This window comes from Methylobacterium radiodurans (assembly GCF_003173735.1).
GTDB lineage: Bacteria > Pseudomonadota > Alphaproteobacteria > Rhizobiales > Beijerinckiaceae > Methylobacterium > Methylobacterium radiodurans.
This window is the reverse complement of sequence record NZ_CP029551.1, coordinates 5,170,438-5,223,909: the sequence shown is the minus strand read 5'-3', so window position 1 is coordinate 5,223,909 and position 53,472 is coordinate 5,170,438. Positions and strand designations below refer to the sequence as shown.

Annotated in this window: 60 protein-coding genes and 1 pseudogene (1 of these 61 only partly in view); 27 read left to right on the top strand and 34 right to left on the bottom strand. The window is 71.0% G+C overall.

Annotated features, from left to right (window positions below):
- From DK427_RS24530 to DK427_RS24520, 3 genes are all read right to left on the bottom strand, one after another.
- Positions 1 to 24 carry the beginning of a 5-(carboxyamino)imidazole ribonucleotide synthase gene (locus DK427_RS24530; RefSeq protein WP_109953662.1) on the bottom strand. Its footprint begins 1,083 nt before the window's first position, so the window shows 24 of its 1,107 coding nt (coding positions 1–24); the start codon lies at positions 22 to 24; the stop codon falls past the left edge of the window.
- Positions 21 to 488, bottom strand: a complete 468-nt coding sequence (gene purE / locus DK427_RS24525) for a 5-(carboxyamino)imidazole ribonucleotide mutase (protein WP_109954372.1) — start codon at positions 486 to 488, stop codon at positions 21 to 23. The genes DK427_RS24530 and purE overlap by 4 nt, the downstream gene beginning before the upstream one ends.
- 140 nt (positions 489 to 628) lie before the next feature.
- Entirely contained in the window at positions 629 to 859 is a 231-nt protein-coding gene (locus DK427_RS24520) for a YdcH family protein (protein WP_109953661.1), read from the bottom strand.
- Positions 860 to 1,031: 172 nt separating this feature from the next.
- Here DK427_RS24520 and DK427_RS24515 point away from each other — a divergent pair, with 172 nt between their 5' ends.
- Positions 1,032 to 1,214, top strand: coding sequence for a YdcH family protein (locus tag DK427_RS24515; RefSeq protein WP_109953660.1), 183 nt, complete (start codon positions 1,032 to 1,034; stop codon positions 1,212 to 1,214).
- A gap of 88 nt (positions 1,215 to 1,302) precedes the next feature.
- Here DK427_RS24515 and DK427_RS24510 read toward each other — a convergent pair whose 3' ends face one another.
- Complete coding sequence (locus tag DK427_RS24510) at positions 1,303 to 2,532, bottom strand: GGDEF domain-containing protein (protein ID WP_162559887.1); 1,230 nt, start codon at positions 2,530 to 2,532, stop codon at positions 1,303 to 1,305.
- 221 nt (positions 2,533 to 2,753) lie between these two features.
- On the opposite strand from DK427_RS24510, the gene DK427_RS24505 reads away from it, so the two are divergent.
- The gene (locus DK427_RS24505; RefSeq protein WP_109953658.1) at positions 2,754 to 4,679 is read left to right on the top strand and encodes a propionyl-CoA synthetase; all 1,926 of its coding nucleotides are present in this window, start codon (positions 2,754 to 2,756) and stop codon (positions 4,677 to 4,679) included.
- 98 nt (positions 4,680 to 4,777) lie between these two features.
- A complete protein-coding gene (locus DK427_RS24500; protein ID WP_109953657.1) occupies positions 4,778 to 5,896 on the top strand; it encodes an NADH:flavin oxidoreductase/NADH oxidase in 1,119 nt (372 codons plus the stop codon).
- 19 nt (positions 5,897 to 5,915) lie between these two features.
- Here DK427_RS24500 and DK427_RS24495 read toward each other — a convergent pair whose 3' ends face one another.
- Positions 5,916 to 6,692, bottom strand: a complete 777-nt coding sequence (locus DK427_RS24495) for a phosphodiester glycosidase family protein (RefSeq protein WP_109954371.1) — start codon at positions 6,690 to 6,692, stop codon at positions 5,916 to 5,918.
- A gap of 220 nt (positions 6,693 to 6,912) precedes the next feature.
- On the opposite strand from DK427_RS24495, the gene DK427_RS24490 reads away from it, so the two are divergent.
- The gene (locus DK427_RS24490) at positions 6,913 to 7,410 is read left to right on the top strand and encodes a hypothetical protein (RefSeq protein ID WP_109953656.1); all 498 of its coding nucleotides are present in this window, start codon (positions 6,913 to 6,915) and stop codon (positions 7,408 to 7,410) included.
- An 86-nt stretch (positions 7,411 to 7,496) separates the two neighbouring features.
- On the opposite strand, the gene DK427_RS24485 is transcribed toward DK427_RS24490, so the two are convergent.
- Positions 7,497 to 7,907 (bottom strand): DUF4174 domain-containing protein, encoded by a 411-nt coding sequence (locus DK427_RS24485; RefSeq protein WP_109953655.1) that lies wholly within the window; start codon positions 7,905 to 7,907, stop codon positions 7,497 to 7,499.
- Positions 7,908 to 8,065: 158 nt separating this feature from the next.
- On the opposite strand from DK427_RS24485, the gene DK427_RS24480 reads away from it, so the two are divergent.
- Together DK427_RS24480 and ssb are read left to right on the top strand one after the other, a co-directional pair.
- Positions 8,066 to 9,079 (top strand): NADP-dependent oxidoreductase, encoded by a 1,014-nt coding sequence (locus DK427_RS24480; RefSeq protein WP_109953654.1) that lies wholly within the window; start codon positions 8,066 to 8,068, stop codon positions 9,077 to 9,079.
- Positions 9,080 to 9,288: 209 nt separating this feature from the next.
- Complete coding sequence (ssb, locus tag DK427_RS24475) at positions 9,289 to 9,822, top strand: single-stranded DNA-binding protein (protein ID WP_109953653.1); 534 nt, start codon at positions 9,289 to 9,291, stop codon at positions 9,820 to 9,822.
- Positions 9,823 to 10,013: 191 nt separating this feature from the next.
- Here ssb and DK427_RS24470 read toward each other — a convergent pair whose 3' ends face one another.
- Positions 10,014 to 10,193, bottom strand: a complete 180-nt coding sequence (locus DK427_RS24470; RefSeq protein ID WP_109953652.1) for a hypothetical protein — start codon at positions 10,191 to 10,193, stop codon at positions 10,014 to 10,016.
- Positions 10,194 to 10,332: 139 nt separating this feature from the next.
- Here DK427_RS24470 and DK427_RS24465 point away from each other — a divergent pair, with 139 nt between their 5' ends.
- The 3 genes from DK427_RS24465 to DK427_RS27625 all read left to right on the top strand — a co-directional run bounded on the left by DK427_RS24465 (position 10,333) and on the right by DK427_RS27625 (position 11,617).
- The gene (locus tag DK427_RS24465; RefSeq protein ID WP_109953651.1) at positions 10,333 to 10,536 is read left to right on the top strand and encodes a ComEA family DNA-binding protein; all 204 of its coding nucleotides are present in this window, start codon (positions 10,333 to 10,335) and stop codon (positions 10,534 to 10,536) included.
- Positions 10,537 to 10,700: 164 nt separating this feature from the next.
- Entirely contained in the window at positions 10,701 to 11,330 is a 630-nt protein-coding gene (locus DK427_RS24460) for a PRC-barrel domain-containing protein (RefSeq protein ID WP_245930704.1), read from the top strand.
- 50 nt (positions 11,331 to 11,380) lie between these two features.
- Entirely contained in the window at positions 11,381 to 11,617 is a 237-nt protein-coding gene (locus DK427_RS27625; protein ID WP_109953649.1) for a hypothetical protein, read from the top strand.
- 6 nt (positions 11,618 to 11,623) lie between these two features.
- Here the strand turns inward: DK427_RS27625 and DK427_RS24450 are convergent.
- The 6 genes and pseudogenes from DK427_RS24450 to DK427_RS24425 all read right to left on the bottom strand — a co-directional run.
- Positions 11,624 to 12,143: pseudogene (locus tag DK427_RS24450) on the bottom strand (substrate-binding domain-containing protein); the annotation flags it as partial.
- Positions 12,144 to 12,161: 18 nt separating this feature from the next.
- Positions 12,162 to 12,854, bottom strand: a complete 693-nt coding sequence (locus DK427_RS24445; protein ID WP_109953648.1) for an ABC transporter permease — start codon at positions 12,852 to 12,854, stop codon at positions 12,162 to 12,164.
- A gap of 8 nt (positions 12,855 to 12,862) precedes the next feature.
- Complete coding sequence (locus DK427_RS24440; RefSeq protein WP_109953647.1) at positions 12,863 to 14,113, bottom strand: molybdopterin molybdotransferase MoeA; 1,251 nt, start codon at positions 14,111 to 14,113, stop codon at positions 12,863 to 12,865.
- 3 nt (positions 14,114 to 14,116) lie between these two features.
- Positions 14,117 to 14,653 carry a molybdopterin-guanine dinucleotide biosynthesis protein B gene (gene mobB, locus DK427_RS24435; protein ID WP_109953646.1) on the bottom strand — a complete coding sequence of 179 codons (537 nt, stop codon included), beginning with the start codon at positions 14,651 to 14,653 and terminating at the stop codon, positions 14,117 to 14,119.
- Positions 14,650 to 16,638, bottom strand: a complete 1,989-nt coding sequence (locus DK427_RS24430) for a molybdopterin biosynthesis protein (protein ID WP_109953645.1) — start codon at positions 16,636 to 16,638, stop codon at positions 14,650 to 14,652. Before DK427_RS24430 ends, mobB begins: the two co-directional genes overlap by 4 nt.
- Positions 16,635 to 17,729 (bottom strand): molybdopterin-binding protein, encoded by a 1,095-nt coding sequence (locus tag DK427_RS24425; RefSeq protein ID WP_109954370.1) that lies wholly within the window; start codon positions 17,727 to 17,729, stop codon positions 16,635 to 16,637. Before DK427_RS24425 ends, DK427_RS24430 begins: the two co-directional genes overlap by 4 nt.
- A gap of 270 nt (positions 17,730 to 17,999) precedes the next feature.
- Here DK427_RS24425 and DK427_RS24420 point away from each other — a divergent pair, with 270 nt between their 5' ends.
- Entirely contained in the window at positions 18,000 to 19,244 is a 1,245-nt protein-coding gene (locus tag DK427_RS24420) for a c-type cytochrome (RefSeq protein ID WP_425452611.1), read from the top strand.
- Here the strand turns inward: DK427_RS24420 and DK427_RS24415 are convergent.
- Complete coding sequence (locus DK427_RS24415; protein WP_109953643.1) at positions 19,241 to 21,226, bottom strand: 4Fe-4S binding protein; 1,986 nt, start codon at positions 21,224 to 21,226, stop codon at positions 19,241 to 19,243. The two genes, DK427_RS24420 and DK427_RS24415, sit on opposite strands and share 4 nt — an antisense overlap.
- Before the next feature lie 221 nt (positions 21,227 to 21,447).
- Here DK427_RS24415 and DK427_RS24410 point away from each other — a divergent pair, with 221 nt between their 5' ends.
- From DK427_RS24410 to DK427_RS24355, 12 genes are all read left to right on the top strand, one after another.
- Complete coding sequence (locus tag DK427_RS24410; protein ID WP_109953642.1) at positions 21,448 to 22,197, top strand: biotin/lipoate--protein ligase family protein; 750 nt, start codon at positions 21,448 to 21,450, stop codon at positions 22,195 to 22,197.
- Entirely contained in the window at positions 22,194 to 22,757 is a 564-nt protein-coding gene (locus tag DK427_RS24405) for a DUF6505 family protein (RefSeq protein WP_109953641.1), read from the top strand. Before DK427_RS24410 ends, DK427_RS24405 begins: the two co-directional genes overlap by 4 nt.
- A gap of 5 nt (positions 22,758 to 22,762) precedes the next feature.
- Positions 22,763 to 23,770, top strand: coding sequence for a DUF6352 family protein (locus tag DK427_RS24400; protein WP_109953640.1), 1,008 nt, complete (start codon positions 22,763 to 22,765; stop codon positions 23,768 to 23,770).
- Positions 23,771 to 23,780: 10 nt separating this feature from the next.
- Positions 23,781 to 24,284 carry a DUF3305 domain-containing protein gene (locus DK427_RS24395; RefSeq protein WP_109953639.1) on the top strand — a complete coding sequence of 168 codons (504 nt, stop codon included), beginning with the start codon at positions 23,781 to 23,783 and terminating at the stop codon, positions 24,282 to 24,284.
- Positions 24,281 to 25,033 carry a DUF3306 domain-containing protein gene (locus tag DK427_RS24390; RefSeq protein WP_109953638.1) on the top strand — a complete coding sequence of 251 codons (753 nt, stop codon included), beginning with the start codon at positions 24,281 to 24,283 and terminating at the stop codon, positions 25,031 to 25,033. The genes DK427_RS24395 and DK427_RS24390 overlap by 4 nt, the downstream gene beginning before the upstream one ends.
- A gap of 86 nt (positions 25,034 to 25,119) precedes the next feature.
- Positions 25,120 to 25,755, top strand: a complete 636-nt coding sequence (locus DK427_RS24385; RefSeq protein ID WP_109953637.1) for a TorD/DmsD family molecular chaperone — start codon at positions 25,120 to 25,122, stop codon at positions 25,753 to 25,755.
- A 91-nt stretch (positions 25,756 to 25,846) separates the two neighbouring features.
- Complete coding sequence (locus tag DK427_RS24380; protein ID WP_109953636.1) at positions 25,847 to 26,089, top strand: formate dehydrogenase; 243 nt, start codon at positions 25,847 to 25,849, stop codon at positions 26,087 to 26,089.
- Between the two features lie 7 nt (positions 26,090 to 26,096).
- Positions 26,097 to 29,039, top strand: coding sequence for a formate dehydrogenase subunit alpha (locus DK427_RS24375; protein WP_109953635.1), 2,943 nt, complete (start codon positions 26,097 to 26,099; stop codon positions 29,037 to 29,039).
- Positions 29,040 to 29,055: 16 nt separating this feature from the next.
- On the top strand, positions 29,056 to 29,652 hold the full coding sequence (gene fdh3B, locus DK427_RS24370) for a formate dehydrogenase FDH3 subunit beta (protein WP_109953634.1): 597 nt from the start codon (positions 29,056 to 29,058) through the stop codon (positions 29,650 to 29,652).
- Between the two features lie 59 nt (positions 29,653 to 29,711).
- Positions 29,712 to 30,749, top strand: a complete 1,038-nt coding sequence (locus DK427_RS24365) for a formate dehydrogenase subunit gamma (protein ID WP_109953633.1) — start codon at positions 29,712 to 29,714, stop codon at positions 30,747 to 30,749.
- A 52-nt stretch (positions 30,750 to 30,801) separates the two neighbouring features.
- The gene (locus tag DK427_RS24360; RefSeq protein ID WP_109953632.1) at positions 30,802 to 31,041 is read left to right on the top strand and encodes a hypothetical protein; all 240 of its coding nucleotides are present in this window, start codon (positions 30,802 to 30,804) and stop codon (positions 31,039 to 31,041) included.
- A gap of 71 nt (positions 31,042 to 31,112) precedes the next feature.
- On the top strand, positions 31,113 to 31,670 hold the full coding sequence (locus tag DK427_RS24355) for a hypothetical protein (RefSeq protein WP_109953631.1): 558 nt from the start codon (positions 31,113 to 31,115) through the stop codon (positions 31,668 to 31,670).
- A 42-nt stretch (positions 31,671 to 31,712) separates the two neighbouring features.
- Here the strand turns inward: DK427_RS24355 and DK427_RS24350 are convergent, their stop codons facing one another.
- A complete protein-coding gene (locus DK427_RS24350) occupies positions 31,713 to 33,140 on the bottom strand; it encodes a sensor histidine kinase (RefSeq protein WP_204165235.1) in 1,428 nt (475 codons plus the stop codon).
- Positions 33,137 to 33,856, bottom strand: coding sequence for a response regulator (locus tag DK427_RS24345; RefSeq protein WP_109953630.1), 720 nt, complete (start codon positions 33,854 to 33,856; stop codon positions 33,137 to 33,139). Before DK427_RS24345 ends, DK427_RS24350 begins: the two co-directional genes overlap by 4 nt.
- 305 nt (positions 33,857 to 34,161) lie before the next feature.
- On the opposite strand from DK427_RS24345, the gene DK427_RS24340 reads away from it, so the two are divergent.
- The 5 genes from DK427_RS24340 (at position 34,162) to DK427_RS24320 (ending at position 40,943) form a co-directional block, all read left to right on the top strand.
- A complete protein-coding gene (locus tag DK427_RS24340) occupies positions 34,162 to 35,253 on the top strand; it encodes an ABC transporter substrate-binding protein (RefSeq protein WP_109953629.1) in 1,092 nt (363 codons plus the stop codon).
- Positions 35,254 to 35,263: 10 nt separating this feature from the next.
- Complete coding sequence (locus DK427_RS24335) at positions 35,264 to 36,934, top strand: ABC transporter permease (RefSeq protein WP_109953628.1); 1,671 nt, start codon at positions 35,264 to 35,266, stop codon at positions 36,932 to 36,934.
- Positions 36,927 to 37,979, top strand: a complete 1,053-nt coding sequence (locus DK427_RS24330; RefSeq protein ID WP_109953627.1) for an ABC transporter ATP-binding protein — start codon at positions 36,927 to 36,929, stop codon at positions 37,977 to 37,979. Before DK427_RS24335 ends, DK427_RS24330 begins: the two co-directional genes overlap by 8 nt.
- A gap of 331 nt (positions 37,980 to 38,310) precedes the next feature.
- Positions 38,311 to 39,972, top strand: a complete 1,662-nt coding sequence (locus tag DK427_RS24325) for a porin (protein ID WP_109953626.1) — start codon at positions 38,311 to 38,313, stop codon at positions 39,970 to 39,972.
- Between the two features lie 161 nt (positions 39,973 to 40,133).
- Positions 40,134 to 40,943 (top strand): hypothetical protein, encoded by an 810-nt coding sequence (locus DK427_RS24320; RefSeq protein WP_109953625.1) that lies wholly within the window; start codon positions 40,134 to 40,136, stop codon positions 40,941 to 40,943.
- A gap of 55 nt (positions 40,944 to 40,998) precedes the next feature.
- On the opposite strand, the gene DK427_RS24315 is transcribed toward DK427_RS24320, so the two are convergent.
- The 18 genes from DK427_RS24315 to DK427_RS24230 form a co-directional block, all read right to left on the bottom strand.
- Positions 40,999 to 41,373 carry a hypothetical protein gene (locus DK427_RS24315; protein WP_109953624.1) on the bottom strand — a complete coding sequence of 125 codons (375 nt, stop codon included), beginning with the start codon at positions 41,371 to 41,373 and terminating at the stop codon, positions 40,999 to 41,001.
- Positions 41,374 to 41,744: 371 nt separating this feature from the next.
- The gene (locus DK427_RS24310; RefSeq protein WP_109953623.1) at positions 41,745 to 42,041 is read right to left on the bottom strand and encodes a hypothetical protein; all 297 of its coding nucleotides are present in this window, start codon (positions 42,039 to 42,041) and stop codon (positions 41,745 to 41,747) included.
- A gap of 497 nt (positions 42,042 to 42,538) precedes the next feature.
- Positions 42,539 to 42,754, bottom strand: a complete 216-nt coding sequence (locus DK427_RS24305; protein ID WP_109953622.1) for a hypothetical protein — start codon at positions 42,752 to 42,754, stop codon at positions 42,539 to 42,541.
- A gap of 149 nt (positions 42,755 to 42,903) precedes the next feature.
- Complete coding sequence (locus DK427_RS24300; RefSeq protein ID WP_109953621.1) at positions 42,904 to 43,644, bottom strand: Crp/Fnr family transcriptional regulator; 741 nt, start codon at positions 43,642 to 43,644, stop codon at positions 42,904 to 42,906.
- Between the two features lie 129 nt (positions 43,645 to 43,773).
- Positions 43,774 to 44,565, bottom strand: coding sequence for a sulfur oxidation c-type cytochrome SoxA (soxA, locus tag DK427_RS24295; protein WP_109954368.1), 792 nt, complete (start codon positions 44,563 to 44,565; stop codon positions 43,774 to 43,776).
- Between the two features lie 8 nt (positions 44,566 to 44,573).
- Positions 44,574 to 44,894: a thiosulfate oxidation carrier complex protein SoxZ gene (locus DK427_RS24290; RefSeq protein WP_109953620.1), complete on the bottom strand. Its 321-nt coding sequence runs from the start codon at positions 44,892 to 44,894 to the stop codon at positions 44,574 to 44,576.
- A gap of 5 nt (positions 44,895 to 44,899) precedes the next feature.
- Complete coding sequence (locus tag DK427_RS24285; protein ID WP_425452506.1) at positions 44,900 to 45,385, bottom strand: SoxY-related AACIE arm protein; 486 nt, start codon at positions 45,383 to 45,385, stop codon at positions 44,900 to 44,902.
- On the bottom strand, positions 45,382 to 45,864 hold the full coding sequence (soxX, locus tag DK427_RS24280) for a sulfur oxidation c-type cytochrome SoxX (RefSeq protein ID WP_425452505.1): 483 nt from the start codon (positions 45,862 to 45,864) through the stop codon (positions 45,382 to 45,384). The genes DK427_RS24285 and soxX overlap by 4 nt, the downstream gene beginning before the upstream one ends.
- Positions 45,861 to 47,126 (bottom strand): NAD(P)/FAD-dependent oxidoreductase, encoded by a 1,266-nt coding sequence (locus DK427_RS24275; RefSeq protein WP_204165234.1) that lies wholly within the window; start codon positions 47,124 to 47,126, stop codon positions 45,861 to 45,863. The genes soxX and DK427_RS24275 overlap by 4 nt, the downstream gene beginning before the upstream one ends.
- A complete protein-coding gene (locus DK427_RS24270; protein ID WP_109953618.1) occupies positions 47,126 to 47,419 on the bottom strand; it encodes a c-type cytochrome in 294 nt (97 codons plus the stop codon). Before DK427_RS24270 ends, DK427_RS24275 begins: the two co-directional genes overlap by 1 nt.
- Positions 47,416 to 49,611 (bottom strand): xanthine dehydrogenase family protein molybdopterin-binding subunit, encoded by a 2,196-nt coding sequence (locus DK427_RS24265; protein WP_109953617.1) that lies wholly within the window; start codon positions 49,609 to 49,611, stop codon positions 47,416 to 47,418. The genes DK427_RS24270 and DK427_RS24265 overlap by 4 nt, the downstream gene beginning before the upstream one ends.
- A gap of 11 nt (positions 49,612 to 49,622) precedes the next feature.
- A complete protein-coding gene (locus DK427_RS24260; protein ID WP_109953616.1) occupies positions 49,623 to 50,084 on the bottom strand; it encodes a (2Fe-2S)-binding protein in 462 nt (153 codons plus the stop codon).
- 182 nt (positions 50,085 to 50,266) lie between these two features.
- Positions 50,267 to 50,713, bottom strand: coding sequence for a BA14K family protein (locus DK427_RS24255; RefSeq protein WP_109953615.1), 447 nt, complete (start codon positions 50,711 to 50,713; stop codon positions 50,267 to 50,269).
- 140 nt (positions 50,714 to 50,853) lie between these two features.
- Entirely contained in the window at positions 50,854 to 51,237 is a 384-nt protein-coding gene (locus DK427_RS24250; protein ID WP_109953614.1) for a CsbD family protein, read from the bottom strand.
- 67 nt (positions 51,238 to 51,304) lie between these two features.
- A complete protein-coding gene (locus DK427_RS24245) occupies positions 51,305 to 51,508 on the bottom strand; it encodes a CsbD family protein (protein WP_109953613.1) in 204 nt (67 codons plus the stop codon).
- A 90-nt stretch (positions 51,509 to 51,598) separates the two neighbouring features.
- Complete coding sequence (locus DK427_RS24240; protein ID WP_109953612.1) at positions 51,599 to 52,522, bottom strand: PhnA-like protein; 924 nt, start codon at positions 52,520 to 52,522, stop codon at positions 51,599 to 51,601.
- Positions 52,523 to 52,573: 51 nt separating this feature from the next.
- Entirely contained in the window at positions 52,574 to 52,921 is a 348-nt protein-coding gene (locus DK427_RS24235; protein WP_109953611.1) for a CsbD family protein, read from the bottom strand.
- A 69-nt stretch (positions 52,922 to 52,990) separates the two neighbouring features.
- Complete coding sequence (locus DK427_RS24230) at positions 52,991 to 53,215, bottom strand: CsbD family protein (RefSeq protein ID WP_245930703.1); 225 nt, start codon at positions 53,213 to 53,215, stop codon at positions 52,991 to 52,993.
- Positions 53,216 to 53,472: the final 257 nt, after the last annotated feature.

Sequence of the window (53,472 nt, the reverse complement as noted above, 5' to 3'; positions counted from 1 at the left end):
GGGGGCGAGAGGTCTGGCGGTCACGGGTGCTCGGTCTCCGGCCGCTCGGCCACGGCGGCGGTCTGGGCGGCGCGCCACGCGTCGAGGCGGGCAGCGAGCGCGTCGTCGGTCAGCGCCAGCACAGCGGCGGCGAGAAGCGCCGCGTTGACGGCGCCCGCCCGCCCGATGGCGAGCGTGCCGACCGGGATGCCGGCCGGCATCTGCACGATCGACAGCAAGCTGTCCTGGCCCGAGAGCGCCTTCGACTCGACGGGCACCCCGAAGACCGGCAGGCTCGTCATCGCGGCGGCCATGCCGGGCAGATGCGCCGCTCCGCCCGCGCCCGCGATCACCACCTTGAAGCCGGCTGCCCGGGCGCCCTTGGCGAAGGCCACGAGCCGGTCGGGCGTGCGGTGGGCCGAGACGATGCGGGCATCGTAGGCGACGCCGAGCGCATCGAGGGTCTCGGCGGCGTTGCGCATGGTCGCCCAGTCGGACTGGGAGCCCATGATGATCGCGACGGGTGGCGCTGCCGGGTTGCTCACACGCGTGCTCTCGCGTTCGCGCCGGGTCGCGCGACCCGGCCAAAGCCCGCCGTTACAGGCGCGCGCGCCGGCCCGCAACCCGCGCGGAGCGCCGATCCACGGGCTCAGGCGATGATGTCGGGGGTGATCTGGTCCTCGACGTAGGAGATGCGGTCGCGCAGGGTCAGCTTGCGCTTCTTCAGCCGCTGGATCTGCAGCTGGTCGGCCACCACGTTGCGCTCCAGCGCGTCGATCGCGCTGTCGAGGTCGCGGTGCTCCTCCTTCAGCCGGGCGAGCTCCGACAGCAGATCCGCCTGGTTGTCGTTCTGGCTCTCTTCGACCGACTCGCCCGTCATTGCCGCCCGCTGAAACCCTGCACCGCGCCGCTGCCGAGGATGCGCCAGGCGCCCCCGCACGGCAACACAATCTCGCACCGCACCACGCCCGGAAGCCCGTGGATTGCCTTCGACAGCCGGCAAAACCTGTGGCAGGTTCGATGCGTCAGAACAAGGACAGGAGATTCGCCTCATGTCGCTGCAGACGCATCTGAACCAACTCACCCGAAAGCACGAAGCCCTCGAGCGTGAGATTCAGGAAGCGATCCACAGGCCCTCGGCAGACGACCTTCACATCGCCGAGCTGAAGCGACGGAAACTCCACCTCAAGGATGAGATCAACCGGCTCCAGGATACGGCCGGCACGCTGCACTGACCCCCCTGAGGCCTTCAGGGCACGATGCGGGCCGCCGCACCGGGACACGGTGCGGCGGCTCACTGCGTTGAGCGGCCGGGCTCGCCGCTCAGCTCGCGAGGCGCAGGCCGTCACTCGCCTTCGGCGGCTCCTCGACCGTGACGACCGCGCGGTTGCGACCGGCCCGCTTGGCTTGATAGAGCGCCTCGTCGGCGAGCGCGAAGAAGCGGCCGGTGTCGAGCACGCTTCCCGTCGTCCAGGAACCGGCAAGGCCCACGCTGATCGTCACGACCGGCCCCGCGCCGCCGCGGCCGTGCGGCAGGGCGCGTGCCTCCACCGCGCGGCGCAGACGCTCGCCCAGTGCAGGCAGCGCTGCGTGATCGGTGCCCACGGCCGCGACGGCGAATTCCTCGCCTCCCAGCCGCCCGAGCCGCTGGCCGGGTTCGCAGCGCACCGCCATCGCATCCGCGACCGCCCGAAGAACCGCGTCGCCGCGCGGATGGCCGTAGCTGTCGTTGAACGCCTTGAAGCAGTCGATGTCGATCATCGCCACGCAGACGGGCGTGCCCACCTCGGCGCGATTCAGGTCCGCATCGACCATCGCGTCGAAGCCGCGGCGGTTGGCCAGCCCCGTCAGTGGATCGATTGCGGCGAGCTGTTCGAGCAGGTCGCGCTGCTGCGAGATCTGGCGCAGGCGGATCTTGTCCCGCTGCAGGGTGAGGAAGGTACGGCGGCGCTCGTTCTGCAGGCACCAGTTGGCGAAGACGCAGACGACGGTCTGCAGGACGCCGACGAGGGTGTAGCACACGACCATCGCCGGATGACCGAGCGGCGAGAGCGCGGCGCCCGCGATCATGATTACCGTGATGCCGCAACACACCAGGACGGCGACCGGCGTGTGCAGCGCGACGAGATTGATCGTGAATCCGAGGATGATCAGGTTGCCGCTGAAGTAGATGGCCGCGCCCGGCGAGACCGACTGGATCATCACCGACGTGACGGTCAGGCAGCAGGTGAGACCGGCAATGCAGCCCGCCGCCTGCCGGACCGCATCACCGCAAGCGGGGCGGGCGACGAGCCAGATCATCGCCAGATTGATCGGCAGGCCGACGCAGAAGCGCGTCAGGACGTCCTGCACGAAGACGTCCGGCGCGACGACCCGGTCGAGCACCAGGACCGCTATGTAGAAGAAGGTGCCCAGCGCGAGCCCGAAGACCGACTCTCGCCGCCGATGGTCGCGCTCGTAGTCCCGAAATGCGCTTTCGAGGTGCAGCGGCAGCTTCACGGTCGTGAAGATGCGGCCGCTGGACAGGCACTTGTTGATCTCGTCGATCGTCACGTGAATTCCGGTCCGGCACGACGTCCATCCCATCGATAGACCTCTGGTCCTAACGCCCCGTATAGAGCGTTCCCCCCGGCGACCTACAGTCGTGCACAGGCCAAGACGTTGACGCGATCCCGGTGCTGCGGTGGCTCGACGAGGCTCATCCAAAACGCCGGAAAATGCTTTACCCTAGGGCTCTTGCCGCCGGAGAGCGGCCCCTTGAGGAAAACGCCCCCATGACGTCCGCAAGCCTGCCCGGCCGCTATTCCGAGGTCTACGCTGCCGCAGGCCGCGATCCGGAAGCGTTCTGGCTGGAGGCCGCGCGGGCGCTCGACTGGTCCCGGCCGCCGACGCGCGCCTTCGACCCCGGCTCGGGCCCCTACGGCCGCTGGTTCCCGGACGGCGAACTCAACGCCTGCCACAACGCGGTTGACCGGCACGCGGACGGGGCGCGCCGCGAGCAGGTGGCGATCCGCTACGACTCGCCGGTGACCGGAACGAAGCGCGCCATCACCTACGGGCAATTGCAGGACGAGGTGGCGACGCTGGCGGCCGTGCTGGCCGATCTGGGCGTCACCAAGGGCGACCGGGTCGTGATCTACATGCCGATGGTGCCGGAGGCGCTGTACGCGATGCTCGCCTGCGCCCGGCTCGGCGCCGTGCACTCGGTCGTCTTCGGGGGCTTCGCGGCGAACGAGTTGGCCGTGCGCCTCGATGATGCACGACCCAAGCTGGTGCTCGCCGCGTCCTGCGGCATCGAGCCCGCCCGCACCGTGGCCTACAAGCCGCTCCTCGACGCAGCGATCGGGCTCGCGTCGCACAAGCCCGATGCCTGCCTGATCCTCCAGCGCCCGCAATGCGCCGCCACCCTTGTCGATGGCCGCGACCGCGACTGGGCGGAGGCGGTCTCCGCCGCCGCGGCGGCGGGCCAGCGCGCGGCCTGCGTACCGGTCGCAGCGACCGATCCGCTCTACGTGCTCTACACCTCGGGCACCACCGGCAAACCGAAGGGCGTTGTGCGCGACGTCGGCGGACAGCTGGTGGCGCTCGCCTGGACGATGCCGAACCTCTACGGCGTCGCCCCCGGCGAGACCTATTTCTGCGCCTCCGACATCGGCTGGGTGGTCGGCCACTGCTACATCGTCTACGCGCCGCTGCTGCACGGCTGCACCACGGTGCTCTACGAGGGGAAGCCCGTCGGCACGCCGGATGCCGGCGCGTTCTGGCGGGTGGTGGCCGAGACCGGTACGGTCTGCCTCTTCACCGCGCCGACCGCGCTGCGAGCCATCAAGAAGGAAGATCCGCGGGGCGAGCGCGTCGCCGACCACGATCTGTCCCGCTTCCGCAGCCTGTTCCTGGCGGGCGAGCGGGCGGACCCCGATTCGGTCGCCTGGGCCGAGCGGGTGCTCGACCGGCCGGTGATCGACCATTGGTGGCAGACAGAGACGGGCTGGCCGATCGCCGGCAACCCGCTGGGGCTGGGACTCCTGCCGGTCAAGCACGGCAGCACCTGCGTGCCGATGCCGGGCTACCGGGTCGAGATCCTGGACGAGGGCGGCAAGCCGGTGCCGGCCGGCACGATGGGCACGATCGCGATCCGCCTGCCGCTGCCGCCCGGCTGCCTGCCGACCCTCTGGGGCTCGGACGAGCGCATGCGGGCGAGCTACCTCGCGACCTTTCCGGGCTACTACGACACCTCGGATGCCGGGGTGATCGACGCGGACGGCTACATCACCGTGCTCGGCCGCACCGACGACATCATCAACGTGGCCGGCCACCGGCTCTCGACCGGCGGCATGGAGGCGGTGCTGGCCTCCCATCCGGACGTGGCTGAATGCGCCGTCATCGGCGTCCGCGACACGCTCAAGGGGGAGGTGCCCTGCGGCTTCGTGGTGCTGAAGGCGAACGTCGCGCGCGAGGCCGCCGAGATCGAGCGGGAATTGGTCGCGAAGGTGCGCGACGAGATCGGCCCGGTGGCCGCCTTCAAGCTGGCGCTGACCGTGCCGCGCCTGCCCAAGACCCGCTCGGGCAAGATCCTGCGCGCCACGATGAAGCGCATCGCCGATCACGAGCCCTGGACGATGCCCGCCACGATCGACGACGCGACCGCGCTGGACGAGATCGGCGCGAGCCTGGAGCAGCGGGGCATCGGCGGCGCCTGAGGCGCCCCACCGAGCGGGCGCAGCCCCGTCATGCCGCGGGGCATCTGGCATACCGGGTACCGCCGCGACAGATAGGGGCGGTCCATCCGGAGCCCGCCATGACCGCACGCCTGTTCGAACCGCTCACGCTCGACGGTCTGACCCTCGACAATCGCATCCTGATCGCGCCGATGTGCCAGTACTCGGCCCGGGACGGTCAGGCGACGGACTGGCACATGATGCATCTCGGGCAGCTCGCCATGTCGGGCGCCGGGCTGCTGACGCTGGAGGCGACCGCGATCTCGCCGGAGGCGCGCATCACCGCCTGGGACCTCGGCCTCTACGACGACGGCTGCGAGCGGGCGCTCGGCCGCGTGCTCGACGCGGTGCGGGACTACGCGCCGATCCCGGTCTGCATCCAGATCGCGCATGCGGGCCGCAAGGCGTCGAGCGAGGCGCCCTGGGCCGGAGGCGCCCAGATCCCGCCGGAGCGCCCCTACGGCTGGCGCACAGAGGCGCCCTCCGCCGTGCCGCACGCGGAGGGCGAGGTGGCGCCCCACGCCCTCGACGCGGCCGACCTGAAGCGGGTGCGCGACGACTTCGTGGCGACGGCCAAGCGCGCGGTGCACCTCGGGATCGAGGCGGTCGAGCTGCACGGTGCACACGGCTACCTGCTGCACCAGTTCCTTTCGCCGATCGCCAACAAGCGCACCGACCAGTACGGCGGCAGCCTGCAGAACCGCATGCGCTTCCCGCTCGAGATCTACGACGCGGTGCGCGACGTCGTGCCCGCGGGCAGCCCCGTCTGGCTGCGCGTCTCGGCGACCGACTGGGTCGAGGACGGCTGGGACCTCGACGAGACGCTCGAACTCGCCCGCGCCCTGAAGGCGGCGGGCTCACCCGCGCTCCACGTCTCGACCGGCGGCGTCTCGCCCAAGCAGGCGATCACCCTCGGGCCGGGCTATCAGGTGCCCTTCGCCGAGCGGATCAAGGCGGAGACGGGGCTCACCACCATCGCGGTCGGCCTGATCACCGAGGCGGAGCAGGCAGAGGCCATTCTGCAGGAGGGCCGGGCGGACGCGATCTCGCTGGCCCGCGCCATGCTCTACGATCCGCGCTGGCCCTGGCACGCGGCGGCAGCGCTCGGCGCGCAGGTCCGCGCCCCGAAGCAGTACTGGCGCTCGCAGCCGCGTGAGTACAAGGACCTGTTCCGGGACGCGTCCTTCGGCCAGCGCTGAGGCGGCGAGCGGTGGGCGTTCAGCGCGCCACCGCCCCAACCAGCGGTCCGAGCGGGCGGCTGAGGTCGCTGCGGCCGAGGTTCGGTGCATAGAGGCTCGACACGCTGCCGTCGAGGAACAGGGCGTTGCGGCAGCCGAGGTCGTCCCGGAACAGCCGCGCGAAGGCGCCGAAGGTCACCGGCCGCTCCGAGATGGCGAAGACCGCCGTGCGGCCGTCGTCGCGCACGCCGACGCCGTTGCGGATCTTCTGGGATGGACCGTCCGTCGAGATCTTCGGGTGGATCTGCCCGTCGATCACCAGCATCGGGCCTGATTGCGTGGCGAAGTCGGGCCGTAGCTTCGCCTTCAGGTAGCGGGCGGTGTCGAGTACGCCCGCGCGCTCGCCCTTCACGTAGAACACGCCGTTCGGCTTGAGGTGGAAGTTGCCCGGCCCGTTCGCGGTCGAGACCGGCTTCATCTCGCGCCCGTCCTCGACGTAGAGCCCGACCGGGGCCTGGCCCTTGTCGTACATGCCGGCGTTCATGGCGAAGCTCAAGGCCGCGCCCTGCCGCGCCGCGAGGCTGCCGAGGGAGGCGTAGGGCAGGCCGTCCGAGCCGAGCCAGAACAGGCGCACGCGCTGGCGCCGAAGGTCGACGGTGCAGACCGTGAAGCTCTCGCCCTGGGCCTGCACGGCCGCGCAGGGACCACCCGCCTTCGCGGTGTCCGGCGCGGCCCGGGCCGGCGCGGCGAACGGCGCGGCGAGCAACGATCCGACGAGGCCGGCCGCCGCGAGGCGGACAGGGACGCGGTGGAGCATGATCAAAGGATCCCGGTAGCGGCAGGGGGGCCCGCAAGCTGGGCCGGTTCCTCACGCGAAAAGACGGCGGCTTTCGGGCTCGCCGCCGTAGCACGATCCTTCCGAACACGAATCTTTGAGTCCCGCGAACCGATCTCTTGCGGATGGGTCAAGAACCGTCACGGGCTCCCGCACGTTTCGGTAGCAGTGGGGCAGTCTCAAGTTGTTCTCGGAGAATCAGATGAAGCGGGTTGTTCTCGCATCCAGCCTCGCGCTCGGTGCGCTCGCGATGATTCCGGCCTCCGCCGATGCGCGCGGGTTCGGCGGAGGATTCCACGGGGGCGGGTTCCATGGCGGCGGCTTCCGCGGCGGTGGCTTCGGTGGCTTCCGGGGCGGCGGCTTCGGCGGGTTCCGGGGCGGCGGCTTCGGCTATCGCGGCGCCGGCTTCGGCGGCGGTTGGCGCGGCGGTTATGGCGGCTGGCGCGGCGGCCATTACGGTGGCGGCTGGCGCCGCGGCTACGGCTACGGCCTCGGCGGTCTCGGCCTCGGTGTGGGCCTGGGCCTCGCAGCGGGCAGCCTCTACGGAGGTTACGGCTACGGCTATCCAGCCTACGGGTACGGCTACGCCCCGGTCGGCTACGGCGCCTACGATTACGGCTATGGCGGCTGCTACACCGTCCCGCGCGTGCGCTGGACACCCTATGGCTACCGCCGGGTTCTGGTCGAGCGTTGCTACTGACACCGTCGCGGCGAGGTCTGTGCACGATCCGAAGGGCCGCCAGCGGGCGGCCCTTTCTCGTCGGGCAACTGAGCGGACAGGGCGGGTCAGCGGCTTCCCCGCATCTCGTCGCGCCGCATCGGCATCACGTCGATCGTCGCGAACAGACGCTCGGGCGCGACCGGCTCTGTCGCGGTCAGCTTCAGCCCGCCGTCCTTGCCGATCAGCACGGCGCGGAACGCCCGCTCCGGCAGGCCGAGGCGGCGCCGCAGCGCGGACGCCTCGGCACCCGTGCCGACCGCCTCGACCACCACGAGATCGCGCTCCCGCAGCCCGGCCCGGGCCGGCACGAGGGCCTCGCGCTGGGCCAGGAGGCCTGGGTCCCGCACATCTGGCGCGGCCACCACGAGGATCCGCGAATTTCCCCGGTAGACCGCGAGCGGATCGGGCGCGACCGATCCGTCTGAGCCGCCCGCGAGCGCGAGAGCGATTCCGAGGGTGAGAGCGAGGGGCCGCATGTCGGTCTCCGGTTTCCAATTCGTCGGACCGGGTCAACGCGCGAGCGCCGACAGTGCGCCGACGCACCGGTCCAGTTTGCTGTCCGGATTTGCCATGGGCGGCCCACGGCCCAGATTGATCAGACGGTCGGGATTTCGAGCCAGCAGGAGAAGCCGTCATGGCCGCCATGAACCGTCGCATCGTGCTCGCCTCGCGGCCGCACGGAGAGCCGACGCCCGCGCATTTCCGCCTGGAAGAGGCGCGGGTGCCGACGCCGCGGGAGGGCGAGGTGCTGCTGCGTACCCGCTGGCTCTCCCTCGACCCCTACATGCGCGGGCGCATGAGTGCCGCGAAGTCCTACGCCCAGCCGGTAACGATCGGCGAGCCGATGGTCGGCGGCACGGTGAGCGAGGTGGTGCAGTCCAACAATCCGGACTTCGCCGTGGGCGAGCTGGTCTCTGCCTATGCGGGCTGGCAGGACTACGCCGTCTCCGACGGGCGCGGCCTGCACCGGCTCCCGCCGGGCCTTCCGCCGACGACGGCGCTCGGCATCCTCGGCATGCCGGGCATGACCGCCTATACGGGCCTGCTCACCATCGGCCGTCCCAAGGCCGGCGAGACCGTGGTGGTCGCGGCCGCCGCCGGTCCGGTCGGATCGCTCGTCGGCCAGATCGCCCGCCTGAAAGGCGCGCGGGCCGTCGGCATCGCGGGCGGCCCCGACAAGTGCCGCTACCTGACGGACGAGCTCGGTTTCGACGCCGCGATCGATCACCGCGCCGACGATTTCGCCGACGCGCTCGCGGCCGCCTGCCCGAAGGGCGTCGACGTCTATTTCGAGAATGTCGGCGGCGCGGTCTTCGAGGCGGTCCTGCCGCTCCTGAACGACTTCGCCCGCGTGCCGGTCTGCGGGCTGGTCTCGGGCTACAACGCCACCGAGCTGCCGCCAGGGCCCGACCGGCTGCCGACGCTGATGCGCACAGTCCTGACCAAGCGGCTGCACCTGCAGGGCTTCATCGTCTGGGACTTCGCCGACCAGCAGGAAGCCTTCATCCGCGATGTCGGCGGCTGGCTCGCCGAGGGCCGCGTGAAGCACCGCGAGGACGTGGTGGAGGGCCTGGAGAAGGCGCCCGAGGCCTTCATCGGGATGCTGCGTGGCAAGAACTTCGGCAAGCTCGTCGTGCACGTCGCCTGAGCGACCCGCCCGTCCGTCCACGGACAACGGTCCCGGGAAGCTTGATGACATTCTCGAACAAAGATAGAACATATGCGAGCCCGCGCGGCATGTGTTTACCGGGAACAAGCGCCGCCGCCGCGTTGCGGCCGGCGCGTCCGGAAGCCATCAAGGACCGGCCCGGGCTCGTGAGACGTACGCCCAGTGAGATCGAACGGTAGGAGAGAGCGATGGCGGGCAGCGTGAACAAGGTGATCCTGGTGGGCAATCTCGGGCGCGACCCCGAGACGCGCCGGCTCGGATCGGGCGACCCGGTGGTGAACCTGCGGCTCGCCACCTCGGAAACCTGGAAGGACAAGGCCTCCGGCGAGCGCAAGGAGCGCACCGAGTGGCACTCGGTGGTGATCTACAACGAGAACCTCGCGCGCGTGGCCGAGCAGTACCTGCGCAAGGGCTCGAAGGTCTATATCGAGGGCTCGCTCCAGACCCGGAAGTGGACGGACAACTCGGGCGTCGAGAAGTACACGACCGAGGTGGTGCTCCAGCGCTTCCGCGGCGAGATGACGATCCTCGACGGGCGCGGCGGTGGCGGCGGCGACTTCGCGTCAGACGACGATGGCGGCAGCAGCGGGCAGGTCAGTCGCGGCGGCGATTACGGCGGCGGTCGCGCCCAGGGCGGTGAGCGTCGGCCGGCTCAGGCGAGCAGCAGCGGTGGCGGCGGCGGGCGCGGCAACTACGACCTCGACGACGATATCCCGTTCTAGAGCGCTCTCCGCCGAAGTGGACGCCGGTTCGGCTCAAGAGAGCGCGTCAAAACAAGGACTGAGAGCCGTTTCCGATTGCAACGTGATCGGGAACGGCTCTAGGCCGATCGCCCGGAACATCAATATTACCGGCCCGGGTCGCGAGATCCGGGCCTTTTCTTTGCATTCCGGTCTTCGGACCGCGCCGGTGCTCAGCCGCCGCCGATCCCGGTCGTCACTTTGCCGGTACCCTTGCAATCGGGGCAGGCCGCATCGTCGATCCGGCCGCTGCCGCCGCAGTGCCGGCACAGGTTCTCCCCCGTTCCCGGCACCCCGGCCGGTGCCTCGTCGCCCGGCTTCGAAACGTTTGTCGCAGAGTCTGGATCAGGCATCGCTTCCTCCTGTCCTCGGGAAGAAGCCTGGATGCGCGAACCCTGTTCCTCACCAGATACGCGATCCCGGGAGACCTGGAACCGCGTTGTGCCGCGCCCCGTTCCCGCCGTGGGAAACCGGACTGGGGCGAGGGGCAGGATGATTGATCTCAACACAGCCACGGCCGAGGAGCTGGACCGCCTCCCGGCTCTCAGAGGCCACGGTTTCGAGATCGTGCGCTACCGCGAGGAGCGCGGCCGATTCACCAGCTTGCGGCAGCTCGACGAGGTTCCGGGTCTCGCCGGTAAGACGGATGGGGTGTCCGGCGCGCTCACCGTCGAAGCTCCGGAGCAGGGCGGCTGATCGGCCTCAGTCCGCGGGCGATGGCTCGGAATGGGAGGAAACCGAGCCCGCCGGCGTTGATGACAGGCTCGCTCGCGAGATGCGGGGTGAACCTATCGGGCCTCGCACCGTTCTCGTCCTGTCGAGCCGCTTCGAAACGGGGGAACCGGGGAATGATTCGTGGCATGGCCAGGGTCGTCGTATTGACCGTTCTCGCCCTGGGCGCGTCGCTTCCCGCCTCCGCCGCGGAGACGGGGCAGCCCGCGCGGGCGGACTCACCGGCCCAGCCCTTCATCACGGGCCCCATCCCGGGCGCGATCCGGGCCTCCAAGGTCATCGGCCTGCCCGTGGTCGGGGGGGACCATGTGCGTGTTGGCAAGATCGAGGATGTGCTGCTCGACGGGAGCGGGCGCGTGCAGGCGGCCGTCATCGGGGTCGGAGGCTTCTTGGGCCTGGGCGAGAAATCGGTCGCCGTGCCGTTCGACCAACTGGCCTGGAACTTCGGCGACGTCCCGCTCACGAGCGGTCCGAACTCGATCGTGACCGTCGACGCGGCGCCCGACGCGCGGGCGGCTGCCAAGGCTGGTCCGGAGACCATGCCGGGCGTCGATACGAGCCGGGACGTGCTCGCCGCGGTGCAGAACCAGCACAGCGACCGCGTCACCGACGCGACCGGCTCCGTGGAGCCACGGAAGCAGAACGATGCACCCGCGACGATCCTCGTGGGCGACAAGCTCTGGCACGCCGAGATTCGCCTGACCAAGGCACAGCTCCTGGAAGCTCCGGCTTTCCGGTTCGACGCGCCCCGGCCTTGAACCTGTTTCGCGCGAGCCGCCCGGCGGCCACGTCTTGTAGAGAGGACGCCATGCGGGACGCCGCCGTCGCCGGCCTGATCTGGATCGCCAGCCTGCGGGCAGCCCTGGCTCAGCAGACCAACCCAGCGCCGCCGATCTCCGAAACTGGCCCGGCCGGGTCGAGTTCGGGCGCGGCGACCGCAGCGGCGACCGACTTCAACTGGGTCTGGCTCAGCCTCGTCGTAGCTTTGGTCGTCATGGCGCTCTGGTACGTCGCGCGGCGGCGCCAGTCCGGCCCGCCGCGCTGACAGGGTTCAGCGCGTACCGGGTGCGCCGGAAGCAGGACGTATAGGTGCTCGCCGCCGATCTCGTAGCCGGCAACGGCACGCTGGCCCGCGGGCGAAACCAGCCAGTCGATGAAGGCCCGGCCGTTCCACATCTTCACCGTCGTGTGCCGCTCGGGGTTCACCAGCGTCACGCAGTAGGGGTTGAACAGGCGCGGATTGCCTTGGATCAAGATGGCCAGGTCGCCGCGATTCTTGAAGGCGAGCTACGTCCCGGCGGCGAGGATGTAGGCACCCAGCGTCGACGCCGTGTCGAGCGCCGGGCCCATGCCCTGGCCGACATCCCGGTATCGGTCGCCGCGCACCGCCGCGAGCTTGACGCCGGCCTCCTCCCAGCGGCGCAATTCGGCGCCTCGCGCACGCCGATCCCGCGGATGCCGGGCTGGTCCAAGGTAGGGCCGACGAGCACGAAGTCCTTGCGCATCACGTCCTGACGCGCCTTGGCGAGGCCTTCGGCCATGAAGGCTTCCTCTGCGGGCCGTTCGTGGACTGATCAGGGGAGCGGCGCTTATCCATAGGCCCGGGCAGCGTGACCGCGCAGGAGGGCGGCGGCGGCATTTACCACCACGACGAGGCTCATCAGCACGAGGCCGAGCGCGAGAGCGAGGCTTAGATCGCCCTTCTGGGTCTCCAGGGAGATCGCGGTGGTCATTGTGCGCGTGTGCCCGTCGATGTTGCCGCCGACGACCAGGACGGCGCCGATCTCGGAGATCGCCCGGCCGAAGGCTGCAAGCGCCGCCGTCACCAGCGAGAACCGAACGTCGTAGATCAGGATGCCGGCTCGCAGGGGCGCGGAGAGGCCGAGCGAGCGCAGCTGCTCGCCGAGATGAACCTGGGCGTCGGCCACCACTTGGCGGGTCAGCGCGGCGACGAGCGGCGTGGCGAGAGTCGCCTGTGCGGCGATCATCGCCGAGGGGGTGAAAAGGAGGCCGAGCGAACCGAGCGGCCCGGAGCGCGAAAGGACGAGGTAGAGGACGAGGCCGACGATGACCGGCGGCAGTCCCATGAAGGCGTTGAGCAGGCCGATGAGGACACCGCGGCCGGGGAAGGAGGCGACGGCGACGAGGGCGCCAAGTGGTATGCCGAGAAGAAGCCCGATCGACACCGCCGTCAGGCTGACGCGCAGCGACAGCCACGCGATCGCCAGAACGTCGCGGTCGAGGGTCCAGAGGCGGGCAAGGGTTTCCTGAAGGATCGCCACGGCCGGGCTTACCAGAGAAGCGCGTGCGGGTAGTAGGCGAGGCTCTCTCCCGGCGCGACTGCGGTTGCCTCGTCGGGCAGTTCAACGAGGCCGTCGCTCCCGGTCAGCGAGGTCAGCACGCCGGCACCGTCGCGGGCGAACTTGCGCGCCTCCAGTCCACCGTCGGCCGCGCGATCGAGGCAGACCCGCACAAACTCGCGCCGGCCCGCCTTCTTGCGGTACGCGAAGGCGGAGCGGACGGGCCAGGCCACCGGCTTCTCAGGCGCCGCGCCGCCGAGGCGGGCGAGGAGCGGGCGCACCACGAAGAGCAGGGTGACGTAGACGGCGACCGGGTTGCCCGGCAGGCCGACGAAGGGCGTGCCGTGAACGAGGCCCACCGCGACTGGGCGGCCCGGCTTGATCGCGAGGCGCCAGAGCATCAGCTGTCCGAGCGACTCGACGGCTCCCTTAACGTGGTCCTCCTCGCCGACCGAGACTCCGCCCGAGGTCAGGATCACGTCGTGGTCGCGCGCGGCCTCGGCGAGCCGGGCGGCCAGGCTCCCGGGCTCGTCGCGCAGGATGCCGAGATCGGTCACCGCGACGCCGAGGCGGGTCAGCAGGGCGGCGAGCAGCACCCGGTTCGAATCGTGGATAGACCCTGGCCGCAACGGCGAACCCGGCTCGGCGAGTTCGTCGCCGGTGGAGAACAGCCCGACCCGCAGGCGACGGCGCACCGCGAGTTCGGCGTGGCCGGTGGCCGCGGCGAGCGCGAGTTCGGCCGGGCGCAGGCGCCGGCCGGCCGGGATCGCGAGCGCGCCGCGGGCCAGATCCTCGCCGGCAGGGCGGGCGTTCGCGCCGGGCTTGAGCCCTGGCGGCAGGACGACCCGGTCGCCATCGAGGCGCACGTCCTCCTGCATGAAGACCGTGTCGGCGCCCGGCGGCATCGGGGCGCCGGTGAAGATGCGAACGGCGCCTACGATCGTTTGCGAGCCCGCCGCCGCGCCCGCCGCGAGCCGGCCGCTCACCGGCAGTACGGTCTCGCTGCCCTGCGCCAAGTCGACGTGCCTCACGGCGTAGCCGTCGACCGCCGAGTTGGCGAAGGGCGGCAGATCGTGGCGCGCGAGGACGTCCTCGGCAGCGATCCGCCCGTCCGCGGCGGCGAGGGGCAAGGTCTCGATCCCGGCGAGCACCGGCATGCGCTCGGCGATGAGGGCCGTGGCCTCCTCGATCCGCATCGGCCGGTTCCCGAAGGCGAAGCAGTCGTCCGTGACCTGTGCCATGGCTCAGGGGTGCTCCAGCCGGGTCAGGACCGCGTCCAGGGGCTCGGCGCGGTCGAGGACGAGATCGGCGATTCCCGCGATGTCGTCGAGATGCACCACGGGCCGGCCGGCATCCGGGAAAGGCCGGTCGCTCGCGATGCCGAAGATGCGGGGGTCTACCGGGTGCAGGGGCTCGCGGCCGTTCGCCGCCCGGAACACTTCGAGCTTCGGATGCGCCTCGCGCTTGAACCCCTCGACAATCGCGAGGCCCTCGGGCGTGAGGCGGCGGAGCAGGTCGGCGAGCCGCGCCTCCTCACCCTCCCCAACCTCGCGGATCTGGGCCCAGCGGCGCGCGGACGAGACGATGACCTCGCTGGCTCCGGCCTGCCGGTGGACGTGCGAATCCTTGCCGGGATGATCGACGTCGAAGGCGTGGTGGGCATGCTTCAGGGTCGCGACGCGCACGCCCCGCCCGACCAGCAGCGGGATGAGCCGGGCGAGCAGCGTGGTCTTGCCGGCACCGCTCCAACCCGCGAGCCCGATGACGCGCAGGCCGCTCATGGTGCACGCCCCGCCGAGCGCTCCGCCGGGACGAAGCCGAGGCCGCGGAGCGCCGCTTCCGCCTCCGGCGTGCCGAGGAGGTCGAGGAAGGCGGCGAGTGCCGGGTTCCGCTCGGCGCCCTCGCGGCAGGCGAGATCGTAATGCTCCTCGGTGAGCGGCAGGAAGCCGAGCCCGTAGGCCTCCGCGACGCTCGCGATCGCGACGCCCCAATCGGCCCGGCCCTGCGCGACGGCCGCCGCCACGGCGTTGTGCGAGCGCGGCTGGTTCCAGAACCCGGCGGGACGGGTGCCGTCGAGGAGTCCGTCCACGAGAAGGCGGGTGCCCGAGCCCGCGTTGCGGTTGACCATCACGGCTTGCCGATCGGCGAGGGCCGCGGCCACCGCCCCGGCCGCGTCGCGGCCCGCGAAGCGCGCGTCCCCGGCACGGAAGACCACGCCCTGCAGCCGACGCCATCCGGGGATGAGCACCATGCCGGGATCGAGGAAGGGCGCGTTGTAGCGCCCGCTCGCAGGATCGAAGAGGTGCATGGCGGCGAGGTCGCACTCGCCCCGGCGCAGGGCGGCGAGACCGCCCGCCGAGCCGACCCACATGGTGCGGGCGCGGTAGCCGCGCTCGGAGAGCAGCCCCACGACGCGGTCGAGCCCGACGCAGTGGCTGCCGACGACCGTGAGGTCCGGGGGGCGCACGCCCGCGCCGAGCCGCACCACCTGTACGGTCTCGCCCGCCTCCATCCCGGCCCGGGACGCCGGCACCGCGAAGAATCCGTCCGCCTGCGAGAAGGCGGTCACGGATCCCGAGCCCTTCGGCAGAGGCAGAGCCGCCAGACCCTGCGGACCGCGCACGAGCGAGGCCATCACGAATTCGGTGCGGCCGAGTTCCGAGGGCAGGCGCTGCGGCAGCACCGCCTCCACGGTCTCCTCCTCGCGCGGCGGCAGGCCGGCGAGCGCCCGCACCAGCGGCACGACGAAATCGTGGAAGGTGAACATCGCCGAGGTCGGGAAGCCCGGCAGCACGACGATCGGCTTGCCCTGTGCCGCCGCGAGGCAGAGCGGCTTGCCGGGCTTCAGGGCGACGCCGTGCACGAGGATGCCGGGCGCGCCGAGCCGCGACAGGATCCGGTGGGAGACGTCGCCCGCTCCCTTGGAGGTGCCGCCCGAGAGCACGACGAGGTCGTGGTCGGCCAGCGCCGCCCGCAGGGCCTCCTCCAGCGCCACCTCGTCGTCGCGCACGATGCCGCGCGGCACGGGCACGCCGCCATTCTCCGCGACGGAGGCCGCCACGATCTCACCGTTGGAATCGTAGATCGCGCCCGGCCGCAGGGGCTCGCCCGGCGCTACCAGCTCGTCGCCCGTGGAGAGGACCGCGACCTTCGGGCGGCGCACGACCGCCACTGTGGCGAGTCCGCAGGCCGCCAGCATGCCGATCTCGCGGGCGGTGGTCACCGTGCCCCGGCGCAGCACCGTCTCGCCCGCCGCCATGTCCGCGCCGGCATAGCCCACGAACTGGCCGGGCCGGACCGCGGCGGCGACCTCGATCGCGAGCGCGTCGGCGTCGAACTCGGTCTGCTCGACCATCACCACCGCGTCGGCACCGCGCGGGATCATACCGCCGGTGGCGATCGGCGTCGCCGTCCCGGCTTCAACTGTCAGTGTGGGTGCAACACCGCAGGCCAGGACCTCCCGGTTGAGCGCGAGGCGGCGCGGGCTCGCGGGACCGGCGCCCTCGACATCGACGGCCCTCAGCGCGAAGCCGTCGACGAGGGCGCGGTCGAAGGGCGGCACGTCGATCGGCGAGGCGAGATCGGCGGCGAGCACCCGGCCCAGCGCCTCGGCCAGCGGCACCGGCTCGGCCGGCAGCGCCGCGTGCGGCACGGCGGCCCGGAAGGCGTCGAGCGCCGCCTCACGGCTCACCACAGTGAGGAACTGCTCCTGGCGGGAGGCGGCGGCGAGCCGCTCGGCGAAGGCGGCGGGATCGTCGGACATCATAGCGGCCGGACCTCGACCTGATCGCCTGCGGGATGGCCCTCGCGCTCTGGCGCCACCAGCACGAACCCGTCCGCCTGCAGGAGGCGACGCAGCGGAAGCTCGAAGCCGCCGAGCGGCTCGACGCCCTGCGGGTTACGGCGGACAAAGACGATCTCGGCGAGACCGATGACGGACGCGATCTTGCGCAGGAGGGGGGCGGGCGCCGCCGGAGCGTCCACCGTCCCCGCGAGACGCGCGAGGAGCGGGGCACCGAGGGCCAGGAAGGCGGCGAGCGCCGCCTCGGGCCGTCCCGGCAGGATCAGGACCGGACGACCCGCCGCCTCGCCGACCGCGGCGGTCTCGCCGGGCCGCAGGGCGATACCGTGGGCGTGCAGCCGGCCCGCGCGGGCCAGTCCTGCGACGCTTCGGTCGGTGCAGCCATAGCCGCTGCCGCCGAGAACGAACACCGCGTCGGCGTCGCCACCACCGACGGCGGAGGCGATGGCCTCGACATCGTCCGGCACGGCGAGGCACTCACTGTCGCCGCCCCGCCCGGCGATCAGGGCGGCGAGAAGCGGGGACAGACCGTCCGGCGCCGCAGCGCCGGTGGCGACGAGGCGCAGGCAGGGCGTCCGGATTGGAATCGCGTCCAGTCCGGCGATCGCAAGGGCGAGGAGGTGGAGAGGGCCGATCCGCTCGCCCGCCGCGAGCAGGCGGTCGCCCGCCGCGAGGTCCTCGCCGGGCCCGCGCGCGCCCTCGCGGACAGCGAGATCCGCCACGGCGCCGTGCGACTCTAGGCTCTCGGGAGGGAGCACGGCATCTGTGCCGGTGGGCAACGCCTCGCCCGCTTCGACCCAGGCCGGCCGGTGCGGCAGCGGGACGGGGGCGTAGGGCGAGGCCCCGACGATCGCGGCCGAATCCACCGCGAAGCCGTCGCGCGCGGCCGTGAGGCCGCCAGGCAGCGCGCGGGGCGCCTCGAACGTCCCCCCGGCGATCCGGCCGCCGGCGAAGGCCAGCGGCACCAACCGCTCCGCGACAGGTCCGGCGGTGGCGCAGAGCAGGCCGAGCGCGTCCCCGAGCGGCATCAGCGCCGCGGAAGCGGACCGGCTCATCCGCGCCCGCACCCGAGGCGGGGTGCGGCGCGGCGCAAGCCCGGCGGCAAGGATGTTCCGGCACGCATCATCGTCGGAGCGATGCGTCATCCGCGTGCGCAGATCAAGGTTTCGTGCGGCGCGCGTCGCAGAACCGCAGATCGCGAGCCGGCGACATCCGAACGCCTGCTCGGCTATGGTCCGCCGCCCGAGCGAGGATCATCCCCGATGACGTGTATTTCCCGGCGTCCCGCCCCATTGCTGGCCGGGCTGCTCGCCGTTCTGCCCGCGATGCTGTCGATTCTGCCGGCCGCGGCCCAGATGCGAGGGCATGGCGGACCCGTCCGCGCCCTCGCGTTGAGCCACGACGGACGGCTTGCGATCTCGGGCAGCTTCGACCAGTCGGCGATCCTGTGGGGTCTCGACACCGGCGCGGCGCTCGGCGTGCTGCGCTTTCACGAGGGCGCCGTGAACGCGGTCGCGGGCCTGCCCGACGGGCGCTTCGCCAGCGCCTCCGAGGACGGGCGGATCGCCCTATGGCGGCTCGGGCGCGCGGAACCGGAGCAGGTGCTCGACGGGCATTCCGGGCCGGTGGCGGGGCTCGCTGTGTCGGCGGACGGCGCGGCGCTCGCCTCCGCCTCCTGGGACGGGACGGCGCGGGTCTGGCCGCTCGCCGGGGGCGCCCCCCGCGTGCTGGAAGGGCACCGGGGCAACGTCAACGCGGTGGCCTTCCTGCCGGACGGGCGGCCGGTGACGGCGGGCGCCGATGCGACCGTGCGCGTCTGGCCGTCCGAGGGCGCCTCCCTCACCCTCGCGACGCTGCCCACAGCCTTGAGCGCGCTCGCGGTGACCGCGGACGGGGAGATCGCGGCCGCCGGCGCGGACGCGACCCTGCGCTTCCTGCGGGCGGACGGGACGGTCCGCGCCGCCGTCGAGCTCGGGCCGCAGCCGGTGATCGCGCTGGCGCCGTCGCCCGACGGACGCCGCATCGCGGCCGCAACCGCGGGCGGCACCGTGGCGGTCGTCGAGCGGGAGACGGCCCGCGTGCTGCTGCGCCTCGTCGGGCCCGGGCTGCCCGTCTGGTCCGTCGCCTGGCGCCCTGACGGAACCGAACTCGTCACGGGCGGCGGCGACAGGCTCGTCCGGCGCTGGGACGCGCGGAGCGGCGAGCCGATCGGGGCGCTCGCGATGCCGCGCCCCGGCAATCCGCTGGCGGCCTATCACGGCGACCGCGGCGCGGAGGTGTTCGGGGCCTGCGTCGCCTGCCACACCCTGACGCCCGGGGAGGAGACCCGGGCGGGGCCGACGCTCGCCGGCCTCTTCGGCCGCCGCATCGCCAGCCTGCCGGACTACCGCTACTCCGAGCCGCTGAAGCGCATGGACATCGTCTGGACGCCCGAGACCGTGGCGCGCCTCTTCGAGGTCGGCCCGGCCCGCTACACCCCGGGCACGAAGATGCCCGAGCAGACCATCGGCAGCGCCGCCGACCGGGAGGCCTTGGTCCGCTTCCTCGAAAAGGCGACGCGCCAGCCCTAGCTGTCGGAGCGCTCGCGGAAATAGTCCTCGCTCGTGCGCGGCTTGGCGCGCTCGGGCATCGCGTGCGGGTCGAAGCCCTGGTTGAGCGCCGCCTCGACCCGGCAATCGTCGCACATCGTCAGCGAGCGGATGCGATCCTCCCCGGCCGGGCCGCTGAACATCCAGTGGCGCTCACGCAGGCGCTCGATCACGCGCTCAATCGTGGCGCGCGTGCCGAAGGGCTTGGCGCAGACCGTGCAGCAGAAGGGCTCCTCCTCCTTCACAACGCGCCGCGGCGCCGCCCAGGCCTCGAAATCCACCTGCGGGACCAGCGTGATCACGTCCTCCGGGCAGGTCGCGGCGCAGAGGCCGCACTGCACGCACAGGCTCTCCTCGAAGCCGAGCAGCGGCTTGTCGGCGCTGTCGGTGAGCGCGTGGGTCGGGCAGGCACTGACGCAGGAGAGGCACAGGGTGCAGTCCTGCGTGCGGAAATCGAGCCCGCCGAAGGGCGCGCCCGCCGCCAGCGGCACCCGCGCCACGGGGGCGGGGGCGGCCACGTGCATCTCGCGGAACGCCTGCCGCAGCACCGCCCGCTTGCCGCCCTCCGGCACGAGCCCGGCCGGGTTCGCGGTCGGGTTCCCGAGCGGCGCCGCGCGCAGCGCCTCGCCGAGCGCGTCCGGATCGTCGGTCTCGATCGTCGCCACGATCGCGGCGTCGGTCTCCGAGTCGTAGCCCAGCGCGCGCGCCAGGGTGTCGGCGAGATCCAGAGTGCGGTAGAGGGGCGCCGGATCGTGCTTCGGGCGCGCCCGGGTCAGCACGCGGACGCCCGCCGCGCCGTAGGCGAAGAGCGCCGCGATCGCCTCCGGGCCAATCTGGGTGACCTCATTGACCTGCACCGGCAGCACGCGCGCCGGCAGCCCGTCGCCGTAGCGTCCGAGCGCGTCGATCAGCGGCTCGCCGTGATCGCCGTCGTGGAAGAGCACGAGGGCGCGCTCCCCGCCCGCCGCCCGGTAGGCCCGCATCAAGCTGCGCAGGCGCCGCATCAGCGCGGCGGCGGGCGGCAGGGCGTAGGCGGCCGCGCCCGTCGGACAGATTGCGGCGCAGCTGCCGCAGCCGGCGCAGACATGCGGGTCGATCGCCACCGTGTCGCCCGCCGGCGTGATCGCGCCGGTCGGGCAGACCTCCAGGCAGCGGGTGCAGCCGGTGATGCGCGAGCGCGAATGGGCGCAGAGCGAGCCGTTGAAGTCGATGAAGCGCGGCTTGTCGAATTCACCGACGAGGTGCGAGGCTTCGCGGACGAGGCGCTCGACGGCTGCCGGGTCGCGCGGGTCGGCGCGCAGGTAGCCGGGACGGACCTCGTGGGCCGGGAAGAGGGCCGCGCCGCCCGAGAGGTCGAGCACGAGATCGCAGGACGAGACGGCGCCGTCGCGCGGCGTCCCGAAGACGAGGTGCGTGCGCGAGGAGGGCGCCGGCAGCGCGTAGTCGTCGATGCGCAGCTCGAACGCGCCGAGATGGCCCTTGGCGCCCCGGATCGTGCCCCGCAGGACCGGGAAGGTGTTGCGGTGGAGCGGCGCGATCTCGCCCGGCCGCGACAGGAGCACGGTGACGTCGAGGTGCTCGGCGAGCCTCTGCCCCGCCTCGACGGCGACTGCGTCCCGCCCGTAGATCAGGGCGACGCCCCGGCTCTCCAGCGGAACGGTCCCGGCGACCGGGACCGGCTCGGCCGCGGCGGCCAGCAGCGCCGCCATCTTCGGACCGGAAGCGGCCGCCTCGGACGACCAGCCAGCGCTCTCGCGGATCCTGGCGTAGGCGACCCGCTCCTCGGCCTCCATCTCCTCGGCGACCTCGTCGAAGAGGGGAGCCTGGAGCGTGCAGGATACCGTCACCGGACCGCCCTCGGCGAGGGCATCGCGGAAGCGGTCGAGCTCCCGGCCGCAGAGTTGGTCGGCCGTAACGAGGCGGGAGCCGCAGCCCCGGCCGATGGCGGCAGTGTCGAGGGGCATCGTCCGCTCGCAGGAGCAGGCGAGGATGAGACGGTCGGACACGGATGAACCTGGGACGAGACGTGTTACGCGGGCCCCTTCGCCTGAAGGGTGACACCCCTTATACGCGAAGCATTCTAAACGACGATCCGACAAGCGGGCGCAGGCCGCGATGATCTCTTGCAGGATGTCCTGCGCGATCCTCCCGGATGATCTCTTGCCGGCCCCGCCCCACAGACGCCATGCGATCGACAGCTGCTCCGACTCTTCCGCCGCATGCCGGCCTCGTCCTGCCACCGGGCTTCGGCCAACGTGTCGCCGTCGGCGAGACTCATGCGGAGGCGTGCCGGCTCGCTGCCGCCGGCGAGGCCGAGGCCGCGACCCTGGTGCTCGGTGGGCGTCCCGACCTCGTCGACCTCGCGGTCGTGCTCGCCCCGGACGAGCCGCTGCGCACGGCACGTCGCGCCTTCCTAGCTGGCATGACGGCGCTCGCCGACACGGTCGGGATCTTCGGACCTCCCGAGATCCCGGTTCGGATCGTGTGGCCCGGTACCCTGACCTTCAACGGGGCGCGTCTCGGCGGCGGCCGGCTCGGCTGGCCGGAGGCGTGCGCCGAGGATGCGGAGCCGGACTGGCTCGTCTTCTCCCTGACCCTGATCGCCTCGAAGGCCGCCGCGGGCGATCCCGGCCTGACGCCGGACTCGACCGCGCTCGACGAGGAGGGCTTTCCGCCGGACCTGCACGTGCCGTTCGCGGAGAGCTTCGCGCGCCACCTCACCAAGGCCTTCGAGGTCTGGCGCGAGGACGGGTTCGAGCGTGTCGCGGCCCGCTACGGCGCCCGGCTCGACGGCGCAGCCGGTCCGGGCGTCGTGCTCGGTAAGGACGGCGCCCAACTGACCCATCTCGACGGGCGGGTCGAGCAGGTCGCCCTGGCGACGGCGCTCGCGACCCCCGCCTGGCGCGACGCGGAGACCGGAGGGGTGCGCCTGTGAGCCTGAAGCTACCCCGGACCCTGCGGCTCGACCCTTCAGACACCTTCGTCTTCGCGCGGGCCGCCGAGCCCGGCGAGTGGGCGGTGACGGGCTCGTTCCTGTTCTTCGACGCCGACGTCGCAGCGCTCTCGGGGAAGGCGCGGGCGGCGTTCCGGTCCGGCTTCGTCGGCGTCGATTCGCTCGGCTTCTCCACCCTCGTGGTGGTCAGCGAGGCGAGCGAGGCCGAGCGCGCGGCGGCGGTGGAGGCGCTCGCCGCCCGGATCCACGCGCATCTCGGCGCGCCGGACCTAGACACGGCCCGCGCGGCCGCCCGCGAGGAGATCGCGGTCGCCGCCTCGCTCTGCAACCTGCCGGTCGGCAGCGTGGTGGCGATGCACCGCAGCGCGGAGGGCGGCGAGATCCGCGAGGAGTTCCGCACCCTCTACCAGCGCCCGGGCACGGAGCGGCTGCACGGGCGCGCCTTCCACTTCGTCGAGACCGACGGGGACGATGCTTCGGACGAGCCCGAGGAGCAGGCGGATCTGGTCGGCCTGCTGCGCGGCACATCCCAGGGACGCTGAGGAACATGACCGAATTCTGGGTCTCGAGCGGCCACCATCTCACGCAGCGCACAGCCGGCGGCGGCCTCGCCGTGACCGACGAGCTGATTCTCGCCTATCTGGCGCGGCCCGAGCTGGTGCCGCCCGAGGAGGCCTGCGCGGCCGAGCGGGCGCTCTACACGAGCCTGACGGCCGAACCGCGCCGTCCGGTCGCCGCGAACGAGATCGCGGCGATCGCCGACGCGGATGCCCGGGAGAACTGGGAGGTGATCCTAACCTTCCGGGACCGCCTGCTCGGCGCGCGCTCCGTCGAGGCCGCCTACCTGTCGCTGGTGCGGGGCAACCTGCTGGGCGTGCCCTCGCTCTTCCTGAACCAACTCGTCCACCTGATCCTGCGCAACGCGCTGGACGGCTGCGAGGACCCCTTCGTGCTCCGCGCGGCGGAGCTGTTCTTCCGGCCGCAGCGGGTCAGCTTCCACGAGGGCCGGGTGCTGCTCGCTGACGCCGAGGTCATCGCCGCCCGCGAGGGAAGCGCCCCGCTCTCCCCCCTCGTCACGATGCTCGGGCAGGAGGCCGCCAACGAGCTCGACGTGCTGACCGAGGCCAATGCCTGGACCTACTGGAGCCGGTCGGACGCCTTCACCATGGCGCTCGACCTCGCGGGCCCGCCGGGCCGCGCGGGCCTCGCGCGGGTGATCGAGGTCTTCGTGCATCACCTGCTGAACGCGGCGGTGCGGGTGACGCCGCTCGACCGGCTGGAGGATCCGGACTGGCGCTGGTTCGTTGGGCTCGACGCCGAGGGCACACGAATCGGCAACGCGCTCTGGCGCGGCGAGACCCTCGACGCTGCGGCGCGGGCGCGAATGCTCGCGGCCTTCGGCCTCGTCTTCGACGATCCGACGCAGGTGGAAGCCGCGGTGGGCCAGCGGCCGGTCTACCTCTTGCTCGCATCGCCCCAGGACAGGACCTTGCAGCTGAAGCCGCACAATCTCATCGTCGGGCTGCCCCTGGCCGGCGGCCGGGAGGCTGCCTGAGGTGTCCACAATGCCCGAGGATCGATTCGAGGTCGGCATCATCGTGGCGCGGCGGCGCCTGAAGGGCCCGTGGGCCGACCACGCTTGGCTGCCCGTCGAGGCTCTGCCGGCGGCCGCGGCCGCGGCGCCCGGCACCAAGCTCTCCGAGACCGAGGACGAGGCGCGTTTCTACGCAGGCGCCTACGAGGTCACGCTGCACCCCGCAGAGACCGCGCATTACCGGGACAACCTCGTCTCGGGCCGGCCCTCGCTCTGGGTCGCGCTGCGCGGCACCGGCGAGGAGGCCTACGCGGTCGCCAGCGTCACGGCCGACCCCTACGAGGGCGAGTCGATGGCCGAGGGCATCGGCGAGATCGTCGAGGCGGTGCCGATGCCGCCCGAGGTGCAGGCGAAGCTGCTCGCCTACTTCGAAGCCTTCCATGTCGAGCGCAAGTTCGAGAAGCGCAAGCGCGACCGGGCCGACCCCGAGGCGCTCGCCCGCGGCGCGCCCGCAGGCCGCGAGAGATCCGAATGAGCGACGGATTCCTCACCCGCTGGCAGCGGCGGAAGCGCGCGGTCCGGGCCGCCGAGCTGGCCGAGCGCGACGCCGCCCCGACGGCTCCAGAGGGCGGGGCTTCGCCCGGCGATGCGGACGGCGCCGCACAGCGCGCAGCGCTCGACTCGGAGACCGGGCAACCGTCCAGCCCGCGGGCCGCTTCCGGCCCCGCGGAGTCCGGATCGGCGGAGGCCTCCGACCTGCTGCCCGAGCTTCCAGACCTGGAGACGCTGACGCGGGAGAGCGACCTAGCTCCGTTCCTGCGCGCCGGCGTCCCGGCAGCGCTGCGCAATGCCGCCCTGCGCCGGATGTGGTCGCTGGACCCGGCCATCCGCGACTTCGTCAGCGAGGCGCGGGAATACGCCTACGACTGGAACAGCCCCGGCGGCGTGCCGGGCCTCGGCCCGCTCCTGCCGGGCGACGACGTCCAGGCCATGCTGCGGCGGATCGTGGGCCTGTCACCCCAGGAGGCCGCCGCGCCCGCCGACGACGAAGCGGAGCCGCCCACCGCCCAGGCGCGGCCGGAGGTCTCCGTCGAACCCGATTCGGAACTTGTGCCGGAGGCCGAGCAGGAGGCCCTGCCGATACCCCCGCTCGTCGCCGAAACCGTCCTGCTTCCCGCGCAGATGGAGCCAGAGGCGGTCACCGTGCACGCGCGACCTGCACCGATGCCCCTGCCGACGGCCCGACAACGCCTGCGACGACACGGCGGCGCGATGCCGTCGTGAGAATGCCAAATTCCAGTTGCGGGCGACCAAAATGCTTTTTAAGACCAGTCTAATGTACCGCTCCTGATGCGGGCTCGGGGAGGCCGATGGGCTCGGTAGCGTCTGCGTTGGAAGGTCCGGCAGGTAGTGTGTCGGGGATCGGTGCGCGTGTCGACGAGATCGACCTGCTGCGCGCCGAGCACTACGACCTGCTCGCGGTCTTGCTGGGCCGGGCGCCATCTCAGGCATTGCTCGACGGACTCGCCGCGCTCTCCCCGGGGGAGGGCGCGCTCGGTGCCGCAACCGCGGACCTACGCCGCGCGGCCGCCGGCACCGATGCCGCGACCGTCGAGCGCGAGTTCTTCGAGCTTTTCATCGGGGTCGGGCGGGGCGAGCTTCTTCCTTACGCCTCCTACTATCTCACCGGCTTCCTCAACGAGCGTCCCCTGGCACGGGTCCGCGAGGACCTTGGCGCGCTCGGGCTGACCCGCGTGCAGGGGATGAGCGAGCCGGAGGACCACCTCGCGTTCCTGCTGGAGATCATGGCGGGCCTCGCGGCCGGACGGTTCGGGGCGGAGAGCGGCGCCGAGCGGCGCTTCTTCGACCGGCACGTCGCGCCCTGGGCGCCCCGTCTCTTCGCGGATCTCGAACAGGCGAAGGCCGCCCGCTTCTACCGCGCGGTGGGGGCGCTCGGCCGCGTCTTCCTCGAGGTCGAGGCGGAAGCCTTCGGGATGGATGCGTGACAATCGCCCGGGGCTCGAGCCCCGGGCCAGATAACGATGTTTTCGCGGCGCGTTGCCCTGGCGGGTACGGGCCACTCTAGGAGAGGAATCGATGCGACAGGATCCGAAGACGCTCGGTCGTCGCCAATTCTTCCGGGCACTGGGCGGCAGCACCGTGGCGGCTGCCGCGGCGGTCGCCTCGCCCATGTCGGCGACCGAGGCGCAGGCCTATGATCCGGGCAATGCCGAGACCAAGGCGCGCTACCGGGAGAGCGACCACGTCAAAGCGTTCTACCGGACCAATGGCTACGAGACGCTCCTGAAGAACCCCGATCCCGCTCCCGGCACGAAGTGAGTCTGCCATGCTGACGAAGCGCAAGAGCGGCGAGGCGAGCCGCAGCAAGCACCAGGCCGTCGCGGCCGGACTCGCCTCCGGCGTGCTCGACCGGCGCGCCTTCCTGCGCCGGTCCGGCCTGACCGCCGGCGCGCTGGCCGCCGCCGGCACGGTCCAGCTCGGTGCCGTACGCCGGGCAGAGGCCGCGGGCTCCTCCGCGGTCGGCCCCGACACGGTGATCAAGAAGAACGTCTGCACCCACTGCTCGGTGGGCTGCACGGTGACCGCCGAGGTGGTGAACGGCGTCTGGGTCGGCCAGGAGCCGTCCTGGGCGAGCCCGATCAACCGCGGCACGCACTGCGCCAAGGGCGCGGCGATCCGCGAGCTGGTCTCCTCGGACCGCCGCCTGAAATACCCGATGAAGCTCGAGGGCGGCCAGTGGAAGCGAGTCTCCTGGGAGCAGGCGATCGACGAGATCGGCGACAAGCTTCAGGCGATCCGTGAGAAGAACGGCGCCGACTCGGTGTACTGGCTGGGCTCGGCCAAGTTCACCAACGAGGCCGCCTACCTGATGCGCAAATTCGGCGCGCTCTGGGGCACGAACTCCGTCGATCACCAGGCCCGCATCTGCCATTCCACCACGGTGGCGGGCGTCGCCAACACCTGGGGCTACGGCGCCCAGACCAACTCCTACAACGATATCCGCAACGCCAAGACGATGATCATCCTGGGCGGCAACCCCGCCGAGGCGCACCCGATCTCCATGCAGCACGTGCTGTCCGGCAAGGAGATCAACCGCGCCAACATGATCGTCATCGATCCGCGCTTCACCCGCACGGCGGCGCACGCCACCGAGTACGTCCGTATCCGCTCCGGCACCGACATTCCGGTGGTCTGGGGCATCCTCTGGCACATCTTCCAGAACGGCTGGGAGGACAAGGACTTCATCGCCAAGCGCGTCTACGCAATGGACGACGTCCGCAAGGAAGTCGCCAAGTGGACTCCTGACGAGGTTGAGCGCGTCTCGGGCGTGCCGGGCGAGCAGCTGCGGCGCGTGGCCGAGAAGTTCGCCAAGGAGAAGCCCGCGACCCTGATCTGGTGCATGGGTGCGACCCAGCACACGGTCGGCACCGCCAACGTGCGCGCGCTCTGCATCCTGTGCCTGGCGACAGGCAACGTCGGCAAACCGGGCACCGGCGCCAACATCTTCCGTGGCCACACCAACGTGCAGGGCGCGACCGATCTCGGCCTCGATGTGACGACGCTGCCGCTCTACTACGGCCTCGTCGAGGGCGGCTGGCGGCACTGGGCCCGCGTCTGGGACGTGCCCTACGAGTGGCTGCAGTCGCGCTTCGACGAGGTTCCGGCAGCGGCCGGCCGCAAGGGCCGGACCCGCAAGGAGAACATGGAGGCGCCCGGCATCACCTCCACGCGCTGGTTCGACGCCGTCAACCTGCCGCCGGAGCAGATCGACCAGAGGAGCCCGCTCAAGGCCTTCATGATCTTCGGCCACGGCGGCAACACCGTCACCCGCCTGCCCGAGGCGGTGGAGGGCATGAACAAGCTCGAGCTGCTGGTGGTGGCCGACCCGCACCCGACCACCTTCGCGGCGCTCGATGCCCGGCAGGACAACACCTACCTGCTGCCGATCTGCACCTCGCTGGAGATGGACGGCTCGCGCACGGCCTCGAACCGCTCGATCCAGTGGGGCGAGCAGATCGTGCAGCCCGCCTTCGAGTCGAAGAACGACTACGAGGTGCTCTACCGGCTAGCGCAGAAGCTCGGCTTCGCCGACAAGCTCTGCAAGAACATCCAGGTCGTGGACGGCGTTCCGGTCGCCGAGGACATCCTGCGGGAGATCAACCGCGGCGGCTGGTCGACGGGCTATAGCGGGCAGTCGCCCGAGCGCCTGAAGGCGCATATGCGCAACCAGCACAAGTTCGACCTCGTGACCCTGCGCGCGCCGAAGGACGATCCGGAGGTCGGCGGCGACTATTACGGCCTGCCCTGGCCGTGCTGGGGCAAGCCGGAGCTCAAGCATCCGGGCTCGGCCATCCTCTACAACACCGAGATGCACGTGAAGGACGGCGGCGGCACGTTCCGGGCGCGCTTCGGCACGGAGCGCAACGGGGCGACCCTGCTCGCCGAGGATTCGTTCTCGAAGGGCTCGGACCTCACCGACGGCTACCCGGAATTCACCTTCGGGGTGTTCAAGAAGCTCGGCTGGGACAAGGACCTGACCGCGGACGAACTCGCCACGATCCTGAAGATCGGCGGCGACAAGCCCGACACGGTCAGCTGGGCCACCGACCTCTCGGGCGGCATCCAGCGGGTCTGCCTGGAGCACGGCGTCACGCCCTTCGGCAACGGCAAGGCGAGGGCGAACGCCTGGAACCTGCCCGACCCGGTGCCGGTCCACCGCGAGCCGATCTACTCGCCGCGGCCCGACCTGGTCGCCAAGTACCCGACCCGGCCCGACGAGCGGCAGCTACGCGTGCCGAATATCGGCTTCTCGGTGCAGAAGGCGGCGGTCGAGCGCAACGTGGTCAAGGACTTCCCGATCATCCTCACCTCCGGCCGCCTCGTCGAGTACGAGGGCGGCGGCGAGGAGACCCGCTCGAACCCGTGGCTGGCCGAGCTGCAGCAGGACATGTTCGTCGAGATCAACACCGGCGACGCGACCGAACGCGGCATCAAGGACGGTCAGTGGGTCTGGGTCACGGGCCCGGAGAATACCGCCAAGACCAAGGTGAAGGCGCTGGTCACCGACCGCGTCGGCAAGGGCGTTGCCTTCATGCCCTTCCACTTCTCCGGCTGGTACCAGGGCAAGGACATGCGCGACTACTACCCAAAGGGCACTGACCCGGTGGTGCTCGGCGAGAGCGTGAACACCGTCACCACCTACGGCTTCGATCCTGTGACGGGCATGCAGGAGACGAAGTGCACCCTGTGTCAGATCGCAGCGGCCTGAGAGGAGCGACCCGACCATGGCCCGCATGAAATTCCTCTGCGACGCGGATCGCTGCATCGAGTGCAACGCCTGCGTCACGGCCTGCAAGAACGAGCACGAAGTGCCCTGGGGCATCAACCGGCGCCGCGTCGTCACCCTGAACGACGGCAAGCCCGGCGAGCGCTCGGTCTCGATGGCCTGCATGCACTGCACCGACGCGCCCTGCGCGGCGGTCTGTCCGGTGAACTGCTTCTACACCACGGCAGATGCCGTGGTGCTGCACTCCAAGGACATCTGCATCGGCTGCGGCTACTGCTTCTACGCCTGCCCGTTCGGCGCGCCGCAATATCCACGCGTCGGGAACTTCGGTTCCCGCGGCAAGATGGACAAGTGCACCTACTGCTCGGGCGGCCCCGAGCCCGACTTCTCGACCGCCGAGTACGAGAAGTACGGCTCGAACCGTCTGGCCGAGGGCAAGCTGCCGCTCTGCGCCGAGATGTGCTCGACCAAGGCGCTGCTCGCGGGCGACGGCGAGATGATCGCCGAGATCTACAAGCAGCGGGTGATCAAGCGCGGCTACGGCTCGGGCGCCTGGGGCTGGAAGACGGCCTACCGCGAGACCATCGCGATCTGACCTCCGGCGCCGCGGGAGAGCCGCGGCGCGTCTCGATCCTCGACCCGAAAGGAACGCCGATGCGGCGGGCATTGACGCTTCTCAGCACCCTCCTGGTGGCAGGCGCGCTCTGGGCGGCGCCGGGCGTCGACATGCCCGCGCGCGCGCAGAACCCGATCCAGGCCGACGGGCAGAACCCGATGGGCGCGCGGCCCACGGCGGATTCCGTGAACGAGGAGTTCCTTTTCAAGCAGGCCCCGAAGATCGCCGGCCGCATCAGCATCCCGGACGGCAAGGCGGCGAACCTGATCCAGCCGCAGGGCCGCGAGTACCAGATGTTCCGGGAAGGCTGGCTGCCCTGGATCGGCGCTCTCGCGATCCTCGGGATGCTCGGCGCGCTCGCCGTGTTCTTCCTCTGGCGGGGCCGCATCATCACCGAGCACAGTCAGGAATCCGGCCGCAAGATCCTGCGCTTCAACGCCTTCGAGCGCTTCACGCACTGGATGACGGCGGTGTGCTTCATCATCCTGTCGCTGTCGGGCCTGAACTACATCTTCGGCAAGCGCCTGCTGATGCCGCTGATCGGCCCCGACGCCTTCGGCGCCCTGGCGCAGTGGGCGAAGTACAGCCACGTCTATCTCGCCTGGCCGTTCATGTTCGGCGTGGTGATGATGTTCGTTGTCTGGATCCGCGACAACATCCCGAACCGCATCGACTGGGAATGGATCAAGGCCGGTGGCGGCATCATCGGCCACAAGCATCCGCATGCGGGCCGCTTCAACGCCGGCCAGAAGGGCGTGTTCTGGATGGTCGCTGGCTTCGGCGCGGCCATGGGCGTCACCGGCCTGATGATGCTGTTCCCATTCGCGCTGCTGGACATCAACGGCATGCAAGTCATGCAGGTGGTCCACTCCCTGATCGGAATCGTGTTCATCGCCGGCATCCTGGCCCACATCTACATCGGCACGCTCGGCATGAAGGGCGCCTACGATGCGATGGGCAGCGGCAAGGTCGATCTGGCCTGGGCGCGCGCGCACCACGACCTCTGGGTCGAGAAGGAGCAGGCGCGCACCGCGAGCGGCCCGCAGCTCGGCGGCCGTCCCGCGCCGGCCGAGTGAGCACGGCGGCGCCGCAACAGCTGGTCTCAAGCCCCGACTGGGAACTGCACCGATGAAAGCCTTTATCGCCGCCGTGGTCGCCGCCCTCCTGCTGGGGGTGGGCGCCATGCTGGCCCTCACCAGCAACCAGAAATTCGCCTATCAGGCCTTCGCGACCTCTGGCGCGCGGGTGTCCGAGCCCGGCACGAACCTCGTGGGACCGCGCTGGAACGGCGACCCGACCCCGGGCGAGTTCGGCGCCGAGCCCCACGGCAAGGCCGAGGGCGCGGCCTCGAGCCCGAAGCGGTCTTGAGATCTGCGAGCCGGCGGCCGAGCGCTGCCGGTGCCGGAAACGACGTGTTGTGTTGTGAGGGAGCCTGTCCGATGAAGCGGCCCGTGACCGACCTGCTCGTGGCGGCGAGCCTCGCGAGCGCGCTCCTGGCGGCGGGCGCCGCCCGCGCGCAGGAGCCCGGTGGCGCCTCCGCGGCGCCCGGCCGGCCGGCCGATCTCTGCCAGGAACTGCTGGCCTTCGTGAAGCAGCCCGAGCCGGCCAAGCAGGCGGCCGCCACGCCGCCGCAGCAGGCGACGGCCGTCTCCAATCCGTCGGGCCAGACCCAGGGCACCGCCGCGCCGGCCGGCGGCAACGTTCAGCAGCAATCCGGCTTGAGCGGCCCGGTGAAGGGTGAGACACCGACGCGTTCGGGCAGCAACCCCGCCCTTGCCCAGGCCAACGCCGCCGCCAAGAATCCGCCGGCCGCCGCAGCGCTGCCGGCCCCGCCAAAGCCGCAGGAGGCGACCATCGCCCGGATCGAGGCCGCTGCCGCCTCGGGCGATCAGCTCAGCTGTCGCGCGGCCGCGCGCGAGATGCGGGTTGCCGGCGTCGTCATGCCCCCGCCGCTCCTGGCGCTGTCGGCGCTCGATCCGAAGTTCTTCGCCCGGTAGGTCCACGGCCTCAGGCGTACGGCCGAGGATTTCGCGGAGCGGTCAGTCCTCTCCGGCTGTCCGGACAGGCAGCGTAATGCGCGCCCGCAGACCGCGGCCAGCGGCGCCGGGCGCGAGCGCGACCGTGCCTCCGAGGCGCTCCACGAAGGCCCGCACGATCGCCAGCCCGAGACCGCTGCCCGACGGATTGCCCTGACGCTCAATCCGGTGGAAGCGCTCGAACACGAGTTCGCGCTGGTCCTCGGGGATTCCCGGCCCGTCATCCTCCACGTCGATGCAGCAGCAGGGCCCGGCTCCATCTGCGCTTGGCGTGGAGACCGATACCCGGACCTCGCCGCCGGCCCGGTTGTAGCGGATGGCGTTGTCGATCAGGTTCCGCAGGACCTCCTCCAGGAGAAATGGATCGGCCGCGACGTTGATCGGCTCTTCGGGCCCGTCGTAGGAGAGGCTCACCCGGTGCTGTCGTGCCACCGTGACGAGCCCGAGCGCGGTCTCACGCGCGATGGCGCTCGCGTCGGCCACGGTCCTGCCGTCCCGGCGGGCCGCACCTTCCTCCAATCCCGCGAGCGTCAGCAACTGGGCGATGAGCCGGTCGAGACGGTCGACCGCCTCGTCGATGTCGGCGCGCGAGGAGCGCCACGCCGTGCTGCCCGGCGGCTGGCGGTCGAGCAGGCGCAGATGCGTCTTCAGGATCGCCACCGGCGTGCGGAGTTGGTGGGACGCGTCCGCCGTGAAGCGGCGGAGCGTGGTCATGGCGCCGTTGAGCTGGGCGAGCAGCTGGTTGAGCGCTTCGACCAGGGGCAGCGCCTCGCCCGGAACCCCCGCAACGGCAAAACCCGGCACGGCCCCGCGTCCGTGGAACCGGTGCTCGACCGCCCGGCGCAGATCGTCCAGCGGCGCGAGGCCCATCCGCACAGCGAACCAGACGAGCAGGCTTCCGATTCCCGCGAGCGTCGCGCCCAGAGCCGTCAGGGCGAGGAGCATGCGGTGGGCGAGCCGGTCTCGCCCCTGCGTCGTCTCCGCGACCTGAACGAGCGCGGCGTGGCGCGTCACGTAGATCGGCTTCAGCATCGCGCCGATCCGCACCCTCCGGCCGCGGAAGACGGCGTCGCGGTAGATCAGCGTCTCGGGCGGCGGCATCTGCGGGGGCGAGGGCAGGTCGGCGTAGCCCGTCACGAAGGTCCCGTCGGCGGTCACGCTGTAGTAGATGCTGTCTCGCTGGGCGTTGGACAGCATGCCGAACGCCGCCGCGGGCAGTTCCAGCGAGACGCGCTCGTCCTCGACCGTCAGCCGTTCCGCGATCGAGAGGATCGAGCCTGCCAGGACACGGTCGTAGCTGGCCGTCACGAAGGTATCGACGAACCACGTTCCGCCGATGCCGAGCAGAACCGCGAGCGCGGCCATCGGGACCATCAGGAAGGCGGCGACGCGGAATCTCAGGGAGCGCCAGGCGGGCCCGCGCGCGCTCACCGTTCCTCCCCGGCGCCGGTCTCGTTGCCGGGTTCTGGACCCGTCTCGGCGCTGGCCGCCTCCATCAGGTAGCCGAGTCCGCGCAGGGTCACGATCCTGGGGCCGGTGGAGCCGAAATGGCGGCGCAGCCGCGCGACATAGACCTCGATGGCGTTCGGTGTGATCTCCTCGTCGAAGCCGAAGACTTCGGCCACGAGGCGCTCTTTCGAGACGACCCGCCCGGCCCGCGTGATGAGCGATTCGAGGATGGCGAGCTCGCGCTTGCGCAGGGGCAGGACGCGGCCGGCCAGCGTCGCCACCTGCCCGGAGCGGTCGTAGACGAGGTCGGCGCAGGTGACGATCGGGTCGGGCCTGCCGTGGCCGCGGCGGACCAGGGCGCGCACCCGCGCCTCCAGCTCGGCCGGATCGAAGGGCTTGGCGAGGTAGTCGTCCGCGCCGAGGTCGAGCCCCGCGACCCGGTCCGCGACCGCCGAGCGCGCGGTCACGATCAGCACCGGCACCGTGAGGCCCGCGCGCCGGATCTCGCGCAGCACCTCGAAGCCGGAGCGGTCGGGCAGGCCGAGATCGAGCAGGACCAGGGCGTAGGCTTCATGGCGCAGGAGTGGCAGCACGTCGGCCCCGCTCGGCTCGTGGTCCACGGCGAAGCCGCTGAGCCGCAGCGACGAGACGATGCCGCGGGCGAGCGCGGCATCGTCCTCGACGATGAGGATCCGCATCGGTCGTTGTCCTCCGCGCCCGGACCTTCCGCCCGTCGGCGTCGCGGCGAGCCTAGAACATCTTCCCCAGCGGAGGATATGGGTCCGCGCGACGGTCGGGCGCCTTTGCAAGCCCGGCGCCTCGCTCCGATCGGGCCGTGTCCGAGCCGGGAGATCGACCGTGATCGGGCCCGACAACGCGCTGGGCTGCGCGAAGACAGGTTTCGTTCACCGCTTCCGCGCGTGTCAGGATGATGAAAGCTGGCCCGGCTACGGTCCCCGAACAGGCGCACCACGAGATGCGCCGAAATCCGGAGGATCGTTCCATGAAGATGCGGCTCGCCGCCTCGTTCGCCGTGCTGCTCGCAGCCGCTCCCGTTGCCCTCGCCCAGACCGTGCCGCAGGGCTACCCCGCCTCCTACGCCGAGGTGATCGCGGCGGCCGAGAAGGAGGGCGCCCTCTCGATCTACGCGACCGCCGACGCCTCGGAGGTTTCCGAACTGCTGACGCAGTTCCGGGCGCTCTACCCGAAGCTGAAGGTCGAGTACGCCGACCAGAACTCGACGGAACTCTACAGCCGCTACGTCGCCGAGGCCGCGGCCGGCAAGACCGCCGACTTCATCTGGTCCTCGGCGATGGACCTGCAGATCAAGCTCGTCAACGACGGCTACGCCCTCACCTACGCCTCGCCCGAGAAGGGCGCGCTGCCGGACTGGGCCAACTGGAAGGATCAGGCCTACGGCACCACGGCCGAGCCGATCGTCTTCGCCTACAACAGCCGCATCGTGCCCGAGGCCGAGGTGCCGCGCAGCCACGCCGACTTCGCCAAGCTGATCAGCCAGAAGAAGGACGTCTACAAGGGCAAGGTCACGTCCTACGATCCCGAGCGTTCCGGTGTCGGCTTCCTGTACATCACGCAGGACGTTCAGATCAGCCCGCAGACCACCTGGGACACCGTGAAGGCGATGGGCCAGGCGGGCGCCAAGTTCTACACCTCGACCGGCGCGATGATCGAGCGCGTGGTCTCGGGCGAGCACACGCTGGCCTACAACATGATCGGTTCCTACGTCCTGCAGCGCAACCACAAGGACCCGACCCTCGCCTACGTCCTGCCCAAGGACTACACGCAGGTGATGTCGCGCATCGCCTTCGTGTCGGCGAAGGCAAAGAACCCGAACGCCGCCAAGCTCTTCCTCGACTTCCTGCTCTCCAAGACCGGCCAGGTCGAGCTCGCCAAGAAGGCGATGACCTCGGTGCGCACCGACCTGCAGGACAGCCACGGCATCACCAGCCTGCCGGGTGCGCGCGAGGTCACGCTGCGGCCGATCCGGGTCGGCCCCGAACTCCTGACCCAGCTCGACCAGATCACGCGACTGCGCTTCATCAAGCAGTGGCAAAAGACGCTCGCGGCGAACTGAGGCCAGAGCGATGACCCGTCCGTTCCGCATCGCGATCGTGCTCGCGACCGCGCTGATGATCCTCGCCCCCGTCGGGCTGGTGATCTACCAGAGCTTCCTCAGCGGCCCGTTCTTCCAGCCGTCGAGCACTTTCACCACGCAGGCCTACGAGTTCGTCCTCTTCGAGGAGGACGACTTCCGCGAGGCCTTCATCAACTCGGCGATCATCGCCGCCGGCATGACGGCGATCGCGGTGCCGCTCGGCTGCATCATGGCCTTCCTGCTGGTCCGCACCGACCTGCCGGGCCGCCGCCTCATCGAGCCGCTGGTGCTCGTTCCGATGTTCGTCTCCTCAGTGGTGCTGGCCTTCGGCTTCGTCGTGGCGCTCGGCCCCGTCGGCATCGTCAGCGTCTGGGTGAAGGGGATCGTCGGCACCATCCCCTGGTACCTCTACTCGAAGACCGCGCTCATCGTCATCGCGGGCCTCACACACGTTCCCCACGTCTTCCTCTACGCCTCCTCGGCGCTGCGCTCGCTCGGCTCCGACGTGGAGGAGGCCGCCCGCTCGTCCGGCGCCGGCCCCTTCCGGGTCGCGCTGACCGTGAGCCTGCCGATGATAATGCCGAGCATCCTCTACGCGACGGTGCTGGTCTTCTTCCTCGGCTTCGAGCTGTTCGGCCTGCCCCTGGTTCTGGGCGATCCCGAGCGGATCCTCGTGCTCGCCACCTACCTCTACAAGCTCACCAACAAGCTCGGCACGCCCTCCTACGACCTGATGGCCGTGGTGGTGGTGTCGATCATCCTGGTGACGCTGCCGCTGGTCTACACGCAGCGCAAGTTGCTCGCCGCCGCCAACCGCTACGTCGCGGTGAAGGGCAAGGCGAGCGCCCAGAAGCCGCTCGCCATCGGCGCGTGGCGCTGGCCGGCCGTCGGGCTGATCGTGGTCTGGCTCGGCTTCACGGTGGTGATCCCGGTCTCGGCGCTGGTGCTGCGCTCCTTCCTCTCGACCTGGGGCGAGGGCGTCGCGATCTGGCCGAACCTGACGCTCAACCACTTCCGTGAGCTGATGGGCTACCCGAACCTCGTGCGCGGCATCGTCAACACGCTGCTCATCGCCTCCGTCGGCGGCGCGCTCTCGGTCGGCTTCTACGCGCTCGTCAACCTCGCGCTGCACCGCTGGCGCTCGCGCTGGACGGCCCTGATGGACTACCTGGTGCTGGTGCCGCGCGCCATGCCGGGGCTGATCGCGGGTCTCGCCATGTTCTGGCTGTTCCTGTTCACCCCCGTCCTGCAGCCGCTCCGCCAGACGCTGTTCAGCCTGTGGCTCGCCTACACGCTGGTCTGGCTCGCCTACGGCATGCGTCTGGTGAGCGCCTCGCTCCTCCAGATCGGGCCGGAACTCGAGGAGGCCGGCCGCGTCGTGGGGGCGCGCCCCGCCCAGGTCAGCCGGGACGTCACCCTGCCGCTGATCAAGGCCGGCCTGATCGGCTCCTGGGTGCTGATCTTCGTGACCTTCGTCCGCGAGTACTCGACGGGCGTCTACCTGCTCAGCCCCGGCACGGAGGTGATCGGCTCGCTGCTGGTCTCGCTCTGGGGCACCGGCGCCGTCGACCTCGTCACAGCGCTCTCCACCGTGAACCTCGTCCTCATCCTCGTCGGCCTCGCGCTGATGTTCGCCCTCGGGAACAAGCGTCATGCCTAAGCTCCTCATCGAAGATCTCCACCTCCGCTACGGCGCGGTCGAAGTCCTGAAGGGCATCGACGCCCAGTTCGAGGAAGGCTCCGTCGTCTGCCTCCTCGGGCGCTCCGGCAGCGGCAAGACCACGCTGCTGCGCTCGATCGCCGGCCTGGAGGAGCCCTACCGGGGCGCCATCCGGATCGACGGCCGCCCGGTCTACGACGCGGGCGCCGGGGTCAACCTGCCCCCGGAGCGGCGCGACCTCGGCTTCGTGTTCCAGTCCTACGCCCTCTGGCCGCACAAGACCGTGTTCGAGAATGTCGCCTACGGCCTGCGCCTGCGCGGCCAGAGCAAGGCCGACATCACCCGGCGGGTGCAGGAATCCTTGGACGGCGTCGGCCTCGGCGCACTCGGCGAGCGCTATCCCTCGCAGCTCTCGGGCGGCCAGCAGCAGCGCGTCGCCATCGCCCGGGCGCTGGTCTACGAGCCGCCGGTCATCCTCCTCGACGAGCCGCTGTCGAACCTTGACGCGAAGCTGCGCGAGGAAGCCCGGATCTGGATCCGGTCGCTGATAAAGCGGCGCGGCATCACGGCGGTCTTCGTCACGCACGATCAGGCCGAGGCGCTCGCCATCGCGGACCAGGTCGTGCTGCTCGACGGCGGCAAGCTCGTGCAGTCGGGCACCCCGGAGGATCTCTACGAGCGGCCCGCCACGCTGTTCGCCTCAGAGTTCATGGGCACCAACAACACCTTGTCGGTCGCGGTCTCCGAGAGGCGGGACGGGCGGGTGCTGGTCGATCTCGGCGGCCACCGCCTCTGGGGCGTCGACCGGGCGAACGGCGGGCAGCCGGCCGGCAAGGGCGTGATTCGCCTTGAGGCGGTGCGCCTCGCCGAGGCACCCGGCGAGAACCGGGTGCCGGCCGAGTACGAGACCTCGATCTACCTCGGCAACCAGTTCGAGCACCTGTTCCGCTGCGGCGGCCAGACCGTGCGCGTGCTCTCCGACCGGCGTGCGGGCCCCGGCCCGCACTGGCTGGAATGCCCTCCCGAGCGGCTCTGGGTTTTCTAGCGGAACCGTTCGGCGGGGCTGCTCGGGCCCCGCCGACCTCGCGGCAGACACGTCACGCGCCCCGCCCACGCGCCGGGCACGGGGCGGTCGCGCGCGCCGAGCCCACAACCAAAGCATGTTGCAGAAACAATACAGAAACGCGCTCAGTAACGTTCGTTCTGAAGAATCCGCTTGCCGCCCATGCGGACGACCGTCCTAATAGTGATCGTCCAGAGGGCTGACGACAGTCCATCGACAAAAATTGCACGACGACATCTATACAACCCGTGGTTAAAATTCGGGAAGATGTGCGATCGCGTGCCTTGGGTCGGAAAACAGAGGGGGGAATATCATGCGTTCCATCGACAGGATCCTGCTCGCGTCGGCAGCAAGTCTCATCGGTTTGCCGGCCGCCCAGGCCGCCGATCTTCCGGTGAAGAAGGCCGCCCCGGTTGAGTACGTGCGCGTCTGCTCGACTTACGGCGCCGGCTTCTTCTACATTCCCGGCACCGACACCTGCCTGCGCCTCTCTGGCCGCACCCGCTTCGAGTATGGCTACCAGGCCTCCTACAGCCGTGCGCCCGGAACCACGGCGGCGGGACCGGGCGATTACAGCGGCTATCGCGGGCTCGCCCGCATCAACCTCGATGCCCGCACCAAGACCGATTACGGGACGCTGCGCGCCTTCCTGCGCCTTGAGGCGGCGAGCCGCACCGGCATCCCGACCATCCATTCGGGCACGCAGACCCGCATCGCCAACGCCTTCCCGGCGCTGGGTGCGGACGGCTTCGGCCGCGTGCAGCAGTACTTCAACACCGACAAGGCCTTCATCCAGTTCGCGGGCTTCACCGCCGGCCGCGCCTCGTCCTTCTATGATTTCTACGCGCACGACTTCGAGATCATCGCCTCTTCGCTGAGCTCGGACGTCGCCTCGACCAACCTGGCGGCCTACACCGCCACGCTCGGAAACGGCTTCTCGGCCACGATCTCGATGGAGGATCCGAGTTTCCGCCGCACGCCGCTCTTCTCCGCGCAGACCGCTGCCGTGGCGGCCGCCGCGACGGGCAATTCCAGCGTCGCCCTCTACGCGCAGACCAACGCGCTCACGCCGCTCTTCGTCGGCTACAGCGCCGCGGGCGTGCCGACCGGCGTTGGCTTCGTCGACATGATCGAGCGCAACCGCCTGCCCGACTTCGTCGGCGTGCTGCGCTACGACCAGCCTTGGGGCTCCGCGCAACTCTCGGCCGCCGTGCACGAATTGAACGTCGGTAGCACGGCGCTCGGCACCTTCGTGGGCACGAATCTCGGCACCGCGGCGAGCAACACCAACCTGCGCGCCACCGGGCGCACGCCGTCCGAGTACGGCTGGGCGGTCCAGGGTGGCCTGAAGATCAACCTGCCCTTCATCGCCCCGGGCGACACCCTCTACCTGCAGGGCTCGTACGCCGAGGGCGCGGGTATGTACACCGGCGTGACGGCCTATATGGGCTCCTATGCCGGCAGCGCTTCCTCGATCCAGGGCTCGGCCTTCAGCCAGTTCTTCAACGACGCGACGCTGAACCCCTTCACCAATCGGCTCGAGCTCTCGACCACCTTCTCGGCCGTGGCCTCACTGCTGCATTACTGGAACCCGACGCTGCGCTCGGCCCTGTTCGGCTCCTACGGCGAGGTCACGTTCGCGCAGGGCGCCCGCGCCGCGCAGGGCGCCTATTACAGCCTGACCACGACCGGCCCCGGCACGCCGGGCACCCGCTTCTTCGACCTCAGTCAGACGCTCCGCGACAGCTACCGCTTCGTGGTCGGCGGGAGCCTGATCTGGTCGCCGGTGAAGGATCTCGATATCGGCGCGGAGGCGATCTACACCAAGTTCGGGGTGCAGAACGGGCGTGTTCTCGACCTGAGCCGGTTCCCGGGTCAGAATGCGGCCTACGTCAACAACCTGGCCAACCCTGTCTTCACGACGACGAGCGTCGACGTGATTCAGGTGAGAGCCCGGGTGCAGCGCGACTTCTGATCCGGCATATCGGGAAGCACCGAAGCTCGGGCCTGCCGGACGCCGTACCGGGGACGCGCGTTGCGCTGCCCCGGTTCCGGCGCGATTGGTCGGGGCGCGGGTCGGAAGGCGATCCTTAACCATACGGGGGACAGGATACGCATCTGCGAGGATGCGGACCGATGCGCAACACCGTGCAAACAGCTCTCGGGAGTCTCGTCCTGCTGGTCTGTGCGGGCGTGACAGCGTCCGCCGCCGACAGATGCGCGGCGGGGGCCATCGACATCCTGAAGGCCGCGTCGCCGAACGGCTACTCGGTCTTCCGGCAGGTCGGCGACAAGAAGTTCTTTCGTGCCTGGCTCGATTGCGGCGACGTCCAGTACGGGCTGCCGACCGCGGTGCATGAATCCGTGCACGCCATCACGGGCGAGACCGACGCCTATCCGCTGATCGGCGGGGGGGCGGTCAAGCGGCCGCCCGAGAGCGCGGCGCTGTTCGCGCCGGCCCGGATCGCGGGGCAGTTCCGCCCGAGCCTCTTCGTGACCACCTATCTGCGCCCAGGAGGCGCGACCGCGGCCACGGATTTCCGCTACCTGCTCGACGAGCTGAACGCCTACACGCACGACCTCGACACGGCGATCGCGCTCGACGGCTTGCGGGATCCGGACATCCAGCCGGCACACCGCGACGGCCTGGCCGCGCTGATGAGCTTCGTCGCGCTTTATGTTGAAGCCGCCGAGACCGTTCCGACCGCCTGGAGCGCCCTTAAGGGTCCGGGGATGCGCCCCGCTGTCTCGGCACTCTGGGGCCAGGCGGAGCGCACGATGGTTGCGTCCTGTCGCGTGCCGGATCTCGGTAGCGAGGACGGGACCTTCCTGAGAAAGGCTTGCGCGCCGGCCCCGATGAGTGCCCTCGAACGCCTGCTCGGGCGGCCGCCCGTCTGCCCGAAGGCCTGCCTCGCGCCCGCGTCACGGACGGCCAGCCGCGAGTGAGCGGCAGGACCGGCGAGGCGACCCCGGGGCCGCTATCTACGCGCTGGCGTCGCGTTCAGCAGCCGCAGCCGTGATAGACGTTCCGGACGCTGCCCGTGTGGACATACTGTGCCGGCAGGTGCTGCACGCGCGACATGTAAACGTTGCGGATCACCGGGACGGTGTGATGATGGACGCGCGTCACGGTGTGGACCTGCACGATGGGGCGGACGCGCGTGATGTTGTAGATCGGGCGCGTCTTGTGGACGAAGTGAGTCCGCCGGACATCTCGGTACTGCGTCCGGTTCAGAACCTGGTTGACGGTCCTGTAATTGTAGACCGGCGGAACAGGACCGCATGACCTGCAACCCGCTTCGGCCTCGCTCGACCCGCCGATGAAGGTCGCGGTTGCGATCAACGCGGCGAAAACAGTTGTCGTGAGGCGCATCATCAGCAAAATCCCGGTGCGAAGAGCTTTATCGCTCCTCGCTTAGCAAACACGGATCCTGCGTCAAAGCTCAATCGGCAGACTACGTATTGTCCGCGGGTATCGTTCGAGTGCGCTTCATGACCCATCGCGGGCGTGAGACAGCCCCGGCGCCGGAGGATTTCCACGGCGATCATCGCTGCGCCTTCCTGGCGCGGGTCTTCGCCCCACTGGGAGAAGACTGCAACCGACCGGAACAGTCGGGCCCGACAGCATGACCATCGCTCTCGAACAGGCGGGCGCGTGCCCGCCCTACTGCGAGGCACAGGATGGGGCGTACCTACCCGTAAAACGGCTGGCCGGGAGGTCCTGCCCGCTGGTCGGAGGTGTGCCTCTCAGGGTGCCGGCACGCGCAGTTCGTTCTCAGTCAGGTCGAACGGATTCATGTCCGCATCGCCCATGAAGTCCGGGATCGGGCCGAGCTCGGCATGGTCGCCCAGGATCCGGCGCGCCGACGCGATCTTCTGAAACGCCTGCCGGCTCGTTCCGGCACGACGGGCCAGATCCTCCAGGCGGCGCAGCTTCTCGATCGTCAGGATCGTCGCTGTATCTCCGAAGACCGAACCTTCCCGCACCAGCCGCTGCACCAGCCATGCGGTTTCCGGATCGATATCCGGGGTCTGCGTCTTCATTGGAGGCGTCCTCCCTGACAAAGCCCTGTTCGATGCTCTAGGCAGATGCTCGCCGACTCGCTTTAACTTTGGTGAAGACAACAGGCGAGATGGCGGAGTCCGTGCGATATCGAACGGAATCCGTCGAGCACATCGCTGCCTGGCACATGTGAATGCGCGCATTGCAGCGCGGCGTACGATCGAGCGGCCGGCCTGCAGCGAATGGCAAGCCGGCGTCCTGCGGGATGCCGCCGTCTCTTTCCCCCGATCCGGCGGTGCCCGCAGGGCTTGGGGTGCCCGCAGGGCTTGGAGCCCGAAGCCCGCCTGCATCGGTGCCTCCCGGTCCGTGCTTGATTGCGCGGCGGACTGGCTCCGTCATAGCGACTCGCGGATGGAGAACCAGGCCAGGAGCGCTTCCTTTCTTGAAGGCGGGAAGACTGTACGGCCGAGCCCGGGACAAACATCCTCTCTTCCAGAGTATCCCTCGAAAAGTCTGCCGCTCCGAACACGTCCTATCGTCATCCGGCAGCGTCTTCGAGTTGCGGCGCGAGCACCCGGTCGTCCTCGCCGTGCACAGTGACCGGCACCATCTTGGCCGCGGGTGTCTTGCTGCCGATCGCGCAGTGCCAGAGCGGCATCGAAACGTCGCACTCGGGATAGTAGCCGCCGATGCAACCGAAGAATCCCCAGCCTCCGGCGGGGAGGCGGTACGGCCTGTAAGAGGGCTTTTCCAACGCATCGCCTCCGGGACCGGGCCGCGACGCGCACCGGGATCCGGCCCGCCGTGATCCTGGCGGGCCTGACCGGCCTCGCCGCCACCCCCTTGCTGAGCCTCCGGCCCGCCCAGCGCAGGGGCCGGGCGCGCTGATCCGACCCGGTCCCCTCAAGGGGCCAAGCACGATGCTCCGGCGGGCGCGGTCTTCCGGTAGGGACCGATCAGTCGCTCGTACTCCTCCTCCGCCTTGCCGTAAGTGTCGCCGGCCGCGGCCTCGAGCTTGGCACGGTCCAGCACGATGATGAGGCCGCGCCTCGCCCGGATCATGCCGGCCCCCTCCAGCATGTGGGTCGCGATGGTCAGGCTGGAGCGGCGCACGGCGAGCATCAACGACAGGAATTCGTGCGTCAGGTGCAGCTCGTCGCCGTCGGTCCGATCATGCGCCAGCAGGAGCCAGCGGGCGAGACGCTCCTCGATCTTGTAGGCGCCGTTGGAGAGCGCAGTCTGCGACAGGACGAGCAGGAAGGTCTGCACGTAGCGCATCAGGACAGCGGTCAGGGCCGGGCTCTCTCCCATCGCCGTGCGCAGACGCTCGGCCTCGATCCGCAGCCATGTCCCTTCGATCTGCACTGTTGTCTCATGCGGCGTGCTGTCGACGCCGAGGATCAGGGCCGTGCTCACCATGCCTTCCCAGCCGCACAGGCCGACCTCCAGCCGCCGCGGCTCGCTCGTGTTCGAGATGATCGAGGCGAGCCCGCTCTCGGGGAACCAGCCGTGCCTGAACGGTTCGTCGGAGCGGACGACGACGTCGCCCCTGGCGACCGACACGGTCACGAGGTGCGGGGTGAGCAGCGCGAGGTCGGCTGGCGGCAGTGCGCGCAGCAGGCAGTTCCGGAAGGGTGGGATCATCGCACCATCGTGGTCGGCGCGCCGGCCGAGCGCGGGGTCTGAGCGGCAAGGCCCCGTCCTACAGAGACCGAGTCCTCGGCTTCATTCGCATAGGTGTAAAAGCCGGCCCGGCGCCGGCCCGTCGGACCGTCAGGGCCGCACGGCCGGCGTCTCGAGCGGCAGCGGTGCGGCCCGCGTCGCGAGGTAGAGTTCGAGCGCGACGTATTCGGGCGCCCCGTACCCGAAGGGCTCGGCCCGCATGCCGGTGAGACAGTTGCGCAGGCGCCGCTGCAGCGAGCCCATCCCCTGCCATTCGAGCCGGTAGAGCGGGTAGCCGGTCGGCTGCCCCTGCGGGATCACGGCCGAGCCGAGGCGGCGGCCCCAATGGTCGTCGTGGCAGATCGCGCAGGAGAGGCCGAGCTGGCCTTGGCGCGCCTCGAACAGCGCGCGGCCCTCCGCCCGCGCGGGTGCGAGCCGATGATCGTCCGGCGGCGCGATCGGCAGTCCGCGCGACTGCGCGGCGACGAAAGCCGTCAGCGCCAGGAGGTCGGGGCTCTCGTGGGCGAGCGGCTCAGCCCCCTGATGCTCGCGCCGACAGTCGTTGATCCGCTCCTGAAGATCAATCGGCCGCCCGCTCCGCGCGTCCCAGGCCGGGTAGCGCGCCGCCACGCCGCGCATGGTACTCGCGGCCTCGCCGTGGCAGCCGGCGCAGGCCGGTCGGCCGGAGGTCGGCGCCTGGGCCCAGAGTTCGGCCCCGTCCGCGACCGCGAGCATGCCGGGATTGGCTCCGTCGTCCCGCTGCATCGCCTGGATCTCCGGACTCATCTGGTCGAAGCCCGAGCGTCGTTCGGCGGGCGCGACCGGCTCCGCCATAGCTGGGGCAGCGGCGAGCAGCAGACCGAGGAACGCGGCCGTAAGCGGGAGGCCCGGGCGGCGCGGCATGGTGAGCCTCACGCCACCGCGATCGCCGCGGATTCGGTCTGGTCGAAGCCGTCGTCGCCGCGCCAGGTGAAGCTGAAGCGGCCGCTCCGCGTCGCGACCCAGGTGAAGGTGAGATAGGGGTTCGCCGCCGAGGCCGGGAACAGCTCGGCGCGGAAGATCTCCTCGTCCTCGAAGCGGCAGACGAACTCGGTGACGATGTTGCGCGGCAGGATGCGCCCGTCCGCGCCGGGGCGGAAGCCCGTCTCCATCGGGTGCGAGATCAGCGTCTTGATCGTGATCACGTCGCCGGTCTTTGCGGTCTTGGGCAGGTTGATCAGGGTGCGGGCCATCCGGCTCAGCCCTCCAGACAGGCGGCGAGCGTGACGATCGCGTCCGCAGAAGCCGACCAGTAGGTGCCGTCGCTCATCTCGGCGATCGCCGTGATGCGCTGTGTGTCGGCAAGCCGGATGCGCGTCGCGACCTGCGCGCGGCCCGCGCCCGGCCTGAGGTGGACGGTGACGACGTTCGGCTGCGGGTTCTTCTCGTTGAACACGGCGACGCGGCGGACGTGGTCCTCGGGCGTCATCGGGCTCTCGACGGAGACAGTGAGCGGCACCGTGTTGCCGTTCTCCACGAGCGGCGGCAGGTCGAGGGTGACGCGGCCCGGCCGGATCGGGTTGTCACCCGCGAAGCGCCGGATGGCGCTCTCGGTCGTCTCGGTTCGCGGCAGGCTCGCCGCCGCGGCCGGCCGCAGCGCGACCGCCAGCACCGTGCCGGCCGCGCCCGCGAGCACCCGGCGCCGGTCCAGCCCACGCATCCGCTCCACCTCCATCCCCTTCATGGCTGTCCCTCCGGCCTCTCCCCGGTCTCGCGCAGTGTCGCCAGGAAGGCGACGACATCCTCGATCTCGCCCGCGCTCAGGATCGGACGCCCCTGCCAGGCCCGACCCACGCGGGCGAGCCCCGACAGGCTGTAATAGGATGGCATGATGGTGTCCGGGTTCAACGCCCGACCGTCCACCAGTCGCAGCCGCAGCTGCGCCGGATTCAGCCGGGCGCCGACGCCCGCGAGGTCCGGGGCGAGGTTGCCCTGGAAGCGCTCCTCCGGGACGGGCCCGGCATGGCAGAGCAGGCAGAGCCCGCGGGTGCGGTCGGCCACGATCGCTCGGCCGCGGGCCGGATCGCCCGGCGCGCCGGTCAAGGATTCGGGAATCGCGTCGCCGACGATCGCGTAGGGCACCAGGCTCTCCGCGGCCCGCGTCGCGGTGGCGGCGAGAACCAGCACGGCCGCGACGAGGCGGGCGGCCCGGCGGCAGCTCACCCGAACACGTCCCGGGTGATCGTCCGGTACCAGCTCTCGCCATAGGCCGCCTCCTGCGCGCGCACCGCGTCCGGCGCGTCGAGCGGGCTGACGCCGCCGGCACCCGGCACGTCCGCGAGGAGTCCGTCATGCGGGCGGAAGACGCCCGCGATCGAGATGCCGTAGCCCGGTGCCACGAGGCTCCAGCAGGTGTTGATGAGCCGCGGATCCTCGGGCTCTCGCCCGGCCAGCAGGTCGATCACCGCCTGCGCGCAGACCTTCGCCTGCGCGTTGGCCGAGAAGGCCGATTTCGGCATCGCACCGGCGATGGCCGCGTCGCCGATCACGTGGATGCCCGGCACCAGGCGCGATTCGAAGGTCGCGGGGTCGATCGGGCACCAGCCGCTGCGATCGGCGCAGCCGGCCTGCGCCGCGATGGCCCCGGCGCGCTGGGGCGGGATGATGCAGGCGACGTCGGCCTTGACCTCGGCGAAGTCGGTGCGCACGACCATCGCGGCCGGATCGACCTCGCTGACCTGCCCGCCGGCGGCGAGCGGCACATATTCGAGCACGTCCGGGTAGAGCTTCGCCCAGGCCGTCTCGAACAGCTTCTGCTTGGAGAACGTGTCCTTGGCGTCGAGCAGGATGAGCTTCGCGCGCGGCTTCCGGGTCTTCAGGAAATGCGCGATCAGGCTCGCGCGCTCGTAGGGACCCGGCGGGCAGCGATAGGGATTGGCGGGGGCGGAGAGGACGACGGTTCCGCCCTCCGGTATGGCGGCGAGCTGGCGGGCGAGCAGGACCGTCTGCGCCCCGGCCTTCCAGGCATGCGGCATGGCCTCGGCCGCCCGCGCGTCGTAGCCCGGCACCGCGTCGAACCGCAGCTCGATGCCGGGCGAGAGGATCAGGCGGTCGTAAGCCAGCGCCGTCCCGTCGCCGAGGGTCACCCGACGCGCAGCCGGATCTACGGCGCTCGCGGTCGCGCGCACGAGCCGGAGACCAGTTCGGCCGAGCGCCTCGTACCCGAAGGTCTGCGCCTCGATGCCCCGCAGGCCTGCCACGACCGCGTTGCTGCCCGTGCAGGCGATGTAACGTTCGGACGCCTCGACCAAGGTGACGTCGATGCCGCCGGCGGCGAGACAGCGCGCCGCCGTCGCGCCGCCGAACCCGGCACCGACGACCACGACGCGTGGGGGTGTGCCGCCGATTGCCGGGCGCGCCAGCGCGGCCGCCGCGGCCCCGCCGATCAGGGCGCGGCGGGTCGGCGCGGATGATCCCCGGGGCATCACCGCGGTGCCTGCGCGGCGAACCAGGCGGCGATGGCGCGGCTCTCCTGCGCGTCGAACCCCTTGGCGATGCGGTTCATGAGGGTGGCCGGGCGCGCGCCCGAGCGGAAGGCGTCCAGCGCCCCCGCGATCTCGTCCGCGGACCGGCCCGCCAGCACGCCCATCGCCGAGCCCTCGGCGTGGCAGCCGGTGCAGGCGGAGGCGCCGGGCGGCGGCCGCGTCTCGGCGGCGCGCGCGCCCGTCCCCCAGACGAGGGCGACGAGCAGAGCGAGCGCCGGGTGCGGCGCCCTCATGCCCGGCGCAGGTCCGTGTCCTTCAGGGGCAGCTGACGCACGCGCTTGCCCGTCGCCGCGAAGACCGCGTTGAGCACGGCCGGCGCCGCCACCGCGATGGTCGGCTCTCCGACGCCGCCCCAGAAGCCGCCGGACGGCATCAGAATGGTCTCGACCGCCGGCATCGCGTCCATCCGCATCACCGGATAGCTGTCGAAGTTCGTCTGCTCGATGCGCCCGTCCTTCACCGTGCAGGCGCCGTAGAGCGCTGCCGACAGGCCGTACACGAAGGAGCCAGCCACCTGGGCGTCGATCTGCTGCGGGTTGACCGCGTGGCCGGGGTCGGTCGCCGCCACGATCCGGTGGATCTTCAAGTCGCCCTTGTCGGAGACCGAGACCTCGGCCGCGCCCGCCACGTAGCTGCCGAAGCCCATCGTCTGGCAGATGCCGCGATACACGCCTTCCGGCGGCTTCGTGTCCCAGCCGATCTTCTCGGCCACCGCCTCCAGCACGGCCCGGTGCTTCGGGTGGTTGCCCATCAGCTTCAGCCGGAACGCCAGCGGATCCTGGCCGGCCGCGTGGGCCAGCTCGTCCATGAAGCATTCGAGGTAGATGGCGTTCGGGTTCAGGTTCACGCCCCGCCAGAAGCCCGGCAGAATGTGCGGGTTGCGCATGGCGTGATCGACCAGGATGTTCGGGATCGTGTAGCCGATCGCGGCTTCCGGCCCGCCCGGGTTGAGCCCCTGGAAGGTGACCGGATCGCGGCCCTCGACCATGCGCTGGGGCGCGACCGAGGCCAGGATCGACTGGCCGGAGATGCGCATGTGCAAGCCGGTGAGGTTGCCGTCCTTGTCGAGCGCGGCGCGCATGCGGCACTGCGTGACCGGGTGGTACCGGCCGTGCGTCATGTCCTCCTCGCGGGTCCAGATCAGCTTGACGGGCGTGCCCGGCATCTCCTTCGCGATGAGAACCGCCTGCCGCACCCAGTCGTGCGTCGCCCCGCGGCGCCCGAAGCCGCCGCCGAGATGGATCTTGTAGACCTCGCAAGACGTGGCCGGCAGGCCGGCGGCGTCGGCGGTCGCGGCGAGCGCCGCCTCGCCGTTCTGCGTCGGCGTCCAGACCTCGCAGCGCTCCGCGGTCCAGAGCGCGGTCGCGTTCATCGGCTCCATCGTAGCGTGGTTCTGGAAGGGCACGCCGTAGACGGCCTCCACCACCTTGTCGGCGCCCTTCAGCGCGCCCGCCACGTCGCCCGCCTTGTTGCCGACGAAGGCCTGCTCGGCGTCGAGCCCCTCGCGCAGCACCTGCGCGATGGTCTCGCTGGAGACCCTCGCGTTCGGGCCCTCGTCCCAGACGATCGGCAGCGCGTCGAGGGCGGTCTTGGCGCGCCAGAACGTGTCGGCCACCACCGCGACCGCGCTGTCGCCGACCTGGACGACGCGCTTCACGCCGGGCATGCCCTGCACGGCCGCCGCGTCGAAGCTCTTCACGCTGCCGCCCGTCACCGGGCAGTCGCGGATCGCGGCGTTGAGGAGGCCGGGGAGCTTCAGGTCGATCCCGTAGACCTGGCTGCCGTCGAGCTTCGGCAGCGTGTCGAGCCGCTTCAGCGGCTTGCCGGCGATCGTCCAGTCCTTCGGATCCTTCAGGACCACGTCCTTGGGCGGCTCGATCTTGGCGGCTTCCGCCGCCACGGCGCCGTAGGTGGTGCTGCGCCCGGAGGCGGCGTGCGTGATCACGCCCCGCTCCGCGCGGCACTCGGCGGCCGGCACGCCCCAGCCCTTCGCGGCGGCGGCGACCAGCATGGTGCGGGCGGCGGCACCTCCCTTGCGGACGTATTCGTGCGAGTCGCGCACCCCGCGGCTGCCGCCCGTCGAGTAGTCGCCCCAGACCCGCTTGCGGGCGAGGTTCTGTCCCGGGCTCGGATACTCGGTGGTGACGCGGGCCCAGTCGCAGTCGAGTTCCTCAGCCACGAGCTGGGCGAGGCCGGTGAGCGTGCCCTGGCCCATCTCCGAGCGGGCGATGCGGATCACCACCGTCTCGTCGGGCCTCACCACGACCCAGGCGTTCACCTCCGGCGTCGCGGGCGCCGCGTCGAGGGTCAGGGCCCGCGCCGGGAACGGGATGTGGAAGCCGAGGGTGAAGATGCCGGCGCCGGCCAGGAGGGCGCGGCGCGAGGGGCGGGGGGCTCGCGAAGGGGCCTTGCGGTCGATGCTCATCGCTCTCCCCCTCAGCCGGACTGGCCGCGCTCGGCGGCGAGCTTGATGCCCGCCAGCACGCGGTTGTAGGTGCCGCAGCGGCAGATGTTGGTGATCTCCTGGCGGATCTGGTCCTCGCTCGGGCGCGGGTTCTGCGCCAGCAGGGCCGCCGAGGCCATGATCATCCCGGGTTGGCAGAAGCCGCATTGCGGCACGTCGAGTTCGGCCCAGGCCTGCTGGACCGGATGGTCCATCCCCGGCGCCAATCCCTCGATGGTGACGATCTTCTGCCCCGGCTCGATCGCGGAGAGCGGCATGGAGCAGGCGCGCACCGCCGCGCCGTCGATATGGACCGTGCAGGCGCCGCACTGGGCGATGCCGCAACCGTACTTCGTCCCGGTGAGGCCGATCTGTTCGCGGATCACCCAGAGGAGCGGCGTGTCGGGCTCGGCATCGACCTCGCGCACGACGCCGTTGACGTTCAGACGCGCCATCGCATACCACTCCCTGGAACTGCCCCAAGGCATACCGTATCCCCAGACCACGCCGCATCTCAAGGGGCGGATGGCGGTGGAGCATCCGTGACGCAGGGACGTGTCCCGAGGTCGTTCACGCGCGGCGCCACCGCGCGCGGGCTCGGCCGTCCGGCGATGCCGACGGCCGAGCGACCGGAGCGTCAGGGACAGGGATGGCGGGCGCCGTCGTTGCCCAGATATGTGCCGCTGGCCGGATCGTAGGAGCGGAAGCGACGGGCGCAGGCGGCGACTGCCTCGGGGGCGGGTCCGCCCTGCACCACGACAGGCGCGGGCTGCGCCTGCGCGTTGGCGATGGCGCCACCGATGATGGCGCCGGCCGCCAGCCCGGCCACACCCGCACCGACCGCGGCGCCGACGCCGGGACCCCGGCGGTAGCCGTAGCCGCCGCGCCAGCCGCGGCGGTAGCCGTAGCCCCGCGGGCCGTAGCGACGGGGGCCGAAGCGGCGGAACTGGACGTACTCGATCGACAGATCGCCGCGCGCGAGCGCCTCGGCGGGGCTGGGATTGGCCGGCGCTGCCGATGCCGGCGAGCCCGCAAGGGCGGCCATGACCGTGGCGGCCAGTGCGAGGCTGAGCTTCGTGGTCATCAATGCAATCCTCTGCGCTATCGCTCTGAGGCCAGACCTCAGTGGGTCCGGCCGTGACGCCCGTAGCGGCGGCCGATGAAGGCGATGACCTTCGGCAGGATGAACGCCGTCAGGATCTTTCGCAGCATGACGCGCCCTCCTCAGCGCCCGCGGCGCGTGAGCCAGCCGGCCGCGAAGGCGAGCACGGCCAGGCCCAGAACGGTGTGGGTGCGGTGGCCGTCGGCGTAGCGGACGGCGCGACGCCCGTAGGCCTTGCCGCGGCGACGCGCCTCGTGCGCCAGATGGCGGCCCTCCGGGATCAGGTCGTCGGCCCGGCCGCGGGCCGTGTCGGCGAGGTCCCGGCCGTCCTCGTAGAGATCCTCGGCCCGGTCGCGGGCCCGGCCGTAGGCGTACTGCGCCCCGCCGGCCACCTGATTCACGGCACCCCGCACCTGCCGGGCCGGGTCGCCGGCGAGGCCGCCGAGGGCGGTCTGCGCGCGACCCTTGAGGTGACGGGACGCGCCACGAATCTGGTCGCGGTTCATGCTTGCCTCCTGGATTGTGGAATGAAGCCCTGACGGGACCGGCTCTGCCGGTCCCGCCGAGGCGGCGTCAGTGATTGCCGGTGATCTTGTCGGCGATGTTCTTGGCGCCGTCCTTCACGTCGCCGACCGTCTTCTGGGCCTCGCCCTTCAGTTCCTGGGCCTTGCCCTCGGCCACGAGCCGGTCGTTGCCGGTGGCGTTGCCCACGGCCTGCTTCACGTTGCCCACGGCCTCGTTGGCCAGGCCCTTCAGCTTGTCGGTCGTGCTGCTCATCGCATGCTCTCCTGTCGCTGGTTGACGATCACCGGCCACGCCGGTGGGGACGGCTCCCGCCCGCGGGGCGGGAGCCGATGGGGATTTCGGTCAGGCGCGGCGCGCGTCGTAGGCGCCGAGCAGGGTGGCGGGCTTCGGGGCGCCGAGGCGGCCGCCGAAGAAGGCGGCGAGCGCGCCCAGGATCAGCGCCAGCGCCGCGTAGAAGGCGCCCTGCGTGGCCGCCGACTTGGCGGTCACGGCCGCAGCCTCGGCCTTCTGCTTGGCGGTGGCCACCGCCTGCTCGTACTGGCGCTGGTAGTCCTCGATCTGGGCCTTGGCCTGGTCGGGCGTGGTGCCCTGCGCCTTGGCGAGCGCGTCGGCCGCCCGGGCCTTGGCCTGCTCCTTCTGGGCCGCGTCACCGGTCAGCACCGCGCGCACCGCCGCGACCGCCGCGTCGCGCGCCGCCTGCGGGTCCTGGCCGGCGGCCTGCTCGCGCACCTTCTGCTCGATGCCGTCGAGCGGGTTCTGGATCTTCGAGAGCGAGGGTGCGGCAGCCTGGGCCGCGGTCTGGATCGTGCCGCCCACGAGGTTGCCGGCCCCGCCCAGCGCGCCCGAGACGGTGCTCAGCGTGCCGCCGACGAGGCCGGTGGCTGCCGAGGTGAGCAGGTAGAGCACGACGAGCGTGGTCACCGCCCAGGAGACCAGACCGTGCAGCGCGGCCGCGCCCGGCAGGGGCTTGCCCGAGAGCCGGCCGGCGATGAGGCCGCCGGCGAGCGAGGCCACGATGCCCGAGGCGACGAACCAGAGCCCGGCGCCGAGCGAGACGGTCGAGGCGGCCGGGTTGTCGGCGGCGTCGCCGCCCACCGCGGCCAAGCCAACGCCCACGCCCACGAGGTTCACGACGACCTGCGTCACCAGGGCGGTGACGGCGCCCGCGAAGATGGCGCCCCACGAGACCTGGTTGAGAAGGACCGCGCGCGTGTCGGCGTGCGTCTCGGCTGCGACGGATGGAACGAGGGTCTGGTTGATGGTCACGCTGTCACTCCGGTTTGAAGGTTTCGTCGGAAGAGCCGTCGAGGCGGCGGCTCAGTCGCGGCTGGCGTTGACCAGCAGGCCGAGGCCGAAGCCGACGGCGCCCGCGATCAGCAGGGAGGCCAGGGGGTACTCGGCGACCTGATGGCTCACCTCGCGCGTGCCCCGGCGGAGGTAGTGGCCGCCGCGCTCGTAGGCGTCCTCGGCGTAGTCGTAGGCCTCGTCAGCAACGTTCCGGACCGTGTCCTTGGCTTGGCCGTAGAAGTTCTCGGCCTGCCCGGTCGCCTCGCGCAGGCGGCCTTCCGCCGAGTCGCGCCGCGAGCCGGTGAGGTCGCCGACCGCGCCCTGAACCTTGCCGCCCAGTTCCTTCGCGGCGCCCGTGATCCTGTCGGTATCGACCATGTCGTTCTCCTGGTTGTTCGGGTGGTCTCGGAACCGGCGGCCGCTTCCCGGCGCGCCGGATGGTGTTCGTCAGTCACCGCCGCGCGGTTCGCTCGCCTTTGGCGACCGGGCTTCGTGCTTCTGGCGGCGGCCCTCGGTCTCGGTCCGGGCATCGCCCGTGAGCTTGCCGATGGCCTCCTTCACCGAGCCCTTGCGTTCCTCGGCGGACGGTGGCGTCCTTTGTTTCGTCATGGGTGCCTCATTCTTCGTGAGAAGATTCAGGTCGGGCGGCAGATGTGCCCGCCCGGCGCCCATTCAATGATCTAACTGTACTGGTAGGCCGGTGGATCTTTAGACGGCGATGACTGGTCTGGCCTTGTCTGCGGCAGCCGGCGCCATCGCCCTCAGTCGCGGTGCACAAACGGGTTGCGCACAAACGGGTTCCGGGGGCCGATGATTTTTCTTGGTATATCTCGATCACCGACGCGAACGTTATCGACCAGCATCGTGTCCGCCAGCTCGCGGAACGTCGTTCCGGCCGTCTCGCGCAAGCTCCGCCCTGCCGCGCCTTG

What these genes read in the sequence shown, in the direction of transcription:
- DK427_RS24235 (WP_109953611.1), bottom strand. Translation starts at nt 52,921, where the DNA reads ATGGTCGATACCGACAGGATCACGGGCGCCGCGAAGGAACTGGGCGGC.
- DK427_RS24460 (WP_245930704.1), top strand. Translation starts at nt 10,701, where the DNA reads ATGGCCAGGGTCGTCGTATTGACCGTTCTCGCCCTGGGCGCGTCGCTT.
- DK427_RS24255 (WP_109953615.1), bottom strand. Translation starts at nt 50,713, where the DNA reads ATGACCACGAAGCTCAGCCTCGCACTGGCCGCCACGGTCATGGCCGCC.
- DK427_RS27625 (WP_109953649.1), top strand. Translation starts at nt 11,381, where the DNA reads ATGCGGGACGCCGCCGTCGCCGGCCTGATCTGGATCGCCAGCCTGCGG.
- DK427_RS24330 (WP_109953627.1), top strand. Translation starts at nt 36,927, where the DNA reads ATGCCTAAGCTCCTCATCGAAGATCTCCACCTCCGCTACGGCGCGGTC.
- DK427_RS24335 (WP_109953628.1), top strand. Translation starts at nt 35,264, where the DNA reads ATGACCCGTCCGTTCCGCATCGCGATCGTGCTCGCGACCGCGCTGATG.
- mobB (WP_109953646.1), bottom strand. Translation starts at nt 14,653, where the DNA reads ATGAGCGGCCTGCGCGTCATCGGGCTCGCGGGTTGGAGCGGTGCCGGC.
- DK427_RS24365 (WP_109953633.1), top strand. Translation starts at nt 29,712, where the DNA reads ATGCGGCGGGCATTGACGCTTCTCAGCACCCTCCTGGTGGCAGGCGCG.
- DK427_RS24440 (WP_109953647.1), bottom strand. Translation starts at nt 14,113, where the DNA reads ATGGCACAGGTCACGGACGACTGCTTCGCCTTCGGGAACCGGCCGATG.
- DK427_RS24415 (WP_109953643.1), bottom strand. Translation starts at nt 21,226, where the DNA reads ATGCCCCTCGACACTGCCGCCATCGGCCGGGGCTGCGGCTCCCGCCTC.
- DK427_RS24470 (WP_109953652.1), bottom strand. Translation starts at nt 10,193, where the DNA reads ATGCCTGATCCAGACTCTGCGACAAACGTTTCGAAGCCGGGCGACGAG.
- DK427_RS24480 (WP_109953654.1), top strand. Translation starts at nt 8,066, where the DNA reads ATGGCCGCCATGAACCGTCGCATCGTGCTCGCCTCGCGGCCGCACGGA.
- DK427_RS24375 (WP_109953635.1), top strand. Translation starts at nt 26,097, where the DNA reads ATGCTGACGAAGCGCAAGAGCGGCGAGGCGAGCCGCAGCAAGCACCAG.
- DK427_RS24315 (WP_109953624.1), bottom strand. Translation starts at nt 41,373, where the DNA reads ATGATGCGCCTCACGACAACTGTTTTCGCCGCGTTGATCGCAACCGCG.
- DK427_RS24250 (WP_109953614.1), bottom strand. Translation starts at nt 51,237, where the DNA reads ATGAACCGCGACCAGATTCGTGGCGCGTCCCGTCACCTCAAGGGTCGC.
- ssb (WP_109953653.1), top strand. Translation starts at nt 9,289, where the DNA reads ATGGCGGGCAGCGTGAACAAGGTGATCCTGGTGGGCAATCTCGGGCGC.
- DK427_RS24495 (WP_109954371.1), bottom strand. Translation starts at nt 6,692, where the DNA reads ATGCTCCACCGCGTCCCTGTCCGCCTCGCGGCGGCCGGCCTCGTCGGA.
- DK427_RS24345 (WP_109953630.1), bottom strand. Translation starts at nt 33,856, where the DNA reads ATGCGGATCCTCATCGTCGAGGACGATGCCGCGCTCGCCCGCGGCATC.
- DK427_RS24385 (WP_109953637.1), top strand. Translation starts at nt 25,120, where the DNA reads ATGGGCTCGGTAGCGTCTGCGTTGGAAGGTCCGGCAGGTAGTGTGTCG.
- fdh3B (WP_109953634.1), top strand. Translation starts at nt 29,056, where the DNA reads ATGGCCCGCATGAAATTCCTCTGCGACGCGGATCGCTGCATCGAGTGC.
- DK427_RS24410 (WP_109953642.1), top strand. Translation starts at nt 21,448, where the DNA reads ATGCGATCGACAGCTGCTCCGACTCTTCCGCCGCATGCCGGCCTCGTC.
- DK427_RS24465 (WP_109953651.1), top strand. Translation starts at nt 10,333, where the DNA reads ATGATTGATCTCAACACAGCCACGGCCGAGGAGCTGGACCGCCTCCCG.
- DK427_RS24230 (WP_245930703.1), bottom strand. Translation starts at nt 53,215, where the DNA reads ATGGGCGCCGGGCGGGCACATCTGCCGCCCGACCTGAATCTTCTCACG.
- DK427_RS24520 (WP_109953661.1), bottom strand. Translation starts at nt 859, where the DNA reads ATGACGGGCGAGTCGGTCGAAGAGAGCCAGAACGACAACCAGGCGGAT.
- DK427_RS24485 (WP_109953655.1), bottom strand. Translation starts at nt 7,907, where the DNA reads ATGCGGCCCCTCGCTCTCACCCTCGGAATCGCTCTCGCGCTCGCGGGC.
- DK427_RS24515 (WP_109953660.1), top strand. Translation starts at nt 1,032, where the DNA reads ATGTCGCTGCAGACGCATCTGAACCAACTCACCCGAAAGCACGAAGCC.
- DK427_RS24290 (WP_109953620.1), bottom strand. Translation starts at nt 44,894, where the DNA reads ATGGCCCGCACCCTGATCAACCTGCCCAAGACCGCAAAGACCGGCGAC.
- DK427_RS24430 (WP_109953645.1), bottom strand. Translation starts at nt 16,638, where the DNA reads ATGATGTCCGACGATCCCGCCGCCTTCGCCGAGCGGCTCGCCGCCGCC.
- soxA (WP_109954368.1), bottom strand. Translation starts at nt 44,565, where the DNA reads ATGCCGCGCCGCCCGGGCCTCCCGCTTACGGCCGCGTTCCTCGGTCTG.
- DK427_RS24355 (WP_109953631.1), top strand. Translation starts at nt 31,113, where the DNA reads ATGAAGCGGCCCGTGACCGACCTGCTCGTGGCGGCGAGCCTCGCGAGC.
- DK427_RS24400 (WP_109953640.1), top strand. Translation starts at nt 22,763, where the DNA reads ATGACCGAATTCTGGGTCTCGAGCGGCCACCATCTCACGCAGCGCACA.
- DK427_RS24260 (WP_109953616.1), bottom strand. Translation starts at nt 50,084, where the DNA reads ATGGCGCGTCTGAACGTCAACGGCGTCGTGCGCGAGGTCGATGCCGAG.
- DK427_RS24490 (WP_109953656.1), top strand. Translation starts at nt 6,913, where the DNA reads ATGAAGCGGGTTGTTCTCGCATCCAGCCTCGCGCTCGGTGCGCTCGCG.
- DK427_RS24325 (WP_109953626.1), top strand. Translation starts at nt 38,311, where the DNA reads ATGCGTTCCATCGACAGGATCCTGCTCGCGTCGGCAGCAAGTCTCATC.
- DK427_RS24390 (WP_109953638.1), top strand. Translation starts at nt 24,281, where the DNA reads ATGAGCGACGGATTCCTCACCCGCTGGCAGCGGCGGAAGCGCGCGGTC.
- DK427_RS24360 (WP_109953632.1), top strand. Translation starts at nt 30,802, where the DNA reads ATGAAAGCCTTTATCGCCGCCGTGGTCGCCGCCCTCCTGCTGGGGGTG.
- DK427_RS24500 (WP_109953657.1), top strand. Translation starts at nt 4,778, where the DNA reads ATGACCGCACGCCTGTTCGAACCGCTCACGCTCGACGGTCTGACCCTC.
- DK427_RS24380 (WP_109953636.1), top strand. Translation starts at nt 25,847, where the DNA reads ATGCGACAGGATCCGAAGACGCTCGGTCGTCGCCAATTCTTCCGGGCA.
- DK427_RS24420 (WP_425452611.1), top strand. Translation starts at nt 18,000, where the DNA reads ATGCTGTCGATTCTGCCGGCCGCGGCCCAGATGCGAGGGCATGGCGGA.
- DK427_RS24425 (WP_109954370.1), bottom strand. Translation starts at nt 17,729, where the DNA reads ATGAGCCGGTCCGCTTCCGCGGCGCTGATGCCGCTCGGGGACGCGCTC.
- DK427_RS24285 (WP_425452506.1), bottom strand. Translation starts at nt 45,385, where the DNA reads ATGAAGGGGATGGAGGTGGAGCGGATGCGTGGGCTGGACCGGCGCCGG.
- DK427_RS24300 (WP_109953621.1), bottom strand. Translation starts at nt 43,644, where the DNA reads ATGATCCCACCCTTCCGGAACTGCCTGCTGCGCGCACTGCCGCCAGCC.
- DK427_RS24245 (WP_109953613.1), bottom strand. Translation starts at nt 51,508, where the DNA reads ATGAGCAGCACGACCGACAAGCTGAAGGGCCTGGCCAACGAGGCCGTG.
- purE (WP_109954372.1), bottom strand. Translation starts at nt 488, where the DNA reads ATGGGCTCCCAGTCCGACTGGGCGACCATGCGCAACGCCGCCGAGACC.
- DK427_RS24395 (WP_109953639.1), top strand. Translation starts at nt 23,781, where the DNA reads ATGCCCGAGGATCGATTCGAGGTCGGCATCATCGTGGCGCGGCGGCGC.
- DK427_RS24310 (WP_109953623.1), bottom strand. Translation starts at nt 42,041, where the DNA reads ATGAAGACGCAGACCCCGGATATCGATCCGGAAACCGCATGGCTGGTG.
- DK427_RS24275 (WP_204165234.1), bottom strand. Translation starts at nt 47,126, where the DNA reads ATGCCCCGGGGATCATCCGCGCCGACCCGCCGCGCCCTGATCGGCGGG.
- DK427_RS24265 (WP_109953617.1), bottom strand. Translation starts at nt 49,611, where the DNA reads ATGAGCATCGACCGCAAGGCCCCTTCGCGAGCCCCCCGCCCCTCGCGC.
- DK427_RS24505 (WP_109953658.1), top strand. Translation starts at nt 2,754, where the DNA reads ATGACGTCCGCAAGCCTGCCCGGCCGCTATTCCGAGGTCTACGCTGCC.
- DK427_RS24270 (WP_109953618.1), bottom strand. Translation starts at nt 47,419, where the DNA reads ATGAGGGCGCCGCACCCGGCGCTCGCTCTGCTCGTCGCCCTCGTCTGG.
- DK427_RS24340 (WP_109953629.1), top strand. Translation starts at nt 34,162, where the DNA reads ATGAAGATGCGGCTCGCCGCCTCGTTCGCCGTGCTGCTCGCAGCCGCT.
- DK427_RS24320 (WP_109953625.1), top strand. Translation starts at nt 40,134, where the DNA reads ATGCGCAACACCGTGCAAACAGCTCTCGGGAGTCTCGTCCTGCTGGTC.